The organism is uncultured Pelagimonas sp. (genome assembly GCF_947498515.1).
Lineage (GTDB): Bacteria > Pseudomonadota > Alphaproteobacteria > Rhodobacterales > Rhodobacteraceae > Pelagimonas.
The window spans coordinates 108,892-164,663 of record NZ_CANMKO010000006.1; the positions used below are offsets into that span (position 1 = coordinate 108,892).

General features: G+C 56.0%; 58 protein-coding genes and 1 tRNA gene (2 of these 59 only partly in view). 25 read left to right on the plus strand and 34 right to left on the minus strand.

Features of this window, described 5'->3' with window-relative positions:
• Both Q1A43_RS12730 and Q1A43_RS12735 read right to left on the minus strand, forming a co-directional pair.
• A protein-coding gene (locus Q1A43_RS12730) for an ATP-binding protein (RefSeq protein WP_299935700.1) crosses the window boundary here: on the minus strand, positions 1-1,306 show its 5' portion. Its footprint begins 263 nt before the window's first position; only the first 1,306 of its 1,569 coding nucleotides appear in the window; the start codon lies at positions 1,304-1,306; the stop codon falls past the left edge of the window.
• A gap of 221 nt (positions 1,307-1,527) precedes the next feature.
• The gene (locus Q1A43_RS12735) at positions 1,528-2,598 is read right to left on the minus strand and encodes an alpha/beta fold hydrolase (protein WP_299935703.1); all 1,071 of its coding nucleotides are present in this window, start codon (positions 2,596-2,598) and stop codon (positions 1,528-1,530) included.
• Between the two features lie 147 nt (positions 2,599-2,745).
• Between Q1A43_RS12735 and Q1A43_RS12740 the strand changes: the two genes are divergently transcribed.
• From Q1A43_RS12740 to rpmE, 3 genes are all read left to right on the plus strand, one after another.
• Positions 2,746-3,780, plus strand: coding sequence for an AraC family transcriptional regulator (locus Q1A43_RS12740; protein WP_299935705.1), 1,035 nt, complete (start codon positions 2,746-2,748; stop codon positions 3,778-3,780).
• A gap of 445 nt (positions 3,781-4,225) precedes the next feature.
• Positions 4,226-4,606, plus strand: coding sequence for a 50S ribosomal protein L19 (rplS, locus tag Q1A43_RS12745; protein WP_299926557.1), 381 nt, complete (start codon positions 4,226-4,228; stop codon positions 4,604-4,606).
• A gap of 11 nt (positions 4,607-4,617) precedes the next feature.
• Positions 4,618-4,839: a 50S ribosomal protein L31 gene (rpmE, locus tag Q1A43_RS12750; RefSeq protein WP_299926560.1), complete on the plus strand. Its 222-nt coding sequence runs from the start codon at positions 4,618-4,620 to the stop codon at positions 4,837-4,839.
• Between the two features lie 12 nt (positions 4,840-4,851).
• Here the strand turns inward: rpmE and Q1A43_RS12755 are convergent, their stop codons facing one another.
• On the minus strand, positions 4,852-6,216 hold the full coding sequence (locus Q1A43_RS12755) for an ATP-binding protein (RefSeq protein ID WP_299935707.1): 1,365 nt from the start codon (positions 6,214-6,216) through the stop codon (positions 4,852-4,854).
• 221 nt (positions 6,217-6,437) lie between these two features.
• Between Q1A43_RS12755 and Q1A43_RS12760 the strand changes: the two genes are divergently transcribed.
• Positions 6,438-7,787, plus strand: a complete 1,350-nt coding sequence (locus tag Q1A43_RS12760) for an aminotransferase class III-fold pyridoxal phosphate-dependent enzyme (RefSeq protein ID WP_299935710.1) — start codon at positions 6,438-6,440, stop codon at positions 7,785-7,787.
• Between the two features lie 124 nt (positions 7,788-7,911).
• Positions 7,912-9,675 carry a SulP family inorganic anion transporter gene (gene sulP / locus Q1A43_RS12765; protein WP_299935713.1) on the plus strand — a complete coding sequence of 588 codons (1,764 nt, stop codon included), beginning with the start codon at positions 7,912-7,914 and terminating at the stop codon, positions 9,673-9,675.
• Here sulP and Q1A43_RS12770 read toward each other — a convergent pair.
• The 7 genes from Q1A43_RS12770 to paaI form a co-directional block, all read right to left on the minus strand.
• Positions 9,583-10,341 carry a metallophosphoesterase family protein gene (locus Q1A43_RS12770; RefSeq protein WP_299935716.1) on the minus strand — a complete coding sequence of 253 codons (759 nt, stop codon included), beginning with the start codon at positions 10,339-10,341 and terminating at the stop codon, positions 9,583-9,585. The two genes, sulP and Q1A43_RS12770, sit on opposite strands and share 93 nt — an antisense overlap.
• A gap of 106 nt (positions 10,342-10,447) precedes the next feature.
• Positions 10,448-12,046 carry a phosphoglycerate dehydrogenase gene (gene serA, locus Q1A43_RS12775; protein WP_299926578.1) on the minus strand — a complete coding sequence of 533 codons (1,599 nt, stop codon included), beginning with the start codon at positions 12,044-12,046 and terminating at the stop codon, positions 10,448-10,450.
• A 69-nt stretch (positions 12,047-12,115) separates the two neighbouring features.
• Positions 12,116-13,261, minus strand: coding sequence for a phosphoserine transaminase (locus Q1A43_RS12780; protein WP_299935719.1), 1,146 nt, complete (start codon positions 13,259-13,261; stop codon positions 12,116-12,118).
• Between the two features lie 173 nt (positions 13,262-13,434).
• Positions 13,435-14,004, minus strand: coding sequence for a TetR/AcrR family transcriptional regulator (locus Q1A43_RS12785; RefSeq protein WP_299926582.1), 570 nt, complete (start codon positions 14,002-14,004; stop codon positions 13,435-13,437).
• 115 nt (positions 14,005-14,119) lie between these two features.
• Complete coding sequence (paaK, locus tag Q1A43_RS12790; protein WP_299935722.1) at positions 14,120-15,424, minus strand: phenylacetate--CoA ligase PaaK; 1,305 nt, start codon at positions 15,422-15,424, stop codon at positions 14,120-14,122.
• Between the two features lie 43 nt (positions 15,425-15,467).
• Complete coding sequence (gene pcaF / locus Q1A43_RS12795; RefSeq protein ID WP_299935725.1) at positions 15,468-16,658, minus strand: 3-oxoadipyl-CoA thiolase; 1,191 nt, start codon at positions 16,656-16,658, stop codon at positions 15,468-15,470.
• On the minus strand, positions 16,651-17,088 hold the full coding sequence (paaI, locus tag Q1A43_RS12800) for a hydroxyphenylacetyl-CoA thioesterase PaaI (protein ID WP_299935728.1): 438 nt from the start codon (positions 17,086-17,088) through the stop codon (positions 16,651-16,653). The genes pcaF and paaI overlap by 8 nt, the downstream gene beginning before the upstream one ends.
• 126 nt (positions 17,089-17,214) lie before the next feature.
• Here paaI and paaZ point away from each other — a divergent pair, with 126 nt between their 5' ends.
• Genes paaZ through Q1A43_RS12815 form a run of 3 tightly spaced genes read left to right on the plus strand, consistent with a single transcriptional unit; the run spans position 17,215 to position 20,437 of the window.
• Positions 17,215-19,227: a phenylacetic acid degradation bifunctional protein PaaZ gene (gene paaZ, locus Q1A43_RS12805; protein WP_299935730.1), complete on the plus strand. Its 2,013-nt coding sequence runs from the start codon at positions 17,215-17,217 to the stop codon at positions 19,225-19,227.
• Between the two features lie 40 nt (positions 19,228-19,267).
• On the plus strand, positions 19,268-20,056 hold the full coding sequence (locus tag Q1A43_RS12810) for a PaaX family transcriptional regulator C-terminal domain-containing protein (RefSeq protein ID WP_299935732.1): 789 nt from the start codon (positions 19,268-19,270) through the stop codon (positions 20,054-20,056).
• A 39-nt stretch (positions 20,057-20,095) separates the two neighbouring features.
• Positions 20,096-20,437, plus strand: a complete 342-nt coding sequence (locus Q1A43_RS12815) for a DUF2794 domain-containing protein (RefSeq protein ID WP_299926600.1) — start codon at positions 20,096-20,098, stop codon at positions 20,435-20,437.
• On the opposite strand, the gene speB is transcribed toward Q1A43_RS12815, so the two are convergent.
• The 4 genes from speB to Q1A43_RS12835 form a co-directional block, all read right to left on the minus strand.
• Complete coding sequence (gene speB / locus Q1A43_RS12820; protein ID WP_299935735.1) at positions 20,438-21,394, minus strand: agmatinase; 957 nt, start codon at positions 21,392-21,394, stop codon at positions 20,438-20,440.
• A 124-nt stretch (positions 21,395-21,518) separates the two neighbouring features.
• Positions 21,519-22,376 (minus strand): C40 family peptidase, encoded by an 858-nt coding sequence (locus Q1A43_RS12825; protein WP_366944265.1) that lies wholly within the window; start codon positions 22,374-22,376, stop codon positions 21,519-21,521.
• A complete protein-coding gene (locus Q1A43_RS12830) occupies positions 22,376-23,761 on the minus strand; it encodes a M17 family metallopeptidase (RefSeq protein WP_299935739.1) in 1,386 nt (461 codons plus the stop codon). Before Q1A43_RS12830 ends, Q1A43_RS12825 begins: the two co-directional genes overlap by 1 nt.
• 98 nt (positions 23,762-23,859) lie before the next feature.
• Positions 23,860-24,240 (minus strand): hypothetical protein, encoded by a 381-nt coding sequence (locus Q1A43_RS12835; protein WP_299926612.1) that lies wholly within the window; start codon positions 24,238-24,240, stop codon positions 23,860-23,862.
• Between the two features lie 157 nt (positions 24,241-24,397).
• Here Q1A43_RS12835 and Q1A43_RS12840 point away from each other — a divergent pair, with 157 nt between their 5' ends.
• Positions 24,398-25,042 (plus strand): carbonic anhydrase, encoded by a 645-nt coding sequence (locus tag Q1A43_RS12840; RefSeq protein WP_299926615.1) that lies wholly within the window; start codon positions 24,398-24,400, stop codon positions 25,040-25,042.
• 110 nt (positions 25,043-25,152) lie between these two features.
• Here the strand turns inward: Q1A43_RS12840 and Q1A43_RS12845 are convergent, their stop codons facing one another.
• Positions 25,153-25,482, minus strand: coding sequence for a hypothetical protein (locus Q1A43_RS12845; RefSeq protein ID WP_299926618.1), 330 nt, complete (start codon positions 25,480-25,482; stop codon positions 25,153-25,155).
• A gap of 122 nt (positions 25,483-25,604) precedes the next feature.
• On the opposite strand from Q1A43_RS12845, the gene Q1A43_RS12850 reads away from it, so the two are divergent.
• Entirely contained in the window at positions 25,605-26,075 is a 471-nt protein-coding gene (locus tag Q1A43_RS12850; protein ID WP_299935741.1) for a hypothetical protein, read from the plus strand.
• 549 nt (positions 26,076-26,624) lie between these two features.
• Here Q1A43_RS12850 and Q1A43_RS12855 read toward each other — a convergent pair.
• Complete coding sequence (locus Q1A43_RS12855) at positions 26,625-27,647, minus strand: aspartate-semialdehyde dehydrogenase (protein ID WP_299926624.1); 1,023 nt, start codon at positions 27,645-27,647, stop codon at positions 26,625-26,627.
• Between the two features lie 335 nt (positions 27,648-27,982).
• On the opposite strand from Q1A43_RS12855, the gene Q1A43_RS12860 reads away from it, so the two are divergent.
• Positions 27,983-29,857 carry a nucleoside-diphosphate sugar epimerase/dehydratase gene (locus Q1A43_RS12860; protein WP_299935744.1) on the plus strand — a complete coding sequence of 625 codons (1,875 nt, stop codon included), beginning with the start codon at positions 27,983-27,985 and terminating at the stop codon, positions 29,855-29,857.
• Between the two features lie 16 nt (positions 29,858-29,873).
• Here Q1A43_RS12860 and Q1A43_RS12865 read toward each other — a convergent pair whose 3' ends face one another.
• Entirely contained in the window at positions 29,874-30,716 is an 843-nt protein-coding gene (locus Q1A43_RS12865) for a TIGR00730 family Rossman fold protein (protein ID WP_299926629.1), read from the minus strand.
• A gap of 229 nt (positions 30,717-30,945) precedes the next feature.
• Between Q1A43_RS12865 and dapD the strand changes: the two genes are divergently transcribed.
• From dapD to Q1A43_RS12880, 3 genes are read left to right on the plus strand one after another with little or no spacing between them, the layout of a single operon-like run.
• A complete protein-coding gene (gene dapD / locus Q1A43_RS12870; RefSeq protein WP_299926632.1) occupies positions 30,946-31,773 on the plus strand; it encodes a 2,3,4,5-tetrahydropyridine-2,6-dicarboxylate N-succinyltransferase in 828 nt (275 codons plus the stop codon).
• Positions 31,773-32,141, plus strand: coding sequence for a hypothetical protein (locus Q1A43_RS12875; protein ID WP_299935746.1), 369 nt, complete (start codon positions 31,773-31,775; stop codon positions 32,139-32,141). The genes dapD and Q1A43_RS12875 overlap by 1 nt, the downstream gene beginning before the upstream one ends.
• A complete protein-coding gene (locus Q1A43_RS12880; protein ID WP_299935748.1) occupies positions 32,138-32,482 on the plus strand; it encodes a hypothetical protein in 345 nt (114 codons plus the stop codon). The genes Q1A43_RS12875 and Q1A43_RS12880 overlap by 4 nt, the downstream gene beginning before the upstream one ends.
• Positions 32,483-32,486: 4 nt before the next feature.
• On the opposite strand, the gene Q1A43_RS12885 is transcribed toward Q1A43_RS12880, so the two are convergent.
• Together Q1A43_RS12885 and Q1A43_RS12890 are read right to left on the minus strand one after the other, a co-directional pair.
• Positions 32,487-33,560 (minus strand): Hint domain-containing protein, encoded by a 1,074-nt coding sequence (locus Q1A43_RS12885; protein ID WP_299926640.1) that lies wholly within the window; start codon positions 33,558-33,560, stop codon positions 32,487-32,489.
• Positions 33,557-35,131 carry a Hint domain-containing protein gene (locus Q1A43_RS12890; RefSeq protein WP_299935750.1) on the minus strand — a complete coding sequence of 525 codons (1,575 nt, stop codon included), beginning with the start codon at positions 35,129-35,131 and terminating at the stop codon, positions 33,557-33,559. The genes Q1A43_RS12885 and Q1A43_RS12890 overlap by 4 nt, the downstream gene beginning before the upstream one ends.
• Before the next feature lie 256 nt (positions 35,132-35,387).
• Between Q1A43_RS12890 and dapE the strand changes: the two genes are divergently transcribed.
• The 5 genes from dapE (at position 35,388) to Q1A43_RS12915 (ending at position 40,684) form a co-directional block, all read left to right on the plus strand.
• The gene (gene dapE / locus Q1A43_RS12895; RefSeq protein ID WP_299935753.1) at positions 35,388-36,533 is read left to right on the plus strand and encodes a succinyl-diaminopimelate desuccinylase; all 1,146 of its coding nucleotides are present in this window, start codon (positions 35,388-35,390) and stop codon (positions 36,531-36,533) included.
• Positions 36,530-36,955, plus strand: a complete 426-nt coding sequence (locus Q1A43_RS12900; RefSeq protein WP_299935756.1) for a GNAT family N-acetyltransferase — start codon at positions 36,530-36,532, stop codon at positions 36,953-36,955. Before dapE ends, Q1A43_RS12900 begins: the two co-directional genes overlap by 4 nt.
• Positions 36,952-37,530: a TIGR04282 family arsenosugar biosynthesis glycosyltransferase gene (locus Q1A43_RS12905; RefSeq protein ID WP_299935758.1), complete on the plus strand. Its 579-nt coding sequence runs from the start codon at positions 36,952-36,954 to the stop codon at positions 37,528-37,530. The genes Q1A43_RS12900 and Q1A43_RS12905 overlap by 4 nt, the downstream gene beginning before the upstream one ends.
• 85 nt (positions 37,531-37,615) lie before the next feature.
• Positions 37,616-39,904, plus strand: a complete 2,289-nt coding sequence (rnr, locus tag Q1A43_RS12910) for a ribonuclease R (protein WP_299935775.1) — start codon at positions 37,616-37,618, stop codon at positions 39,902-39,904.
• Between the two features lie 81 nt (positions 39,905-39,985).
• On the plus strand, positions 39,986-40,684 hold the full coding sequence (locus Q1A43_RS12915; protein ID WP_299926657.1) for a YafY family protein: 699 nt from the start codon (positions 39,986-39,988) through the stop codon (positions 40,682-40,684).
• A gap of 6 nt (positions 40,685-40,690) precedes the next feature.
• On the opposite strand, the gene Q1A43_RS12920 is transcribed toward Q1A43_RS12915, so the two are convergent.
• The 6 genes from Q1A43_RS12920 to Q1A43_RS12945 all read right to left on the minus strand — a co-directional run bounded on the left by Q1A43_RS12920 (position 40,691) and on the right by Q1A43_RS12945 (position 46,813).
• Positions 40,691-41,146, minus strand: coding sequence for a hypothetical protein (locus Q1A43_RS12920; RefSeq protein ID WP_299935777.1), 456 nt, complete (start codon positions 41,144-41,146; stop codon positions 40,691-40,693).
• 29 nt (positions 41,147-41,175) lie between these two features.
• Positions 41,176-41,658, minus strand: coding sequence for an RNA pyrophosphohydrolase (locus Q1A43_RS12925; RefSeq protein WP_299935779.1), 483 nt, complete (start codon positions 41,656-41,658; stop codon positions 41,176-41,178).
• A gap of 150 nt (positions 41,659-41,808) precedes the next feature.
• A complete protein-coding gene (locus Q1A43_RS12930) occupies positions 41,809-43,146 on the minus strand; it encodes a S41 family peptidase (protein WP_299926666.1) in 1,338 nt (445 codons plus the stop codon).
• 6 nt (positions 43,147-43,152) lie between these two features.
• Entirely contained in the window at positions 43,153-44,268 is a 1,116-nt protein-coding gene (locus Q1A43_RS12935; protein ID WP_299935782.1) for a peptidase M23, read from the minus strand.
• Positions 44,265-45,773: a 2,3-bisphosphoglycerate-independent phosphoglycerate mutase gene (gpmI, locus tag Q1A43_RS12940; protein WP_299935785.1), complete on the minus strand. Its 1,509-nt coding sequence runs from the start codon at positions 45,771-45,773 to the stop codon at positions 44,265-44,267. The genes Q1A43_RS12935 and gpmI overlap by 4 nt, the downstream gene beginning before the upstream one ends.
• Positions 45,774-45,883: 110 nt before the next feature.
• Positions 45,884-46,813, minus strand: coding sequence for a carbohydrate kinase (locus Q1A43_RS12945; protein WP_299935787.1), 930 nt, complete (start codon positions 46,811-46,813; stop codon positions 45,884-45,886).
• Between the two features lie 184 nt (positions 46,814-46,997).
• On the opposite strand from Q1A43_RS12945, the gene Q1A43_RS12950 reads away from it, so the two are divergent.
• Positions 46,998-48,926, plus strand: a complete 1,929-nt coding sequence (locus Q1A43_RS12950) for a PAS domain-containing protein (RefSeq protein WP_299935789.1) — start codon at positions 46,998-47,000, stop codon at positions 48,924-48,926.
• Positions 48,927-49,005: 79 nt separating this feature from the next.
• Here the strand turns inward: Q1A43_RS12950 and Q1A43_RS12955 are convergent.
• Positions 49,006-49,092: transfer RNA gene (locus Q1A43_RS12955), tRNA-Leu, on the minus strand.
• Between the two features lie 149 nt (positions 49,093-49,241).
• Between Q1A43_RS12955 and Q1A43_RS12960 the strand changes: the two genes are divergently transcribed.
• On the plus strand, positions 49,242-50,225 hold the full coding sequence (locus tag Q1A43_RS12960; protein WP_299935791.1) for a complex I NDUFA9 subunit family protein: 984 nt from the start codon (positions 49,242-49,244) through the stop codon (positions 50,223-50,225).
• 196 nt (positions 50,226-50,421) lie between these two features.
• Here Q1A43_RS12960 and Q1A43_RS12965 read toward each other — a convergent pair whose 3' ends face one another.
• From Q1A43_RS12965 to Q1A43_RS12980, 4 genes are all read right to left on the minus strand, one after another.
• Entirely contained in the window at positions 50,422-50,685 is a 264-nt protein-coding gene (locus Q1A43_RS12965) for a DUF6455 family protein (RefSeq protein WP_299926684.1), read from the minus strand.
• Entirely contained in the window at positions 50,682-50,987 is a 306-nt protein-coding gene (locus tag Q1A43_RS12970) for a DUF6455 family protein (RefSeq protein ID WP_299926687.1), read from the minus strand. The genes Q1A43_RS12965 and Q1A43_RS12970 overlap by 4 nt, the downstream gene beginning before the upstream one ends.
• Before the next feature lie 3 nt (positions 50,988-50,990).
• Positions 50,991-51,251, minus strand: a complete 261-nt coding sequence (locus Q1A43_RS12975) for a DUF6455 family protein (protein ID WP_299926691.1) — start codon at positions 51,249-51,251, stop codon at positions 50,991-50,993.
• A 113-nt stretch (positions 51,252-51,364) separates the two neighbouring features.
• Positions 51,365-52,099 carry a M48 family metallopeptidase gene (locus Q1A43_RS12980; RefSeq protein WP_299936034.1) on the minus strand — a complete coding sequence of 245 codons (735 nt, stop codon included), beginning with the start codon at positions 52,097-52,099 and terminating at the stop codon, positions 51,365-51,367.
• Positions 52,100-52,227: 128 nt separating this feature from the next.
• Between Q1A43_RS12980 and Q1A43_RS12985 the strand changes: the two genes are divergently transcribed.
• Entirely contained in the window at positions 52,228-52,473 is a 246-nt protein-coding gene (locus Q1A43_RS12985; protein WP_299926694.1) for a hypothetical protein, read from the plus strand.
• Here Q1A43_RS12985 and Q1A43_RS12990 read toward each other — a convergent pair.
• Positions 52,470-52,724: a DUF167 domain-containing protein gene (locus tag Q1A43_RS12990; RefSeq protein WP_299935793.1), complete on the minus strand. Its 255-nt coding sequence runs from the start codon at positions 52,722-52,724 to the stop codon at positions 52,470-52,472. The two genes, Q1A43_RS12985 and Q1A43_RS12990, sit on opposite strands and share 4 nt — an antisense overlap.
• Positions 52,725-52,821: 97 nt before the next feature.
• Here Q1A43_RS12990 and Q1A43_RS12995 point away from each other — a divergent pair, with 97 nt between their 5' ends.
• Positions 52,822-53,400 carry a nitroreductase gene (locus tag Q1A43_RS12995; protein WP_299926700.1) on the plus strand — a complete coding sequence of 193 codons (579 nt, stop codon included), beginning with the start codon at positions 52,822-52,824 and terminating at the stop codon, positions 53,398-53,400.
• Positions 53,397-54,083 carry an EI24 domain-containing protein gene (locus tag Q1A43_RS13000; RefSeq protein ID WP_299935796.1) on the plus strand — a complete coding sequence of 229 codons (687 nt, stop codon included), beginning with the start codon at positions 53,397-53,399 and terminating at the stop codon, positions 54,081-54,083. The genes Q1A43_RS12995 and Q1A43_RS13000 overlap by 4 nt, the downstream gene beginning before the upstream one ends.
• Positions 54,084-54,110: 27 nt before the next feature.
• Here Q1A43_RS13000 and Q1A43_RS13005 read toward each other — a convergent pair whose 3' ends face one another.
• Both Q1A43_RS13005 and mce read right to left on the minus strand, forming a co-directional pair.
• Complete coding sequence (locus Q1A43_RS13005) at positions 54,111-54,389, minus strand: DUF1467 family protein (RefSeq protein ID WP_299935799.1); 279 nt, start codon at positions 54,387-54,389, stop codon at positions 54,111-54,113.
• A complete protein-coding gene (gene mce / locus Q1A43_RS13010) occupies positions 54,389-54,793 on the minus strand; it encodes a methylmalonyl-CoA epimerase (RefSeq protein WP_299935801.1) in 405 nt (134 codons plus the stop codon). The genes Q1A43_RS13005 and mce overlap by 1 nt, the downstream gene beginning before the upstream one ends.
• Positions 54,794-54,940: 147 nt before the next feature.
• On the opposite strand from mce, the gene Q1A43_RS13015 reads away from it, so the two are divergent.
• On the plus strand, positions 54,941-55,657 hold the full coding sequence (locus Q1A43_RS13015; protein WP_299926713.1) for a response regulator: 717 nt from the start codon (positions 54,941-54,943) through the stop codon (positions 55,655-55,657).
• A 6-nt stretch (positions 55,658-55,663) separates the two neighbouring features.
• Here the strand turns inward: Q1A43_RS13015 and Q1A43_RS13020 are convergent, their stop codons facing one another.
• Positions 55,664-55,772: the 3' end of a DUF1501 domain-containing protein gene (locus Q1A43_RS13020; protein WP_299935803.1), read on the minus strand. Its footprint extends 1,112 nt past the window's final position; 109 of the gene's 1,221 nt are visible here — the last part of the coding sequence; the start codon falls outside the window, past its right edge; its stop codon occupies positions 55,664-55,666.

Here is a 55,772-nt window from a genome sequence, read left to right on the forward strand (position 1 = left end):
CAAAGACCCGCAAGGTGACATCTTGCGTGTCTTCGGACCGGTCGAGAACCGCTTGCACGCTCACGCCACCGCTTTCGGTGAATTTTACGGCGTTTCCGACGAGGTTCACCAACACCTGACGTAGTCTTTTGTGGTCGCCAAAAATATCAGGAAGATCCTGCGGAACGGAGACGTCGAGATCCAGCCCTTTGTTCTGCGCCATAACTGTTGCGAAGCTTGTTGCGTCCTTCACCAGTTGCGCAACGTTCACAGGTTCTTTGATCATACGAAGAGCCCCTGCCTCCACTTCGCCAAATGTCAAAATCTCATCGATCAAGGTCATCTGCCCGTCGGCGCAGGACACCAATATATCGACCATTTCCTGATCGTCTTCATCCAGATCGCTATGGGCCAATAGCTGCGCGGCACCGATGATCCCATTCATCGGCGTCCGCAATTCATGACTGATGGTCGCCAAAAACTGTGTTTTGGCCATGTCGGCGGCGCGCGCGGCTTCGGCCTCTTTTGCAAGGTCGCGTTGAACACGCACAGTTTGCCGGATGAGCGGTTTTACAATTCCGAACCATGCAAGCAACGCTGCCACAAGGACAATCCCAAGAACCGCGAGCGTCAACATCTCTGGCACCTGGCCAGTATGGGTAACCGTTTCCTGCAGAACTTTGCGCACGCTGGATAAATGCGCTTCTGGCAAGGCCTCTGCCGCAATCCAAAACTGCTCCATGCTTGCAACATCACGCTTGATATCAACAAAAATCGGAGATGCCGCCAACAAGAGCTCTGCAATAGACGCTTCGAGAGAGAGAACCTCACCATCTAGCGAAGACCACTCTTCTTCTTCCCATAGCTGGACAAGCTCAGCCGGCATTTCATGGCCATACAGCCCAAGGTTTGTGCTCAGTTCGATGGGGTTCACACCCAACTCGTCCGTCAGAGCCGACAAAGATTCGCGCCGAGGCGAGTCACTTTCCTCAAGGATTTCATCGCCATCTGGGTCCGCCGCACGCAAGGCGCTATAAAGCCCCAATGCCTCAACAAACGTTGCCTTTAGGATCGCAGGATCACCCCCCCGACCTGCTTCCATTCTCGCGACATCACCTTCGATTTGGGCGACGCGTTCAACAAGGTTGCCAAGCTGCATTGTATATCGCGCACTATCCGCCGCCTCATGATGCAAAAAGACCGACGCCCCGCTTGCCGCAAACAAAGGAACCAATAGAACCGCAAGGGCTAGAAACACGCGGCGACGCACATGCAAGGCGCCGCTTGGGCGTTCGACCGGCTCTGCGCCTGAAAGGTCTTGTTTCATAGTGCCTCCGACAGGTTTAATCACGGGTTTACTTCGGGCAGATCCCGTACAGATCCTGCTCAGTCCGCTTAAAACTGATCAAAGAAGGTTTCGGTGCCGTTAAATAAATCGGATGCTTTGGCGTCAATCCTCCCTCCATGGCCCCATTCTGCCGTTTATATTCCACCAATTTGAATGAACCCGTCGCGCCGACGCCAAATCAAAACCAACCGGCCCTATGTTTAGGGCCTTGGTCCCCCCTCTCTGCTCAAATACCCCGAAATAAATGTCACAAGCCTGTCGTGGATCGCGCTGCGCGATTGCCCCCCTGCATCTTCGCACAATGGGTCAAGCTCGCCCTCGCGCTCCAGAATCTGGGCCCCCGCTGGCTTGCACTCTGCAAGGAAACTAAAATGGCTCGCATCGGGAACAATCTGATACGTCGCCTGTGGAATCCGCTCTGCGGCGGGGCGCGCATAGACCCCGGCGGGCACTTTGTCCTCGTCACCTAGGTTGATCACATGCACAGGAATATCAATTGCCGACAGGCTGTCTTGGGTTAGCGTGCTTACAATTCCGGGGTCTACAATCACGGCCCGCGACACCCGGCGATCTCGCAAATCCTGCGAGGCCGGGGATAGGTCCATCTCATGTAAATCCACGCCAAAATGCGCAAGGAAGGCACAATCAGACATGCCATGATCGGTGCTATCACAAAACCGTGCTAGCCGCGCGGGATCGACACGCGCTCCGGCAATTGCCATGGCCGTATAGCCCCCGGCCGAAAACCCAAGCATCGCGATGCGTGTCACGTCGATATAGGGATAGGCATCCGGTTTCCCGGTTATCTCATCCAACACAGCCGAAATATCCGCTGGTCTTTCCCAAACACGCACCGCCGCCTTGGCCGAGGCATTGCCGGTTGTTGTGCCGGGGTGGTTGGGCAACACAACCACAAATCCAAGCTCAGCAAGCCGTGAAGCAATCCAACCAAACTGACCCGCATTGCCCCCGGCCCCATGGGAGACAAGCACAAGCGGGAACTGGCCCTTTTGCGGCGGGGCCCGTCGTCCGGCTTCACGTCCGTAAAACACACCGTTGCCCCCAACGGTAATCGCCTTTCCGCCCGGTATGGCGGGGTACCAGATGTGAAACCCAAGGTTGTCGTCACGGATCGGAGCATAGGCAGACCCCTGCGTAAAACCCGCGCTTCCACCATAGGCGGGGCGCAGAATTTCGTACCCGCCCCAACCGGCCACCCCAACCATGGCCAACAAGGCGATCCCTTTTGCAAATGTTCTGACACTCGGCATAACAGCTCTCCTTTTTTGGATGCGCAAGTTCTGCCCTTGATGTGGCCCACTCCTCTAAAACTGGCGTCCTAAAACGCGATAAAGGTCGTCCTTAGACGCGTTTCAGGATATTGATCCGACACGAAAAACGGCATTGGTCACGGCTTTATGGTATTTGTTCCTCTTCCTTTGTTTGCCACTTTGGTTCTGGCATTTGTTTGCGCGCATTTTGTGATGAACCGCGATATGTCAGCCCGCCCGCATCAGCTTTTCGCCGGACTCATGGCCCTATATGCGGTGCAATCTTTGCTGGTCTCGCTGCGCTGGGGCTATGGGGTTGAACCGGCGGCGGGTCTCATGGCGATCCTTGCCCCAATCCTGCCTGCGATGGCCTATATCGCTTACAAAACACTCTTCGGCCAAAACGGCGCACGGCGGCTCTGGCCTTTGGCCATCATAGCGCTCAATTGGATCGTTTTTGCCGCTGTGCCGGATTTGGCCGATGCCGTGATCATTGCGACCTATCTTGGGTTTGGTGGCATCCTCTTTTGGCTGTTTTGGCGCGGAGAGGATCAGCTCACCTTGTCCCCCATTGGCGGTGGGCGCGACATCCTCGCCGCGATGGGTCTGACCGGGGCGGCTTTGGTCGCATCTGGGTTAACGGACCTTTATGTCGTCTATGATTTCGTCTCCAACGACGGGCGCAATGCGGCTTTGGTTTTGACCTTTGCGCAAACGGCTTTGGTTTTGGTCATTGGTGTTTCGGCTGTGTTTGGCCAAGCCGCCGATGCCGACAAACCTGCCGCCGAACGCGCGCCTGTTCCGGTGGATCAATCGCCCCCAAATGCCACCGACGCCGACGAAGACATCCTAAACCGTCTCGCCTTGCTGTTTAACCGCGACAGGCTGCACCTGACCGATGATCTAAGTGTGCGGCGGTTGTCGCGGCGCTTGGGGGTTTCGGACCGGCAGGTGTCACAGGCGGTGAACCGCATCAAAGGCATGAGCGTATCGCAATTTGTAAACGAGCATCGCGTCAAGGAAGCCTGCCGTTTGCTCCGCGAAACGGACGACACCATTTTGCATGTGTCGCTTGCCTCTGGCTTTGCGACCAAATCCAATTTCAACCGAGAGTTCTCGCGCGTGACCGGGCAAACCCCATCGCAGTGGCGCGCCGCCACCCCGCCGCCGGTTGAAGGCTGACCTCACGGTTTTGTGAGCCGGATTTTTCGGGGCGCGCGCGGTGCGATCTCGCCTTTGGGGCAAACTGTACCAAACTCGGGTGGAATCGGGCGGATTGGTCAATTGGATGTCGCAGATGGCCAAAAACACGCTGGGGCAATCTCCCTCAAATCCCGCTGGAATCGGACGGATTGGTCGGGGAAAACCGGCGCGCGCAACGGAGTTAACGATGCGAACGCTTTGGTCGTCAAACGGGCATTTCGCCCTTGCTTTAAAGGGGTCTGCGGCCTATACGGGCGCATCTTAACGGCATCGGGGCGACTCGGGTCCGTAGGACATCCGGGGTCCTCATCTGGGGCCCCAGACAAACAAAGAACAGCTGGTGTATCTTTTTTCCTTTTGGGATCAAAGCTCTGGCCGGACATTATCCGCGGGCAAACCGCGACGTACATGAAGGAGAGATCAGATGGATCTGATCGCACAGCTCGAAGCGGAGCAAGTTGCTGCGCTGGGGAAAGACATCCCCGATTTTAAAGCCGGCGACACCATTCGCGTAGGCTTCAAAGTAACAGAAGGCACCCGCACCCGTGTCCAGAACTACGAGGGTGTTTGCATTTCTCGTAAGAATGGCAAGGGGATAGCCGGTTCTTTCACCGTTCGTAAAATCTCGTTCGGTGAAGGCGTGGAACGTGTGTTCCCCCTCTACTCGACCAACATCGAATCGATCGAAGTTGTTCGCCGTGGCCGCGTCCGTCGCGCCAAGCTCTACTACCTGCGTTCGCGTCGCGGTAAATCCGCCCGTATCGCAGAAGACACCACTTACAAGCCCCTCAAGGCCAAAGCGTAAGGATCGACGAGATGAAAAAAGATTTGCATCCCGAGTATCACATCATCACCGTCAAAATGACCGATGGTTCGACTTTCGAAACACGCACCACCTGGGGCAAAGAAGGCGATCAGCTGTCGCTGGACATCGACCCAACCGTGCACCCAGCTTGGACCGGCGGCAACTCGCGCCTGCTCGACCAAGGCGGCCGCGTTTCCAAGTTCAAAAAGAAATACGAAGGTCTTGGCTTCTAAGCCTTTTTACCTTCAAGCCGTTTCAAATGCCGCCCCTTGGGGCGGCATTTTTGCATCCGGGGTTTGGATATCGACTCCAAGACTGGGAAGCCAGATTTCGACCCGGGTACCACGGCCGTCACTGGTCGCAGGGCTAAGCACTCGCAGGCCGCCCGCATGAATGCGTGTAAACCCCAGAACCATAGGCAGCCCAAGCCCGGTCCCTTTGCCGCGCGTCTTGGCCGAATAGAAGGGCTGTACGACCTTGCTTATCTCTCGACCGGCAATCCCCTCGCCGGTATCACAAACATCCACCACGCCGTACGACCCGACCGCCACACCCGCACCGTCGACCATGGCAAGGTCAGATCCAGCCCTTCTCTGATCAGTCCGAACAGTTACGACCCCTCCGTCTGGCATCGCCTCAACAGCATTCACAACAAGATTGATAAGCGCCGTCATCAACTGTGTCTCATCGACCCGCACACCAAGAGGCGTTTCACTCATCTCCATTTTCACAACTATGTTGTCAGGGATCAAACGCTGAGCAAGCTCCATCATTCTTGGGACGGTTTGGATCAGGTCCAAATCCGTTCGAAAGGATGGAGCCTTGCGAGAATAAATAAGCAACTGTTTCACAACGGCTTCTGCACGTTTGGCGGCATCAAATGCAGCATCCAATGCCGCATCTCGTTCTACCTGATCCGGGAGTTCCCGACAAAGTTCAAGATTGCCCAAAATCGCCGTGAGGGTGTTGTTGAAATCATGCGCAACGCCGCCCGCCAACTCACCAATTGCAGCCATTTTTTGCTCTTGTACGGCGCGTTCAACGGCTTCCAACTCCGCAAGTTTCGCCTTTCGGGACATGACCAAAGCCTGTGCAAGATAGCCAACCAGGATTAAATTCGTCGCAAACCCGCTCCATTTCGCCAACATGTTTTCCGCGGGTGGCCGGTACCAATACACGGCGACATACATGGCGCAAATGACTGCGACTTCGCCCCAAACCAAAAAGCGGATCGTGTCGCCGCGCCGGACCAGAAAAACCAATGCTGTTGCCAACAATGTCGATCCGGCAAAGACCAGATTGATGTCACTTTGAGCGGCCATGAAAGCCGGCATCCACAGAAAGGACGACATCACCACCAAGAACAAACCGGATGCGACTTGCACGTCGCCAAGGCTACAGTCTTCACCCCGTGTTTTGAGAAAACCGTAATACAGTCCATGGGCCAAAAAGAAGCTAAGCGGCCAAAACCAAGCGAAGGTCCATCCGGTATAAAGAAACAATATTAATGTACCAAAGGGTACACCGAAGAGCCGCAAGGCCAGCTCAGGCGCTTCGCCATACTCGACCTGAATCAACCTGTCGATTTCCTGCCGATGTTCCGTCGTCATTCCGTAATTCGGACCAATCCTGTGCAAAGGGCAACAAGGTCGCCATAAAACTAGATCCGGCAACGAAAGATTTGGCACCTTGTGCAGCGTGTTATGCGTATTAATACTTCAATCGTATCCATCCATCACAAAACTGGCAAACAGTTTAAAGTTAATCGACACTCTGGACAGACGCGCCAGGGAGTGCCAAATTTGATCAAATTCTCGCAGGGAGCCGCGAAATGAAGGATCAGAACTTTCTGAAGGAAAACAACGCCCGCCAGCTTTGGCACCCCATGGGTCACCCAGCTGAAGCACAGGCTAACCCTCCTAAAATTATAACAAATTCCTCTGGATCAAAGATAACAGATATTGACGGCCACGAGGTTGTCGATGCGGTCGGCGGCCTATGGTGCGTGAATTTGGGCTACTCCAATGATGTGATCAAAGATGCCATCAGCAGTCAGCTTCAGGACCTACCATATTACTCGGCTTTTGCAGGCACATCTAACCCACCAGCCATTGAAGCCGCCTTCAAAGTACAAGAGTTCTTTGCTGAAGACGGAATCGAACGGGTGTTCTTTACCTCTGGTGGTTCTGATTCTGTGGAAACCTGTTTGCGCCTTGCACGGCAGTATCATCGGCTACGCGGAGAACCAAACCGGACCAAGTTTTTCAGCCTGAAAAAAGGCTATCACGGCACCCACTTTGGCGGCGCTTCTGTTAACGGCAACAACCGGTTCCGGATCAACTATGAACCTTTGCTGCCGGGCTGTTTTCACCTTCCAGCCCCCTACCCCTATCGCAATCCGTTCAACGAAACCGATCCGGCGCGTCTTGCTCAACTCATCGCACAAGTGTTCGAGGACGAAATCGCATTCCAAGGGGCCGGGAGCATTGCAGCCTTGATCATGGAACCTATCCTTGGCGCGGGCGGCGTCATTGTTCCTCATGAAAGCTTTATGCCTTTGATGCGCGACATTTGTGATCGTCATGGCATTTTGCTGATCTCGGATGAGGTTATCACAGGCTTTGGTCGTACCGGTGCTTGGTCTGGCGCGCGCCACTGGGGGGTTAAACCCGATATGATGAGCACCGCCAAAGGCATCACATCCGGTTACTTCCCGGTGGGGGCTGCGTTGATTTCTGGCAAGGTTGCCGAGGTGTTTGAAACCTCCGGGGCCGATGGTGCCATCTATCACGGCTACACCTATTCCGCCCATCCCGTGGGTGCCGCAGCGGTCACAGCCTGCCTAGATGAAACCATTCGTTTGGATACCAAGACAAACGCCGCCGCGAGGGGAACCCAGCTTTTTGAAGGTGTAACAGAACTGGCCAAAAAGCACGGCATCATTGGCGATGTGCGCGGGGGGCACGGCCTTATGACCGGCATCGAGCTGGTGTCCGATCAAGACAATAAAGAGCCGATGGATTTGGCCACAATGGCGCGCATTCACCAAACCGCTTACGAGGCGGGGGCCATGGTTCGGCTTGGCGCGCATAACATCTTGATGTCGCCGCCCCTGACCATTTCCGAGGACGAGATTGGCGTGATCCTAGCCGCTTTGGATGCTGGTTTTTCAGCGGCTTAAGCAAATCGCCCGGCCTTCTGGGTCGGGCGTTTTACAACTACCAAATATCCCCCCTTCACAAATTCATTATTTAGAATATATATAGAGCAACCCGCAAGGCCGCCCGGCCACAAAGGATTGCTTCATGCAAAGATTTGCCCGCTATTTCCCCATTCTGACATGGGCCAAAACCTATGACCGCGATACCGCGACCTCCGACATGGTCGCCGCGGTCATTGTAACCATCATGCTGATCCCGCAATCGCTGGCCTATGCCTTGCTGGCGGGATTACCGGCTGAAATGGGGCTATATGCGTCGATCCTGCCTTTGATCGCCTATGCGATTTTCGGCACAAGCCGGGCGTTGTCCGTGGGGCCGGTGGCTGTTGTATCGCTCATGACTGTCGCCGCGATTGGCAATCTCGGTCTATCCGACCCCGCTCAGATCGCCATGGCGGCTATCACATTGGCGTTTATCTCGGGTGGGATCCTACTTGCCATGGGCGTGTTGCGATTGGGTTTCCTCGCAAACTTCCTAAGCCATCCCGTCATCGCCGGATTCATAACGGCGTCTGGCTTGTTGATCGCCGCATCCCAGCTAAAACACATCTTTGGGGTCGAGGTGCATGGCCACACCTTGCCACAGGTCTTGGCTGATCTGTGGGCCCATTTGGGACAAACAAACGTGTTTACGGTGTTGATCGGTGTCGCAGCCGTTAGCTTCCTGTTCTGGGTACGCAAAGGGCTCAAACCTTTGCTGCTATCCAAAGGGCTCACACCGCGCATGGCCGATGTCTTGACCAAGGCCGGTCCGGTTGCTGCGGTTGTCGTGACAATCTTAGTCACTTGGCTGTTTGGGTTAAACGCCCATGGCGTCAAAATCGTTGGTGAGGTCCCCATGGGCCTCCCCCCCCTTAGCGCACCAAGTTTTTCCCCCGACCTATGGAGCCAACTGTTCCTGTCGGCCCTCCTCATATCGGTCATTGGGTTTGTCGAAAGCGTGTCCGTGGCGCAAACTTTGGCGGCTAAGAAACGCCAACGGATCGACCCGGATCAAGAATTGATCGGCCTTGGGGCGTCAAACGTCGCGGCCTCGATAAGCGGTGGGTATCCCGTCACCGGTGGCTTTGCCCGCTCTGTCGTCAACTTTGACGCTGGGGCGGAAACGCCAGCTGCCGGGGCCTATACCGCCATTGGCATCGCGCTTGCCGCGCTTTTGTTGACGCCCCTCTTGTACTTTCTCCCCAACGCAACACTGGCGGCGACAATCATCGTCGCGGTGCTAAGCTTGGTCGACTTTTCGATCCTGAAAAAAGCCTGGGGCTATTCCAAGGTCGATTTCGCCGCTGTCGCCGCAACGATCATTTTGACCCTAGGGTTTGGTGTTGAAACGGGCGTCTCCGCCGGTGTGATCCTTTCGATTGCGCTCCACCTATACAAAACATCGCGCCCGCATGTGGCCGAGGTCGGCCTTGTTCCCGGAACCCAACATTTCCGCAATATTCTGCGTCATGAGGTCGAAACCTACCCACAGATCGTAACCCTTCGGGTCGATGAAAGCCTCTATTTCGCCAATGCCCGTTTCCTTGAGGACTACGTTCTTAACCGCATCGCCGGAGACAAGGAGGTGTCGCATGTGGTGTTGATGTTCCCGGCGGTGAACGAGGTCGATATGAGCGCACTTGAAACGCTTGAGGAACTGAACCGTCGGTTGGAGGAAATGTCGATCAAGCTGCATCTGACCGAGGTCAAAGGCCCGGTGATGGATCGTCTAAAGCGGTCTCACTTTTTGGATGAGCTCACCGGCGAGGTGTTCTTATGTCAGTATGACGCCTGGATCGCTCTGGGGCAGCGGATCAAGGCGGGTGCGCCCAAAGGGGCCAAGCAAGAAGGCCTCGTTGCCGAGTAAAAGCACCGGGTAGAGCGGGCGACCAAAGCCCGCGCCGCCATCCACATTGACACGGTTGCCACGATGCTCGGGCATTTCGATGGCTGTGTGACCATGCACCACGAGACGGCCGTGGTCGCGCGGATCATCCAGAAAATCACCCCGAATCCAGATCAGATCCTCGGGGTCTTGTTGATCAAGTGGAACACCGGGACGAATACCGGCATGAGCAAAAATATGGTCAGCGGTTTCGTAAAGGCGCGGCAAACTGGCAAGCCAATCAACATGCTCTTGAGGAATGGCGCGCATCGCTTTTTCGCGAATGTCTACGTTGCTATCGCTCGGGTTCACCCGCGCCCCGTAGGACGCCAGCGTTTCAACCCCGCCGATTTTGGGAAGGAACCAACGCGTGCGGCTGTTATCCTTTGGGAGATCAGGAGTCGGCCCAAGAAAACGCACCATATAGTCATCGTGATTGCCAAGCAGACAGGTCCAATCCTTGCCACTGGCCTGCCCCTGCATCAGTGTTTTCAAAACCGCCTGGCTATCCGGTCCGCGATCAATGTAATCGCCAACAAAAACAATGGGCGCACCGGCACAGGCATCCTGTGCAATGCTCTCTAGCGCCATGTCGAGTTGGTCAATTTGCCCGTGAATGTCACCGACAACAAAAACAGGATCAGACATAGGCCGCCCCTTAAAAAATGTGGCTATGGGCTGCGGTTAATTTAGCGGAAAAGAATATGCAAAGAAAAACGCCGCCCCGGTAAGGGCGGCGCTTTGAAAGCTTAGTTTAGGCAACGTCAAACTGAAGCGGTTTGACCTGTTTGAACATGCCCGTGTCGCCAAGCTTGGCGATCACATCCGCCGGAACCGGCGCATCGACATAAAGCAGGGCAATCGCACCACCGCCCACTTCGGAGCGGCCAAGGGTAAAGTTGGCGATATTCACGCCGTGTTCGCCCATTGTCTGGCCCAAGGTACCGATGATGCCCGGCACGTCTTTGTTGGTGGTGTAAAGCATATGCGCGCCAACTTCGGCGTCGATATTGATGCCTTTGATCTGGATAAAGCGCGGTTTGCCGTCGCTAAACACAGTCCCGGCCACGGAACGCTCCATATCGTCGGTCACAACAGTGATCTTGATATAGCCGTCAAAGGTGCCTGCCTTGTCTTGGTTGGTCGTGCTGATCTGAATGCCGCGCTCTTTGGCGACAACAGGGGCGGAGACCATGTTCACATCAGGGTTGGCCTTTTTCATGATCCCGGCAATGGCGCTACAGTTCAGCGCCTCAAGGTTCATTTCGGCGGCAACACCGTCATAGAGGATATTGATGGCTTTGATCGGCTCGTCGGTCATCTGACCGGCGAATGCGCCGAGATGCTCGGCCAGTTTGATCCATGGACCCATAACCTTGGCTTCTTCGGCGGTCACAGACGGCATGTTCAGCGCGTTTTCAACGGCACCGGTCAGCAGGTAGTTCGACATCTGGTCGGCAACCTGAAGGGCCACATTTTCCTGGGCTTCGGTTGTCGCCGCACCAAGGTGCGGCGTGCAGACAACGTTGGGGAGGTTGAACAAGGCGTTCTCTTTGGCGGGCTCTTCCTTGAACACGTCAAAGGCCGCACCAGCAACGTGACCGGATTTCAGCAGCTCGGCCAGCGCCTCTTCGTCAACCAGACCACCGCGGGCACAGTTGATGATGCGCACGCCTTTCTTGGTTTTGGCAAGGTTCTCAGCGCTCAGGATGTTTTCGGTCACACCGGCAATGAAAGGAACATGCAGGGTAATGAAATCAGAGCGGCTCAGCAGTTCGTCCAGCTCAACCTTTTCAACGTGCATTTTTTCGGCTTTTTCGTCCGAGAGGAAGGGATCATAAGCGATGACCTTCATCTTGAGGCCGCGCGCACGATCACAAACGATGCCACCAATGTTGCCTGCACCAATAACGCCAAGCGTTTTGTTGGTTAGCTCAACACCCATGAACTTAGACTTTTCCCATTTGCCAGCATGGGTGGATTCACTTGCCTCTGGGATTTGACGCGCCACGGCGAACATCATCGCGATGGCGTGCTCGGCTGTGGTGATCATGTTGCCAAACGGCGTGTTCATCACGATCACGCCCTTTTTGGACGAGGCTTCTTTGTCGACGTTGTCGGTGCCGATACCGGCGCGACCGATGACTTTCAGGTTGTCGGCTTTTTCAAGCAGAGCAGCCGTGGCTTTGGTCGCGGAACGAATAGCAAGACCGTCGTATTGACCGATGATTTCTGCCAGCTTTTCTTTGTCTTTGCCCAGTTCGGGCATGAAATCAACGTCGATACCGCGATCGCGGAAAATCTGAACGGCGGTTTCGGAGAGTTTGTCGGAGACGAGAACTTTGGGGGCCATGATAGTGGTCCTTGAATATAGGGAGGGAACGGGGCCGCGCATGGGGCCCCGCGTTTTCACCAGAATGTCTTAGGCTTGCGCGTCGATTTCGGCAGCAAAGGCGTATTCGAGCCAAGGCAACATCGCCTCGATGTCGGCGGTCTCGATTGTACCACCACACCAGATCCGCAGACCGGCAGGCGCATCGCGATAGGCACCCACGTCCAACGCAACACCTTCGGCCTCAAGCCGCTTGGCGATCGCTTTGGCAAAGGCGGCACCGTCTTTGATGCGGTCATCTGTGAACTTCAGGCAAACCGATGTGTTCGACCGTGTCGCCGGATCAACCGCAAGGTTGGCGATCCAGTCACGCGCTTCACAGAAATCCCAAACGGCTTTGGCATTGGCTTCGGCACGATTGATCAGCCCCTTAAGGCCGCCAACAGACCGCGCCCAATCCAGCGCAACCAGATAGTCTTCGACACAGAGCATCGACGGCGTGTTGATCGTCGCACCGGTAAAGATACCGTCGATCAGCTTGCCACCTTTGGTCAGGCGGAAGATTTTTGGCAGCGGCCAAGCCGGTGTGTAGCTTTCGAGACGCTCTACAGCGCGTGGGGACAGGATCAGCACGCCGTGTGCCGCTTCGCCACCCAGAACCTTCTGCCAAGAGAAGGTCGTCACATCCAGTTTGTCCCAAGGCAGGTCCATCGCGAAAGCGGCCGATGTGGCGTCGCAGATGGTTAGACCGTCACGGTCCGCCGGGATCGCGTCGCCATTTGGAACCCGCACACCCGAGGTGGTGCCGTTCCAAGTAAAGACAACGTCATTGTTAAAGTCGATGGTCGCGAAATCGACGATCTCACCGTAATCGGCGGTTTTGACCTCGGCGTCGATTTTCAGCTGTTTGACAACATCGGTGACCCAGCCAGAGCCAAAGCTTTCCCAAGCCACCATCTCGGCCTTGCGTGCGCCGAGCATCGACCACATCGCCATTTCCATCGCGCCAGTGTCGGACGCCGGAACGATGCCGATTTTGTAATCAGCGGGAATACCCAACAGCTCGCGCGTCTCTTCGATCGCGGCTTTCAGCTTGGATTTGCCAATAGCGGCACGGTGCGAGCGGCCCAAAGGCGCGTCAGCAAGTTTATCCAGCGAGAATGTGGGGATTTTGGCGCAAGGGCCGGAAGAAAAACGCGGGTTAGCCGGCCGCGTGGCAGGTTTAGTCATAGCCATTGATGCTATCCTTACAGATATTCGCCCTTCGTTGGGGAAGGGTGTCCCGCTGCCGGACCTATCCGTCGCCTTGCGGTCGCGCAAGTCGGAAAAATGCAAAAAATGGCCGTTTTCGACTTATGGAGGAGACAACTTGGAGCGGATCGGAAACATGACGGTTTGGTTAACACCCTTCAAAGCCGCGCTAGACCGCCTTCCACAAAGTCCCCCGCCAACTCTGCATACTCTTGACGAGAAAGGCCTTTTCCCGGCCGATGCCACATGTAAAACCAATTGAGGATACCATACACCGTCATGGTGGCGGCCCGTAGCCGTTCTGGGTCCATCCCCGGTTTGACCGCCTCGATTGCGACGCTCATCGCCTCGATCAAATAGCGCTGCGCCGCCAAAAGCGGGGTCTGCATCTCCGCAGGAAGGGCGGACAATGATTCGAGCTGAAGCTTGTGCTCGGCGTCCGCATCCTCATAGGAATCCAGAATTGCAGCGATCAAAGCGCGCAACCCTTTGGGCGCGCTTTCCTCAACCACATTCACCAATTCGGTGAGATGCGCGTCAAGAATATCAAACAGCAACGCTTCTTTGCTGTCGTGGTAGTGATAGATCAGCGCCTTAGAGACACCGATTTCCCGCGCGGCCCCATTCATCGACGCACGATCAAACCCGTGCCGGGCAAAATAGGCCGCGGCCCCTTTGCGCAGGGCCTCACGTTTCTCGTCATGGTTTCGGGCTATTCCGCGCGGCATTTTTTTTCCTCTGTTGGCGGGTCGGTCTCTACCCAGCGCACCCCAATTTGAAAAGCGCTTGATGGGACGGTGGGTGGGGCGGCGCTCGCACGCGAGCCAGCGTCACCCCGTCCCATCAATCCTTGGGCCGATTGTCGACAATCCGCACCGCTTTGCCTTGGCTACGTGCCACGCCACCGGGCGAATCCACGTCAACCTTGACCGATATACCAACCACCTGTTTGACCTTGGCCGCCAGCTCTTTACCGGCCATATCACCAAGTTCCACCGTATCAGGTAGCGTCTCAACTTTGACCCGCATCTCATCCTTGTGCCCCACTCGGTTCAGCTCAAGCTGGAAGTGCGGAGCAAGCGAGGCAACGGTCATCAATTGTTCTTCAATCTGGGTCGGGAAGACGTTGACGCCGCGCAAAATGATCATGTCATCACTGCGGCCGGTCACCTTTTCCATCCGCCGCATTGACCGCGCAGTTCCCGGCAAAAGCCGTGTCAAATCGCGGGTCCGGTAGCGGATGATTGGAAACGCTTGTTTCGTCAAAGACGTAAAGACCAACTCGCCCATTTCGCCATCTTCTACCACCTCACCGGTCTCCGGGTTGATGATCTCAGGATAGAAATGATCCTCCCAAATATGCAGACCATCTTTGGTTTCCACACATTCATTGGCGACACCGGGGCCGATGACTTCAGACAGCCCATAAATATCCACCGCGTGCATATCAAAGGCCTCTTCGATCTCAAGACGCATTGCGTTGGTCCAAGGTTCCGCCCCAAAAATCCCAACCTTGAGCGGGCTTTTGCGTGGGTCCAACCCCTGCGCGGCATATTCATCAATGATCGAAAGCGCATAGGATGGCGTGACCGTCATACCGGTTGCACCGAAATCCTCGATCAATCGAACTTGGCGTTGGGTCATTCCACCCGAAATTGGCACCGTTGTTAGGCCAAGTTTCTCGGCCCCGCCATGGACACCAAGACCTCCGGTAAACAAACCATATCCATAGGCATTGTGCAAAACATCACCGGGGCGCAGGCCCGAGGCCCGCAAACAACGCGCCACAACCGACCCCCACATATCAAGGTCATCGCGGGTATAGCCCACAACCGTCGGCTGCCCCGTCGTGCCCGAAGACGCATGCACGCGGATCACCTGTTCGCGCGGCACGGCAAACATCCCAAATGGGTAATTCGCCCGCAGATCGCCTTTTACGGTGAACGGAAACTTGGCCAAATCCGAAAGCGTTTTGAGATCATCCGGATGCACACCGGCATCGTCAAACGCCTTCTTATAATGCGGTACATTCTCATAGGCGTGCCGCACCGACCATTTCATCCGCTCCAACTGCAGCGCAGAAATTTCATCGCGCGAAGCGATTTCAATCGGGTCCAGATCCTCTTTGCGAGGGGTGAGATCCTCCATGGCGCGTCCTCCTCCGACTTGCCGATATGTCTTTAGCTCAGGTTTAACTCAGGCGTTCCATCACCAAAGCAATCCCCTGCCCCACACCAATACACATGGTGCAGAGCGCATATTTCCCGCCGGTTTCTTGCAACGTATGGCCCGCCGTCAGCGCCAAGCGCGCACCCGACATCCCCAAGGGATGGCCCAGCGCAATCGCGCCGCCGTTCGGATTCACATGCGCCGCGTCATCCGCCAGCCCAAGGTCTCGCATGACGGCCAGGCCCTGCGATGCAAAGGCTTCGTTGAGCTCAATTGTGTCCATCTGGCCGATATTCAAACCCAAGCGATCCAACAGCTTTTTCGAGGCTGGTGCCGGGCCAAAGCCCATGATCCGTGGCGCCAACCCCGCCGTCGCACCGCCCAGAATCCGGGCAACCGGCGTTAGCCCATGTTTCTCTGCCGCTTCTGGCGAGGCGATAATCAAGGCGGCCGCGCCATCATTCACACCCGAGGCATTGCCCGCCGTCACACTACCGCCGTCGCGAAACGGGGCGCGCAAGCTGGCCAGTTTTTCCAAAGATGTCAGGCGCGGATGCTCATCCGTATCCACAACAATAGGGTCACCTTTGCGCTGGGGAATGCTCACCGGAGTGATTTCCCGCGCCAAACGCCCCGAGTCTATTGCCGCCGCTGCTTTTTCTTGCGAGCGATAGGCAAATGCGTCCTGATCAGCCCGTGAAATGTTGAAGTCTTCGGCGACATTCTCGGCGGTTTCCGGCATGGAATCGACGCCGTATTGCGCCTTCATCTGCCTGTTGACGAACCGCCATCCGATAGTTGTGTCATAGATTTCAGCCTGACGGGAGAAGGCGCTGGTGGCTTTGCCTTGGACAAAAGGCGCGCGCGACATGCTTTCGACGCCCCCCGCCAAAACCACCTCGGCCTCGCCGCATTTGACCGCCCGTGCCGCCATCATCACCGCATCAAGGCCCGATCCACAGAGCCGATTGACGGTGACACCCGGAACATCTTCGCCCAATCCGGCCAGCAATGCCGACATACGCGCCACGTTGCGGTTGTCTTCGCCCGCTTGGTTGGCGCAGCCCATGATGACCTCATCAATCGGCAGACCTTCGGGCACCACGGCGCGCATCACACCAGCCAATAAATCATCCGGACGCACCGAAGACAAAGCCCCACCATAGCGGCCAATTGGTGTTCTGCTGCCCTGACAAAGCCATGCTTCACGCATCTAAATTCTCCTGAAAGTGATTTCCTTTGACGGTGCGGGACAAACCCCGCATCAATGCCACCTTGCGACCATCCTCGCCCGTGACCGCGACATCGTAAACGCCCGAACGACCCGGTTTGGCCTGTTCGATCGCCGTCGCGGTCAGCCTCTCACCGGCCTTGCCCGGCAAGAGATAGGTCACCTGACATTCCTGCCCGACCGTGACTTCATTGTAGCTATTGCAGGCAAAAGCAAAGGCGCTATCGGCCAGCGTAAAGATGAACCCGCCATGGCACGAACCATGACCGTTCAAAAATTCGGGTCGAACAATCATCGACAACACCGCCCGTCCCGGGCCGACCTCGTCGATCCGCATCCCAAGGTTTTGACTGGCCGTATCCGTGGCCCACATGGCCTCGGCGGACCGCTCGGCGCGCTCTTGTGGTGTCATGATGTCCTCCTGTCGCCACGATGCACAAAGCCGACCGCGCGGTCAAGTATGTTGATTTCTGTTTTTGTTTGGACCATGGTGCACCGCAACACGGCCCCGGATAAGGCCAATTGCGGAGGACACAGAATGCTGGAACCAAATAGCTATGCCTATGGGCGCTGGATCACCCCCGGCGCATCGGCCAAAAACATCATCAGCCCAGTCAACGGTGCGGCAATAGCCCGCGCCGGCGGCAGCGACTTGGATTTTGGAGCGATGATCACCCACGCCACGCAGGTTGGCGGCCCAGCATTGCGTGCAATGACCTTCCATCAGCGCGCCAAAATGCTCAAAGCTCTGGCGGTCTACCTCGATGGTCGCAAAGAAGAGCTCTATGCGATCAACCCGCTGACTGGAGCGACGCGCAAGGATGGCGGCATCGACATTGATGGCGGTATCATCACCATGATGGTTATCGCCTCAAAAGGTCGACGCGAAATGCCAGATGGGCATGTCTATGTTGATGGCGATATCGAACAGATTTCGCGTAAAGGCACCTTTTTGGCCCAGCATATTGCAACGCCATTACAAGGGGTTGCGGTACATATCAACGCCTTCAATTTTCCGGTATGGGGGATGTTGGAAAAGCTGGCACCGACTCTGTTGGCTGGCGTGCCCGCTATCGTGAAACCCGCGACCCAGACCTGTTTTCTAACCGAGGCCTGTGTGCGGATGATCGTCGATTCGGGCATTTTGCCAGACGGCGCGTTGCAGCTCATCGTTGGTGGCACCGGCGATCTTCTGGATCGTCTTGGCCCACAGGACGTGGTGGCCTTTACCGGTTCGGCTGATACAGCGCTCAAACTGCGCAGCAATCCCAACATCATGCGCAATTCTACCCGCTTTACGGCGGAACAAGACAGCCTTAACGCCTCGATTCTTGGCCCTGATGCCGTTGCCGGAACACCCGAGTTTGACTTGTTCATCAAGCAAGCCGCATCGGAGATGACCACCAAGGCCGGGCAAAAATGTACCGCTATTCGTCGGATGATTGTTCCCGAAGGTCAGATGGATGCCGTCACCGAAGCCCTGTCTGAACGGCTCAAGAAAATCACCATTGGTGACCCGGCGGGTGATGCGCGTATGGGTGCATTGGTTTCCGGCGGGCAACGGGCAGATGTGCTTGAAAAAGCGGCGATGATTGGCACCGAGGCCGAGCAAGTACTTGACCAAAACGCCTTTGACGTACCCGATGGCCCCGGCTTCCTTGCCCCGATGTTATTCCGTTGCGCCGATCCGGACGGTGCGCAAAATATCCATGCGATCGAGGCCTTTGGCCCGGTGTCGACGCTGCTGCCTTATCGTGACACAGCCCATGCAGCGGAACTCGCCAATCGTGGCCAAGGCTCTCTTGTTGCGTCGCTCATCACGCATGACCCACAGGTTGCACGCGACGTGACCCTATGCAGCGCCGCATGGCATGGCCGCTTGTACATCAGTGACCGCGACAGCATGGGCGAAGGCACCGGCCACGGCTCTCCGCTTCCCCATCTTGTCCATGGTGGCCCCGGCCGTGCCGGAGGCGGCGAAGAGCTTGGCGGGGTACGCGGCGTTTTGCATTATATGCAGCGCACCGCGATCCAAGGTGGCCCGGATGTTTTGACCGCGATCACCGGCCAATGGGTGCCGGGGTCCAAGCAGAAAACTGGCCCCGATCATCCGTTCCAACGCACCTTTCGCGAGATTGAGATTGGTGAAACCATTGTCACCGATCCACGCGAAGTCACCTTGTCCGATATCGAAAAATTCGCCCATTTCACCGGTGATACGTTCTACGCGCATATGGATGACGATGCGGCCAAGGCCAACCCGTTCTTTCCCGGTCGCGTTGCGCATGGATACCTGCTGCTTAGCTTTGCCGCCGGTCTATTTGTACAACCCGACCCCGGCCCAGTTTTGGCTAATACTGGGCTCAACAGCCTGAGTTTCCAAAAACCGGTAAGCCCCGGAGACACGGTTCATGTGCGCCTAACTGCCAAGCGCAAGACCCAACGCACCGACGACTATGGCGAAGTGGCGTGGAATGTCACCCTGTTCAATCAGGACACGGAGCAGGTGGCGCAGTATGAATTGCTCACCATGGTCTCATACGAGCGCTAACGCGGTTGCACATGGGCAACAAGCCTTTAGACTCAGGGGTATGGATCCGCTTCAACCCCTGATCGACAACCTACATTCCGACGGGCGACCCCGTGTTTGGTCGCTTGTCATTACCGTTTTTGGCGATAGCGTTCAGCTGCGCGGCGGGCGGGTTCCTGCGGTGCGTTTGAACCGGTTGCTAGGCCGGGTTGGCATTGAATCCGGGGCGCTACGCACGTCGCTATCGCGATTGTCGCGTGACGGCTGGGTCGAGGGCCGCAAATCCGGACGCACAAGCAGTTACGCTCTAACCCCATCAGGCACCACGCAGTTCGGCCCCGCAACGGCCCGCATCTATGCGGCACCGCGCAATGGCCCCGTTGCGGACTGGACCTTTTCGACGCAAGAAGTTGCCGGCGCGCTCCGGGTTGCGGGCGGTTGGCTTTCACCGTCCAAAGTCACAACATCCGGTTTCCAAATCACCGGCAGCCTGTCCAAAAACAGCGCCGATGACATCTGGAACGCCTTGGCATCCGATCATGTGGCCGCGCTTGGTAAGCTTGCCGATGACCTCGCGACCCTTGCAGGACTTGACCCAGATCCGATAGACGCCGCCGCCGCGCGCACCTTGCTTATCCATCGCTGGCGACGTTTGGTTTTGCGTCATCCCGAAGTCCCCGCCGAGCTAACCCCAGCGGATTTTGCCCCCCATGACATTCACCGCGCCGTGGCCGACGCCTATGCGCGTTTGACCCCTATGGCTGAACAATGGCTCGACCTTGCCCAAGGGGATATGCCCGCCATGCCCAATGCCACGCCCGCCCTCGCAAAACGATTTGGTCAGGCGTAATTCACTTGATCCTAACGCAAAACAACGCAACCTTGAGGTATGAACAGTCTGACACCTTTTCCTGGCGGCCCCAAAAGCAACGAGGTCGTCGCCTTTCAACGCCCCGAATTGGGGGTGATCATGTCCCTTTATGGTCGCATGGTCGCCGCTGGCGAATGGCGGGACTATGGCATATCGACATTGCGCGACGTCGCCGTTTTCTCTGTGTTCCAACGCACCGCCGAACATCCGCTTTATCGCATCGAAAAGCGGCCAAAGCTGCGCAACAAACAAGGTGAATATGCGATTTTCAGTGCCGACGGACAGGTGTTGAAACGTGGCCATGACCTAAAAACTGTGCTGCGCGTTCTTGAGCGCAAACTCATCCGCGCGGTGAAGTAATCAGCGCGACAGCATCGCGCAAAGTAGTTCAAACATGACAGAAACGCCCAAGAACGCGGTTCCGCCGCCTTCATCAAAGGGCGGCGACACCTCGACCATATCGGCCCCGACAATGTTCAAACCATAAAGCTCGCGGCACACTTGCAGCGCCTGAAAACTATTCGGGCCACCGACTTCGGGTGTTCCCGTTCCGGGCGCAAAAGTTGGATCAACGAAATCAATATCGTAGCTAACGTAGGTCGGGTTTTGCCCAACGATGTCACGCGCTTCGGCCATCACATCGGGAATGCCACGGGCAAAAAACTCTTCGATCGTAATGATACGAATACCATTGGCGGCGGCGAAATCGCGATCTTCACTATCATACATCGTGCCACGAATGCCGATTTGTACGATACGTTTCGGGTCCAAAAGACCCTCTTCAACGGCCCGGCGAAACGGCGTGCCGTGTGTATACATCGTTCCGCCAAAATAGGAATGGAACAGGTCGGTGTGGCTGTCAAAATGCACCATGCCCAAGGGACCATCTTTGGCCAAAGCGCGCAAAACGGGAAGCGAGGTCAGATGATCCCCACCGGCCGTCAGAGGCCGGATGCCATTGCCGACCAGTTGATCATAAAACGCTGTGATCCGCGCCATGCTATCCTGAATATCCGCCGGATTTGGCCCGACATCCCCAAGATCGGCGCAATTCACCATCTCGAACGGGCGCATCCCTGACACCGAGTGCTGGGCACGGATCATGGTTGAGGCATCGCGAAGTTGACGCGGGCCGTGCCGTGGACCGGGTCGATTGGTTGTGCCACTGTCCCAAGGTACGCCGACCAAGCCAACATCGACGTCACCAAAGCGTGGGTGATCGGGGGCGACATGAGGTAGGCGCATAAATGTCGGCACCCCCGCAAAGCGCGGCAAATCAAACCCCGAGATCGGGTGGAAAAACGGATCGGATGTCATGGGGCACCTTTTGTCTGAACACACCTATGATTGCAGGCTTTGACGGTGAGGCAAGCCTAAATCTTTTCTCAAAAGATTTGCAAATTCCTTGCAAGGAATTTGGTCGCGCGTGCCGCTCTGTTGCTTACTGATTAATCCGGGCATGACGTGTGACCGGGCCATCACCTTGCTCAGCTATGCGTGAAATTGCATCTTGGATCGGCTCATAGGCCACGGCCATATGGTGGGCATTGGCATGGATAAGCGTCTCACTGTCTACAGCTATCGCCACATGCCCCTTCCAAAAGAACAAATCCCCGCGCTTTGCGGCGGTTCCCGGTGCAACCGTTTTACCCAAAGCACTCTCCTGCAGGTCACTGTCGCCAGGACACGGGAGACCACATGCCAGTAAAGCCGCCTGAACAAGGCCCGAGCAATCTATGCCAAAGGATGAGTTCCCGCCCCAAAGGTAGGGTGTTCCGAGAAATAGCTGAGCAACTTGGACAGGGTCGGCAAACTGGTGATCCACAACGCACAGGTGGTTGGCCGGGACAAACGCATCTCGAGGAATGAGCCCCTGAGAAACCGCAACCTTCGCCCATCCATCCGATTGATCGGTAACGGTAAATGCCACCCCAAAAGGCAGAGGCGCAACCGCACCCATTGATTTCAAACCCGGCGTCGATTTCCCATAGCTTCGCGCAACACAGACCTTGTGTGTCGGGCAAGAATTCGGCGCAGCACTCAAATCAGCGGCTTGTAGCCAGCCGACATAGCTGTCCCGCTCTGCAAACCCAAAAACCTTGGAGCCTTCGGAATCCAGAACTGTAAACGTTTCACCACGCAATAATTGGCGGTCACGGTTGCCTTTCGCTGACAACAAATCCGCGACATCGCTTTGGACACGATGTCGCTCCCCGTCAACGAACTTGTCGGCCTCAACCTTGCCGCGCAAAGACACATGCGCGACGCGGCCGTTGCTCGGGGTTAGGCGGCGATCCATCACAGCCCCAAAGCCTTGGGCAAAGCGGCGAAAATGGCGCGGCTGCCTTGACCAAGGCCACCTTTGCTCCGACCCGGTTCGGGTTTTGGCTGCCATCCGTAAATGTCAAAATGCACATAGTTCTGCGCCTGATCCACGAACCGACGCAGGAAAAGAGCGGCGGTGATGCTTCCTGCGAAACCGCCCGCCGGCGCATTGTCGAGGTCGGCAATGCCGGGTTCGATCATCGCCTCATAGGGGTCCCAAAACGGCATGCGCCACAAGGGGTCCGCCGCGCCAGTTCCCTGTCCGGCCAGCTCCAAGGCAAGCGTATCATCGTCACAATAAAACGGGGCCAAATCCGGGCCAACGGCAACACGCGCCGCGCCGGTCAGGGTTGCTATGGATATCATTAGATCGGGTTTCTCTTCGTCACCCAAAGACAAAGCGTCGGCCAACACCAAACGCCCTTCGGCATCGGTGTTGTTGATCTCAACCGTCAACCCTTTGCGCGATGTCAGAACATCACCGGGGCGAAAACTATTGCCAGCGACGGCGTTTTCAACCGCCGGGATAAGAACACGCAATTGGACGGCCAGCCCCGATTGCATGATCATATGCGCCAGCCCAAGAACATTCGCCGCGCCGCCCATGTCTTTTTTCATTAGGCCCATCGAGGCACCGGGCTTGAGATTCAACCCACCGGTGTCAAAGCAAACCCCTTTGCCGACCAGTGTCAGAAGAGGCCCAGCATCGCCCCAACGCATATCAATCAGGCGCGGTGCCTGTTCTGCAGCGCGCCCGACCGCATGGATCATCGGTAGGTTTTGAGCCAATAATGTGTCACCCGATGTGACTTTGATGGCTGCTCCGTGCTGCTTTGCCAAGTCTTGTGCTGCGGCCTCTAACGCGTCGGGGCCCATATCAGCGGCAGGCGTGTTTATCAGATCACGTGTCAGGGATTCGGCCTCGGCCTGTACCTCGATAGCTCTGGCATTAATCCCTTTCGGAGCCTGCAAATCTCGCGCCTTGCCGGATTGTGATTTGTATCGCTCAAACCGATAGGATTGAAGCAACCAACCAAGTGTTTCTGTTTGCAAATCATCTACTGGTAAACCGCCTTCAACGCGGTAAACCCCAGGGGCCAAGTTTGGCACAGCTGCGGCAAGTACAAACCGACGACGCTTGCGTTGCGCCGCAGAGCCATATCCAGCCAAGGCCGCAACAGGCGCGCCATTCTCGCCGGGAATCATCAAGCCCGATCCAATAGCCCCAGAAAACCCACTGGATTTCACCCAAGTTTGAACGGTGTCAGGTTGGTCAGACAGCCAATTTTCAAGGTCGTCGCTAGACAAAACATGAAGTGGCAGGGCCGCATCAGTTGCGGCTGAAAACTTGAGTGGCATGGGGCGTCCCTAAATCAAAGCACGCCCCAGCCTAACTTTCCTATGGCCAACCGCAAGGGGCCAACCACATTGATCGTCACCAATCCGTCAAGCGCGGATCAGCCTAGCAGGTCATTGTGATCCCACATGGCGGTCAAAGACCGCTCTCCAATACGGGCCAAACGCGCTAGCGTCGCGGCTTCGGCAACCAAATCACCCAGCTCTAGGCAATTGATCACGTCACGAGCAACATCAGACAGGCCCACCATGCCAATCTGATCTGCAATGGCGCTTAGCGCGCGCAGCCCTTTGTGCAAATCCTCACGCGGACCATGCACGGCCATTTCCTGTAGAGCGCATAACCTATGCGCCAGCTCTTCCATCGCGCGACAAATGACGTCTTCGGCGGCATGTGGCCCCAAATCTGCGCAAAGCGTTTCGATTTGATCTGCATTCATGCTCGGCCGTTCCATCGGCGCGAGGTACGTTACCTCTTTCACATCTCACCCCATTATTACTGCCCCCACGGCAGGAACAATCTTGCAGATGTGAGTTCCCAAAAGGTTATTCCTAAAACCCTATTTCTGCGTCTTTTCTCTCGAATTTCCGGCGAATCCTCTTTAGTTACGTCGAAACACTTTCGAGATGGAGGTTCGGATGGAACATGTGCACCCTTTGCCCGAGTATTTGGTCAGACGCTACAAAGGTTGGAAAGCGACGGAATACGCTGACAACAGCGCTTGGTTTCGCAAACTTGCCGAGGGGCAACATCCGCGCGCCATGGTGATCAGCTGCTGCGATTCTCGTGTCCATGCGACATCACTCTTTGGCGCGGATCAGGGTGAATTTTTTCTACATCGAAATATTGCCAACCTTGTCCCCCCTTACCAACCCGACGGAAAGCAACACGGGACATCGGCGGCGCTGGAGTATGCGGTCACCGCACTTAAGGTTGCCCATGTGATTGTCTTGGGCCATTCGCAATGTGGCGGTGTTCAGGGATGTCTCGACATGTGCAGCGGCAAGGCCCCGCAGCTCGAGGAAAAGACATCTTTTGTTGGGCGTTGGATGGATATTTTGCGGCCCGGTTACGAGCAGGTCAAAGATATCGCCCCTGAAGATCAGGCTCGGGCTTTGGAAAAGGAATCCATCTTGGTGTCTTTGAACAACCTCATGACCTTCCCCTTTGTGCAAAAGGCCGTGGCGGCCAATGACTTGTCCCTGCATGGTCTTTGGACCGACATCGGCGAAGGCGGTTTGGAAGGGTACGACCCCAAGACAGGGGAATTCAACCCGCTGTAACCTAAAGACGTTTCCGGGGGATGGGGTCTCCCCGTTTCCCCGGTGTATGTCAGGTTTCTCCTATCGCGTCGTGCAGGCCACAGAGGCTGCTCATGATGGAGTTCTGGAAATTAGCCCAACTCACCAGAATGCCCGTCAGGGTGCATTTTAATGCTTGGTCGGCCAATGCGGTTTGCGATCTCTGCCAAAGGAATGCCAAGCCCACGGCCTGTACATATGGCTTCTCCGTTTTCGTTGAGAATAACTAGCCGCCCTTCTCGAAAACACAGGCCGTAGCCCTTTTCGGACAACCGCGTGTCGATCTCGCTCCAATTGGGCGCTGTTTCGAGGATCGGCCCCAAAAACAAACGCAAAAGCGCCTGAGTCTCGCAGTCAATTGGTCCCGGCAAACCGTTGGTCGCCTGAGCCCAGCTTTTGGTCTTTTCACTATGATGTGTCATGGATCATGCTCCTTGCCTACAGGATCAGCCTGACAAAGGAGTTTGGCGAAATTAGGGCTGGGATGACAGATTGCCGCATCATCGATAATGGCTTCTTAACCTTCGTGAAGCATCCTTGAAGAATGGAAAAGCGTTCTGTTACCCTCAAGCTGCCAAAACAGGTATGGGATGCGCTGCTCAAACGGGATCCCTCGTTGGAGCAAGCGATAGCCACGGTTTTGCAGTCCCATGTCACCCGCTCTTTGCGGGTTGTTGATACGGGGTTAGACGATGCTTTTCGACAAAGCCTAGTTAGCCATTTTGAAAAGGCCCGCAGTTGGCCCGAACTTCAGGGCCGACTGAAACTGATCGGCTTGTCCTGTCGCGTGTCCCACGACGGGTTAGCCCTATTTGATTCCGCCACACGCCAGCGGGTTTGCGGTTTAAAAAGGTTGGGCTGGTCCGAATCAAAGCTGGTTGAACAATTCGGTCGCCCTTTCCCACAGGCGATCCGCCGCTGGCATTGTGAGTCGATGATCGACGGGACCGAGGATCAGTCCAAGACCGTGTCAGGCGGCAAACAAACTCTTGCAGCCACCGCGCACCGGCGTTGAGAATGGTGACGGTCGTAGCGGACGACCACTACGCGGACCTGCCAATGCACATAGGGCACGAAGTCGTCTTGCGCGGGCTGTTTGTGTTAAAATGCTCATCTTTTTTGCTCCTTTACTGCCTCTGCCGGTATGATTCCGGCTGGTGATCTATTGTCACCTGTTCCCAAGTATTCTCGGAAAACCGGGCGAAAACGCGACAAAGTTTAGGATTTTGTGAGAGCAATAAGTCGAGCATGGCGAACCAGAGCGACTGCGGTCCATGTCTGAGAGAGTGGAGAGAGTGGACCGCAGTCGTTATACCAGCACCGGGTTCGGTGCGAAAACGTAAGTGTGTCGCGCTAGGCGACGTAGGCGTTACCGGGTGAGAGACCAAAGTCACGGTCGCGCCATATTGTCCGTAAAACTGTTATAACCCGCGCCTTGATTTTGTCACAGTGCTTCTGAGCATAGGGTAAGGTCCCTTTGGAACAGGCCACCCTATCCATTTGAGTAGGCAGCAAAAAGGCCGGCGGAAACGATCCACCGGCCCCAGTATTGATTGTCTACGATTTAGCCCTTTTTCAAGGCTTTCTGTCCAAGAACTTCGGCAATCTGTACCGCGTTCAATGCCGCGCCTTTGCGCAGGTTATCGGACACGCACCACAGGTTCAGACCATTGTCGATGGTGCTGTCCTGACGGATTCGGCTGATGAATGTGGCAAAGTCACCAACGCATTCCTTGGGCGTCACATAGCCGCCATCTTCGCGCTTATCGATCACCATGATTCCAGGTGCTTCACGCAGGATGTCGCGCGCCTCATCTTCATCCAGAAACTCTTCGAACTCGATATTGATCGATTCCGAGTGCCCTACAAAAACCGGAACACGCACACAAGTTGCCGTGACCTTGATCGCCGGATCGACAATCTTTTTGGTTTCGGCAACCATTTTCCATTCTTCCTTGGTCGATCCATCTTCCATGAAGACGTCGATATGAGGAATGACGTTGAACGCGATCTCTTTTGGATAAACCTTGGCCGGAACCTCGTTCACCGGATTGTAAACAGCCTTGGTTTGTTCCCAAAGCTCTTCCATCGCCTCTTTGCCCGATCCGGACACCGACTGATACGTCGACACAACAACGCGTTTGATCTTGGCACGATCATGCAGCGGCTTGAGCGCCACAACCATCTGCGCAGTCGAACAGTTGGGATTCGCGATGATGTTCTTTTTGGTATAGCCCATCACAGCGTCTGCATTGCACTCTGGTACGATCAACGGAACGTCCGGATCATAACGATAGAGCGAGCTGTTATCGATTACGACACAGCCTTGCTTGGCCGCAATTGGTGCAAATTCTTTGGTCGCCGCAGAGCCAACCGCGAAAAGCGCCATGTCCCAACCGGTAAAGTCAAAGGTGGCCAGGTCCTTGGTCTTTAACGTCGTTTCGCCAAACGTCACCTCTGTCCCCAGTGATTTGCGCGATGCAAGCACTGCGATTTCGTCGACGGGGAATTCCCGTTCGGCGAGGATGTTCAGCATTTCGCGGCCCACATTCCCTGTGGCACCCACGACAACGACCCTATAGCCCATTTGGCCCTCCTTAAGGATACATACGCACGCCAAGATCACCTTGGCGCGGCTCGCGCTCAATATCCGAGTGTGGGCTTTTGGAAAAGGCCTTAATCTGCTGCAAACGGTCACCTTTGCGGCTATGCAACAGGCATACTGCCCAAAATGGCACGTTTTGAACAAAAATCGGCGCTTTTCAGCTCTGTTAAAAGTGTCTCCTTGCCCTGTAACTGTTCCTTAACTTATTCAGGGCTTAGGAATAAGCAGAAACACCCACTGGTTGCATTTTTTCCCCATTCGGGCTAACTAGCGGGCAAAAATAACAATACTTGGGCAAAGCCCTAAGGACTGGGACGATGTTTTTTGAGCTCGTGACTAGCATGTCGCGTCAGCAGAAATCGCTGGTATTTGCCTTTGTTGACGCTTTGGTTATCCCAGCTGCTCTACTGTTCGCCTATGTTCTAACCGATCCATCCGCCTTTGGATCAGCAAACGCCTCGCAAATTCTTCCGATACTGATCTGCTTGATTGCGCTTGGTGCCGCAGCTGAATGGCGGTTGGGTCTTCCTCAGACCAAGCTTAATGCCTACGAGATGCGCGGGATCATTCGAACGGTTCCGTTGGCGATCTTCCTCGGTGTGGCGTGTTTCGCGCTTGGCGTCGTTTTCTCCGCCCCGGTTCCACCTGCCGTTTGCTTTATTTTCAGCTTGCTCGTTCTGGTCTTCACTGCGACTTGGCGAATTGTTTTGCGCCAAATCACACTGGAAATTTACCGGCGTGGCTCTGATCGAATGCGGGTTTTGGTTTACGGTGCCGGGCAAACCGGCCAGCAATTGGTCGCCGCCCTACGCCAAGACAATTCAATCAACCCTGTTGCGTTCGTTGATGACAATCCGACTTTGCAAAGCAGTATGATCGCAGGTCTCCGTGTCATCGCCCCGTCGCATATTTCCGAGTTGACCAAAAAGAAGCCCATCGATCGCATCGTTCTGGCCATGCCGTCTTTGAACCAACCCGCATTGGCCCGGATCGCCCAAAGCCTCCGCCATATGGGGTGTGAGATTCACGCCTTGCCTTCGTTTGCGACGCTTGTCGGTGATAGTGCCCTAAAAAAGAGTGTGACCGCAGTTTCCATTGACGACCTGCTTGGCCGCAATCAGCTCGAAAACGAACTACCAAGCGTCAGCGAAGCGTATAGCAATCGCCGTATTCTTGTCACCGGAGCTGGGGGGTCGATTGGCTCCGAACTGTGCCGCCAGTTGATTGCTTGCAAGCCCGCCTGTGTTGTTCTTCTCGATCATTCCGAACTCGCTTTGTACAATATCGACAAAGAAATTCGTGATTTGAGCTCTGGGTTTGAAGTTGTTCCGGTTTTGGGATCTGTCCAAAACGCGGCTTTGCTTCAGGACGTTCTTGACGACCACAAAATCGAAGTGGTTTTGCATGCCGCCGCTTACAAACATTTGCCACTGGTCGAAAGCAATCCAATTGCCGGGCTTACCAACAATGTGCTGGGGACCAAAACCATTGCAGACGCCGCGCGCGAAGCCGGGGTTGAGCGGTTTATTCTCGTTTCGTCCGACAAAGCGGTCCGCCCAACAAATGTAATGGGCGCATCAAAACGTTTGGCAGAGCTGGTCATCCAAGACCTTGCGACACGCCGATCAACCACCCAGTTTTCCATGGTGAGGTTTGGCAATGTGTTGGGATCGAGCGGATCAGTTATCCCGTTGTTCGAGGAACAGATTGCGCGTGGCGGTCCCGTCACCCTGACAGATCCCGCTGTGACCCGTTACTTCATGACAATTTCCGAGGCTGCGCGCTTGGTTTTGTTGGCCGGGTCGTTTGCCCGCGGCGGCGACGTGTTCGTTTTGGATATGGGCAAGCCTGTGCCAATCCGCAAACTTGCCCGCCAAATGATCGAAGCGGCAGGGTACTCGGTGAGATCGCCCGAATTCCCCAATGGCGACATCGAGATCGCCATCACAGGTCTTCGCAAAGGTGAAAAGCTCCATGAAGAGCTGTTGATTTCACCAGATATGTTGACGACGCCGCATCCGAAAATTCTGCGGGCTCAGGAAACCCATCTTTCGGAATTTGAAATCGCAACCGCGTTGCGTGAACTGCGAAATGCTATTGAAAGCCGCGACGAAGTGGCGGCTCGCGAGGTCATTGCGCGTTGGGTTGAGCGCCGGCTTGAGACAGACCAGGTTCAGGACGGATCGGCCTGAACCTGGTCTGGTTGCTTTAGCGCCCGGGAATATCGCTCCTAGCTGGGGCTGGATCCCAGTTTTCGATGATCTCCGCCGCTTCTTCCCCCGTCTCTACAAAACGGAATAGGTCGAGGTCCTCAGGGCTAATCGTCCCTGCATCTTGCAAAGCATCCCAATTGACGATCTTTTCCCAAAACGCCCGACCAAAGAGCAGGAACGGCACACGCTGCATCCGCCCTGTTTGAATGAGCGTCAACGCCTCAAACATCTCATCCAACGTGCCAAAACCACCCGGAAAAACGCAGATCGCCCGCGCCCGCATCAGGAAATGCATTTTGCGTATGGCAAAGTAGTGAAAGTTGAAGGCCAGTTCCGGAGTGACATAGGGGTTCGGGGCCTGTTCATGCGGCAGGACGATATTCAACCCGATCGACACGCCACCCTCTTCTTCGGCACCGCGATTTCCGGCTTCCATCACACCGGGCCCGCCACCCGTGGTCACAACATAGTCTCGGTTCCCGGACGCAATGGACTTGCGCGTCATCAAGCGGGCAAACTTGCGCGCTTCGTCGTAAAAATGCGAAAGGTCGGCCAAGGTCTTGGTGCGGGCTGTATCCTTGTTCTCGGGAGCAGGAATACGCGCGCCACCAAAGAGGACAATGGTGGAATCAATCCCCTGTTCATCCAAAAGCAGCTCTGGTTTGAGTAGTTCTAGCTGCAACCTGACCGGCCGAAGCGCATCGCGACACAAAAAATCTTCGTCCGCAAAGGCCAACCGATAGGCCGGAGACCGCGTTTGAGGCGTATCTGGAATATGCTCAGCAGTATCCAAATCGGTATGGGCGTCGCGAAACCTACTGCGGCGGTCGTCTGTCATGTACCAGTCCTTCTTTGTTACAGTGTTAGTGCTAACGCGTTGATCGCAAAGTTTCCAGAGAGCGTCGCAACACCGCCCCGCTCTGTTCAATCTGGATGCGACGGATGCGATTGTCCCTGCGCGCGATCCCGCAGAGATTACGGAAAATCAGACAAGGGTGAATCTTTGGGATGACGGCAGGCCGCGCTTTGGCTATCACGCATGAAACACCAGACAACCGGAGTGCCCCATGTCCAATGCACAGCTTGAAACCGCCATCGAAGCCGCGTGGGAAGCACGCGACACCATCACGCCCGCAACGACCGGCGAAACCCGCGAGGCCATCGAAGATACGTTGAACGCTTTGGATAGCGGCGAGCTGCGCGTTGCGGAAAAACAAGCGGACGGCAGCTGGCACGTCAATCAGTGGGCCAAGAAGGCCGTTCTTCTTGGCTTCCGCATCAAAGATATGGAAGAGCAATCCGGTGGCCCACAAGGCTCTGGCTGGTGGGACAAGGTCGACAGCAAATTCAAAGGCTGGGGCGACAACCAATGGAAAGCCGCGGGGTTCCGCGCCGTGCCTAACGCGATTGTGCGCAAATCGGCCTACATCGCGCCCGGCGTTGTATTGATGCCCTCCTTTGTTAACCTCGGCGCGCATGTTGACGAAGGCACAATGGTCGACACATGGGCTACCGTCGGTAGCTGTGCCCAGATCGGTAAAAACGTTCACCTCTCGGGCGGCGTTGGTATTGGTGGCGTGTTGGAACCCATGCAGGCCGGCCCAACCATCATCGAGGATAACTGCTTTATCGGCGCGCGGTCCGAAGTGGTCGAAGGTTGTATCGTTCGCGAAGGCTCCGTTCTAGGCATGGGCGTGTTCATCGGCCAGTCGACCAAAATCGTTGACCGTGAAACCGGCGAAATCATGTACGGCGAAGTACCCCCCTATTCGGTGGTTGTCGCAGGTTCCATGCCATCGAAAAACGGCATTAACCTCTATTGCGCTGTGATCGTGAAACGCGTGGACGAGCGGACCCGCTCGAAAACCGGCATCAACGAATTGCTGCGTGACTGATGTCAAAACGCTTCGCCTCACTCTGCACCGCGTGGCTAGCCCTTGGGTTGGCCACCACTGCCTTGGCCGGACCATATGATGGGCTCTACTTCCCCGAAGGAGGAGCCGACCATTGGGATTGCCAGCGCGTCGGTGCAGATGGCGGAGCGATTTCCGTGCGAGACAACATGTTTGAGGGGGTGGAGAACCGCTGCACCCTGACCAATCCTGTTGCCGTGCGCGGTATGGAAGCCACGCTTTATGATGCGAAATGCAATGGCGAGGGCATGGAGTACGAGTATCGCATGATGCTGATGTCCAGCCCGCCGGGCCTTACCATTATCCGCGAAGGCTATGCCTCTTATTTCGAACGGTGTGATCAGCGATGAGCAAAGACAATAAGCCCGCAAAAAAGCGCAAGCATCAGGTGTTCACCCTGCTGGTTGAGATTGGCCGCAAGGATGGCGACGGTTTGCCCGATAAGAGCACCGGCGCGGCATTGATGTGCTATGCCTCAGGCGTCGATGAGGCCGAAGCGGTGCGCGAAACCGTTGCGATCCTCAAGCAGGCCGATACCGCCCCGCTTGATGTAACAGGGTACGGCACGCTCGATGAACGTCGCGAACAGGGTCATGACATCCCGGATGAAGAGATCGAATTGATGGATCGGGCCTTGGCAGAGAACGCTGTGATTGTTGCTCAGGTCACGCCGTTTTTCGACAAGCCATAAGGGGTTAGGCGGCGCGGGCTTCGGCCAGAGTGATCGCCTCAAATGGCCCCAAGACCTTGATCCCGGTTCGGGCGTGCTCTGGCATCAAATTGCGAGGCACATCACCGAGCAGGGTTTGATTTAGCTGTTCGGTCCGGCGGCGTAAACGCCCGACATAGAGGCTTTCAAGCTCGGCACCGGCGGCAACCACCGGCTCTTGCCCCGGCAGCAAAAGTTGATGGTATTCAACCATTTGCAGCCCCTCCTCATAGACGGCCGTGAACCCATTCACGAGGCTCAGCGCCGGGATCAAAACCGCCTCGCGGCCGAAAATATACTCAACCTCGGAGCCGCCAATAACCAGCCGTTGATGCGGCGCAACCACAAGGTCCCGCATCAAACCGAGGTAGGGCGCACGCAAACGAACCGGTTGAAACGAACCCAGCGCCGGAACAATCCGCGACACCCTGTGTAACACTGGAACAATGCCGTTCTTGCGGGTGTTAACCGTGTCGCCACAGCGCAAATCAGACACGGCGCGATATCCGGTTGGCGTCATCACCGGAACCTGTCCAACCAGTGACGGCATCGGACCAACGGCCTCGATCTCATCCGACACGGCGAAAAAAATCACGTCCGGGTCCATCTCGATCAACTGCGGACGGCGTGCCAGAGTGTAGATATCTTCGACCAAAAGCGGCGGCGGCGCGGGCGTGGTTTCAACAACAACCGTATCACTTTCGGGGCGCTCAACCGCAATCCGGCCAAAGCGCGCCTCACTGTCCCAACTAAATGTCACCCGAAGGACATCGGTGCGGGCCTCGTGTTTGTGTTGCAAGACGGTGTGGAATACCTCTTCGCCTTGGCTCATCACCAAAACGATCCCGCCCCCCGGTACGGCGCGAAATGAAATCGCCCCAAACCACGGATGCGCCCGTTCATAGGACAAAAGCGTTTGTGGTCGACCATCCGGGGACAAGCGGGTTTCGATCATGATCGACCCCTTGGACATCAACCGGTCGCGTTGTTCAGCCCCGCCTCCGAAAATCCGGGGACAGACCCAGGATTTTCCCTGGCCCGACAACGCGATCCAACTCATGCAACCTTGCTCCTGCTCAGCAGCGTCGCTTCGTGTCTTTGCAGAATGCGACGTGCTGCCGGACCGTACCCCGATCCGGTTTCCGGGTCCAGCTCTGGAAAGACATCTACGATTTCGGCAAGCGTTTCTTCTTCGAAGAGCGATGAGGTTTGCGGCCCCGGCAAAAAGCTTTCACTCAGCAGGCCATTGGCGCGAATGATTTCGTGCTGATCAAAGAGGATATGCACATATTCGACCGTTCCACCTTCTGCGACCCGAATGGAGTGATCGTTGATCAAATGCTTGGCTGCGGCAAGAACTTCGGGTTCTTCGAATAGCAGATGTGCCATAATATCCTGCACCAAAACCCGATGCTGGGGTGATACCATAACGGCCGCATGATCCCCCAAGGCACCAGCGGAAATGCGGATTGGCGCATAATTTCCGCGTGCCGGAACACTTCGACGACCAATCCAACGCAGCGGTTGCGGACCATGATCACGCGTGTTGACCAAATCCCCGGCCACAAGTTTGTGAACCGGTTTCTGCCCGTCTGGTGTTTCGATCATTGTCCCGGCAACAAAACACGGCACCGAGTCCACCGTGACGTAACCCACGTCGGTCTCGCCGGTCGAACTTGTGGCCGTATAGGTGTAGTTTATCGTTTCTTCGTCACCATCACCCAGAACCGACATGGTACCATCGGCGTTCAGGGTGATTTCCTGACCAGTGTTCAAAACGATTGTGTCACCGGCGCTCACGGCGGTGCCGTTGATATGGGTGATCGTCAACGTGCCTGCCGTTCCGTTTTCATCGTTTGCCAAGGCATCGACGACGCTGGAACCTGTGGTGTAGACTGTGACGCTGTCTTCTAACGCAACAAGGGTGGTCTGAACGGAATCTGCCGCGATCAACAAGTTGGAATCGTAACGATTGTCCACAACGTCGGCGACACCAATTCGGATCGAATTCACCTGACCCGCTGTCACCGGCATGGTCAGAGTCATCGTGACCGTGAACCCGTCCATCTCGGTGTTGTATTCATCGTTTGTGTTGGAAATGAACAGATTCTCATTGGTCCCCGAGTTCACGTTCCGAGGGTCAATATCTCCGTCACCGATCGCAACATCGACCTGAACGCCATTCACCCAAACGCCAACGAAATCCTGATATTGCGACGATTGGTATTCCGGGTATTCCTCAGACGAAAACACAAACTGCATCGTCATAAGATCTTCTGTCGGGATGAAATCAACATCCAGATAAGACGCATCATAGGTGCGGGTTCCAGCGGCGGCATTGAAGTCAGAGTTGTTGTTTTGACCGCTCGTATTTGTTGAGGTGTTGGTACGCCAATTCGATTGCCCCCACGAGTTGGTAAAGTCCGTCACCCGCCCGGTGGACAGGATCACGCCCTCGTCCGACGGTGCGACACCCGGAGATGTGCCCAATCCGTCCGAAAAAATCCCGGATGACCGGCTGTCACCGGTATAGCTGGCCGAAACAACGGTGACCCCGTCCCCAAAGATGGTTTGCGCCATCTGGGTTGCATTGGCCCCGGTGTTGATCGGCAGTTCTGATGCTGCGACCATGCTCGTCTGTCTCAATTGCGAGGCACACGACATCTTTTCCCGGCGAACCGAGTTAGACGAAAGATATCACTGAATACTGCGCGCCTGCCTCGGCGTTATCGTTGTTTTGATAATCTGTAACACATCCAACGGGTTGACGTTAACCTTTTCTCAACCTTTACCCTGCGGAACCCTTGGGCGGCCGATGTATTTTCGCCACATTTGCGATTGCTGCCTGACTGCGGTAGCCAAGTCCCAAAGCTTGAGGAGACACCAGATGACCCGCATTGATCCCGCCGAATTGACCGCTCAGCTTGTGAAATGCGCCTCTGTGACACCCGTCGAAGGTGGCGCTTTGGTGCTCCTTCAAGGATTGCTAGAAGAGGCCGGGTTTACCTGCACGCGGGTTGATCGCAATGGCACCCCAAACCTCTATGCGCGCTGGGGAGACAAGGCACACAGCCGGAGTTTTGGCTTTAATGGTCATACGGATGTTGTTCCCATCGGCGACGAAGCTGATTGGCAACACGCGCCCTTTGGCGCTGAAATCATTGACGGTTTCATGTACGGGCGCGGCACCACCGATATGAAATCGGGAGTCGCGGCCTTTGCTGCCGCTGCGATTGACTATGTTCGCGAAACGCCCCCCGATGGCGCTGTTATTCTTGCCATCACCGGCGACGAAGAAGGCGATGCCACCGACGGCACAATTGCCTTGCTGGATTGGATGGATGCCGAAGGCGAGGCCATGTCGGTCTGCTTGGTCGGAGAACCGACCTGCCCCGATCACATGGGTCAAATGATGAAAATCGGACGTCGCGGATCGTTATCAGCTTGGTTCGAGGTCGAGGGCAAACAGGGCCATTCCGCCTATCCGCACCGCGCCTGTAACCCCTTGCCGGCAATGGCGCGCCTGATGGACCGCCTTGCCAGTCACGAGTTGGACCAAGGAACCGCGCATTTCGATGCCTCAACCCTTGCGGTTGTGACCATTGACACCGGAAACCCGGCAACAAACGTCATTCCGGCCAAGTCTTCGGCCTGTGTCAACATCCGGTTCAACGACGATCATACCGGTGCCGAACTTAGCGATTGGTTGCGAAACGAGGCCGCCAAGGTCGATGCCGAGTTTGGCACGACAACAGGCGTCACCATCAAGATTTCTGGCGAAAGCTTCCTCACCCCTCCCGGTCCCCTGTCTGATTTGATCGGCAAAGCCGTCGAGGCAGAGACGGGCCACGCGCCAGAGCTTTCGACCACCGGTGGCACATCAGACGCGCGTTTTGTCAAAAACCATTGCCCCGTGGTTGAATTCGGGTTGGTTGGCAAAACCATGCATGCGGTTGATGAACGTGTCGAAGTCGCGCAAATTCATCAGTTGAAAGCGATCTACACCCGGATTTTGCAGGATTATTTTGCATGATCGTTCGGGTTGCCAGCGATGCCGACATGGACGCCTGTTTCGCGCTCCGCCGCACAGTTTTCATCGATGAACAGAACGTTCCAGAAGAGCTGGAACTTGATGAGCACGATCAAATGGCAGTGCACTTGATCGCTGAGATCGACGGCACGCCAATGGGAACTGCGCGCATGATGTTCGGCGATGACTATGCCAAGGTGGGCCGTGTGTGTGTTTTGCAGTCTGCCCGCGGAACGGGCCTTGGCAAAGCCTTGATGCTTGAAACCATCAAACAAGCCAAACTTCGCCCCGGCATCACAAAAGTCATCCTTCAAGCGCAAATATCGGCGCTTGGGTTTTACGAAGCCCTCGGGTTTGTCGCCCATGGCGGGATCGTCATGGACGCCGGGATTGAGCATCGCGATATGGAAATGGTCCTTGCGTGATGCGCACTGTTATTGTCATGGTCAAGGAACCGCGCCCCGGTCGGGTCAAAACCCGTCTGGGGCACGACATCGGTTATACCCGGTCTGCTTGGTGGTTTCGCCATCAATCCGCCGCCCTTTTGCGCCGCATTCAAGACCCGCGCTGGCAAGTGGTTTTGGCCGTATCGCCCGACCGCGAGGGGTTGCAAAGCCGGGTCTGGCCCCATCATCTACCACGATGGCCGCAAGGTCGCGGCAACCTTGGCGATCGGATGGCGCGCATGATGTCGCTGGCCCCCAATGGCCCGGTTTGCGTTATCGGGGCCGACATTCCCGGTATCAATCGCAACACGCTGTGGACTGCTTTTCAGGGGTTGGCCGGTCATGACGCCGTTTTTGGCCCCGCTATGGACGGTGGATATTGGCTTGTTGGTTTGCGCAACGGCGGGCATGTGCCAAATGGGCTATTTGACGGGGTACGTTGGTCTTCCGAAACGACTCTAACCGACAGTATCGCAAGCCTCGGACAACGACGTGTGGCATTGGTTGATCGTCTGCGCGATGTGGATACCGTCGACGATCTCGCTAAAATCTGAACAACGAATTGCGGATTGCGGCCCAAAGCGCCCCGCATAATCGAATAGGCCATGACGCTGTTGGCAACCCGTGTTACGGGAAAGCATGAGCAAGCTGCCAACAAAACCCGAGATCCTAGATTGGATCAGCGAAAACCCGACCCTCACCTCGAAACGCGACATTTCCAAAGCGTTTGGGATAAAAGGGGCCGCCCGGATTGACCTCAAACGCCTATTAAAGGAGTTGGAGGCCGAAGGTCATTTGCAAAAGCGCAAAAAGACCTATCAAGACCCTGATCGCTTGCCCCCGGTGAGCGTCCTTCAGATGTTGGCGCCAAACAAAGATGGCGATCTCTTTGCACGACCGTTGGAATGGCACGGCGAAGGTGTGGAACCGATCGTACTCTATGTGCCGCGCCCCTCTGATCCGGCCTTGGGCGAAGGCGATCGTATTTTGGCACGGCTTCAGGTCGTGCATGAAGAAGACCACAATTACGAAGCCAGGCTGATCCGCAGCATTGGAACCAGCCCGCGCAAAGTTGTTGGTATCTTTCGCAAAGGGGCCGAAGGCGGGCGGATCATGCCCATCGATAAAGGCAATGACAAAGAGTGGCTTGTTCCAAGTGATGCAACCGGCGGTGCCAAGGATGGCGAGCTGGTTGAGGCAGAGCAGGCCGGGCCCAAAGGGCGGATGGGCCTTCCCAAGGCTCGGATTGTCATGCGTTTGGGGGACCCGACCGAACCGCGCGCCGTTTCGTTGATTGCGATCCACCAACATGGCATCCCCGACGACTTTCCCCAAAATGTGCTTGAGGAAGCCGATAGCATGAAGCCTGCCGGGCTTGCCGGACGCACCGATTTGCGCGACATGCCCTTGGTTACCATCGATCCATCCGACGCCCGTGATCACGACGATGCGGTTTACGCCCAAGCCGACGAAGACCCGAACAATAAAGGCGGACATATCGTTTGGGTCGCTATCGCCGATGTGTCCCACTATGTGCGCCCTGGATCGCGGCTCGACAATGAGGCCCGCAAACGCGGCAACTCAAGCTACTTCCCGGACCGTGTCGTTCCGATGTTGCCTGACCGCCTGTCCGGCGACCTGTGTAGCCTTCACGAAGGGGTGCCACGCGCCTGTCTGGCCGTTCGCATGGTCTTGGACGCCGACGGCAACAAGCTGTCACACGAATTTCTACGCGGTTTGATGCGGTCGCCCGCTTCCTTGAACTATCAAGAAGTCCAAGCCGCCATGGATGGCGCGCCCAACGAGCGGACTGAAGAGCTCATTCATCCGGTCATTCGCCCGCTCTATGCGGCCTACGCGGCGCTCAAATCTGCACGCGAACGCCGCCAGCCGCTCGACCTTGATTTGCCCGAACGCAAGATCGTTTTGGGCGAGGATGGCAAAGTCACCTCGGTCGATTTCACTGAACGTCTCGACGCACACAAGATGATCGAAGAGTTCATGGTTTTGGCCAATGTCGCCGCCGCCGAGACGTTGATTGCCAAGGACACACCGCTTTTGTTCCGCGTGCACGAAGAGCCGCCAGTGGACAAGCTCGACTCGCTTCGAGAAACTGCTCAGAGCGCCGGGTTGATTCTGGCCAAAGGGCAGGTTTTGAAAACCCGGCACCTCAACAAATTGTTGCATGATGCCGCCGGTACAGAAGAAGCCGAGCTCATCAATCTCTCGACCCTGCGGTCGATGACACAAGCCTATTACAGTCCGAAAAACTTTGGGCATTTCGGTTTGGCGTTAATGAACTACGCACATTTCACCTCGCCGATCCGGCGCTATTCCGATCTGATCGTGCATCGCGCTTTGATTACGGCACATGGCTGGGGCGATGACGGGTTGTCACCGGTTGATATCGAAACGCTTGAGACCACGTCGCAACATATTTCCGACACGGAACGCCGCTCGATGATGGCCGAACGGGACACAACCGATCGCTACCTTGCCGCCTTTCTAAGCGATCGTATGGGGGCCGAATTTACCGGGCGTATTTCCGGCATCGCCAAATTTGGCGTCTTTGTAAAACTGGACGAAACCGGTGCCGATGGGCTTGTCCCGATCTCGACCCTTGGCAACGAGTATTTCGATTTTGACCGCGAGGCGGGCACCTTGATGGGCACGAAAACCGGTCGGATTATTGGTTTGGGTATGCGTGCCAAAGTTAAGTTGATTGAAGCCGCCCCCGTCACCGGTGGCATCGCCTTTGAAATGCTTGAGCTTGAAGGCGATGAGATGGAGCGCGGCTCTGGTGGGCGCATGCGGCGCGGCTATGGACGCGGGCGGAGTAAATCCGGACCTTCGCCACGACGCAAAGCCACCAAGTCCAAGATCAAAACCGCCAAGACCAAGCGCAAGGTGTCCCGCAAACGCAAGTGATCTTCACAAATTTCGGGGGACGGTACTCAAACGCTCCGCCCCCTGTCAGTTTTTGACAGCACGTGGCAGTATGTATCTCTCATGTCTCGTACCGAACGCCTTTTTCAGTTGATGGATACGCTGCGCCGCCTGCCGCCCCCTGTGACGGCCGGGCAATTGGCGCAAGAAACCGGCGTGTCTGAGCGCACCCTGTACCGCGACATTGACTCGTTGCGTGGCCTTGGTGCGGTGATCGACGGGGCCGCCGGTTTTGGGTATACCTTGATAGAAGATGCCCATCTCCCGCCACTTAGTTTCGATGACGAGGAGCTTGAGGCGCTTGTTGTTGGATTGCGAGAGGTCAGAGCCGTCGGCGACCCGGCCTTGGCTCAGGCCGCCTCACGCGCCATGGCGCGCCTCAAAGCGCGGCTGCCCGACAAACAAGCGCACCGGTTGAAACATGCGGTTCTAACGGCACACAGGTTTTTCCCAACTCCGGCCCCCGGTATTGATGCCAGCGCGTTGCGCAAGGCCTGTTGGGAAGAAAAACAAGTGGTTTTTGACTATACGGACCGCAACGGTGCCCCGACCCAGCGTGAGGTCAAACCGCTCTCGATCATCTTTTTTGAGCAGAGCCATTGTTTGGTTGCGGAATGCCAGCTGCGACAAGCATTTCGCACTTTTCGGCTTGATCGTATGTCAAACTTGGATGTCACCTCCCGGTCTTTTCGGCCACATCGGGTGGGGCTTCTGCGCGAGGCGCTAAAGCGGTTTACCGGCGAGATCGACAATCAGGGGTAAGTCGCTCTAATCGTCGTCTTCGGGCTGGCAATACCCACCTCGAAAACACCGCTGCAAAGCATCTAGGGTTTTGCGGCGCGGTTCGGGGAATAGCCAGCTTTCGCAAGGATCGGAAATGGCAATATGGCGACCGTTTTCGCGTTTGATAAACACCAAATACTGCCGCCCCGAATCTGGGTGTCCGCACCAAGAGCCAAAGCACTGGATGCGTAATGTCACATGACCTTGAAACGGGTCTTCGAACCCGTCGACCCCAAGGGAGTTCCCGACAAGTTGCGCCCGCAACTCGACATCGTCATGACCACCATCTGACACCGCAGGAGGCAAACGGCTTTCGTCGAAATCCAATCGCCCGACGACCGCGCCCCAACGATCCTCTGACGCATTGGCTTCAATGTAACTTCGTACGGCATCTGGTTTCAGACAGCTAAGCGCCAACGCTGGGTGTGCAAACCCGAGCATAACCAAAATCGCCGTACAAAGCCTTTGCATTACAAATATCCCTTAAAGGCGGTCATAACCTGCTCATAGACACCACGTTTGAAAGGAACAATTTGCTCCAACACCTCATCCGCAGCCAACCAACACCATTTTGAAAACTCGGGATGCTCAACATCAATGTTGATGTGATCGTCGCGACCGTGAAAGCGCAAAAGGAACCATTTCTGCTCTTGCCCTTTGAACCGGCCCTTCCAGATTTTCGGGACAATATCATGGGGTAGATCATAGGCGATCCAACCATCGGTCTGTGCCTCAATCGTCACAAGATCGGCGGACACACCGGTTTCTTCCTCAAGCTCACGCAGGGCGGCGGTTTGTGGGTCTTCGCCTTTATCGATCCCGCCTTGGGGCATTTGCCAGGCGGGCACCTCGCTATCCAAACGCTGCCCTACCCACGCATGCCCATCGGCATTCACAAGCATAACCCCAACATTTTGACGATAGGGGAGTTTGGCAATTTCTTCGGGCGTCATGGGCGTCTCTTTTCTACTGCGTTTGTGCGAAATACCGGCATGGCAGATGTGTCATACCGCAAAGGGCTTTCCAACAGGTTGCCATGACGCCGCCAAACAAAAAAGGCGAGGTTTCCCCCGCCTTTTGAACCGTGTCCAAAGAATGGATGATTATTTCGCGTCGCCCAACGCCGACAAACCACGCAGAATGTCGATGGCATAGGCCAACTGGTAGTCATCTTCGCGTAGCTTGGCCGCGGCTTCGGCCTTTTCGCGGTCTTCTTCGATTTGGCGAATTTCATCTTCGCTCAGCGAGTCATTGTCCAAACGCCCGCGCAAATCCGCTTCGGAGCGGGAGAAGCGGTTGCTAGTTTCTTCTTCTTCCTCGGTCTCGGGCTTGCGGCGGGGCTGTTCTACCACCACGTCTGGCGACACGCCCAGCGCTTGGATCGAACGACCCGATGGGGTGTAATAGCGCGCTGTGGTCAGGCGCATCGCGCCTTCGCCGCGCAAGGGCATAACGGTTTGAACGGAGCCCTTACCAAAGCTTTTGGTGCCCACAACAATGCCGCGACGGTGATCTTGCAAAGCACCCGCGACGATTTCCGACGCCGAGGCCGAGCCGCCATTGATCAAAACAACCAAAGGCTTGCCATCGGCGAGATCGCCGGGGGTTGCGTTGAACCGCTCTCCATCCGCCGGATTACGGCCACGCGTCGATACGATTTCACCGGCCTCAAGGAAGGCATCAGAAACGCGGATCGCTTGGGTCAAAAGACCACCGGGGTTGTTGCGTAGATCAAGAACAAAGCCGTTCACATTGTCCATGCCACCGGCTTCTTCGACCTGCTTGGCAAGGCCGTCGGACAGGTTCGGAAATGTCTGGTCGTTAAACGTTGTCACCCGCAATACGACTGTCTTGCCCTCAAGACGCGAGCGCACAGCGGTCAGTTTGATGGTGTCGCGAATGATCGACACGTCAAAGGGCTCTTCCTCGCCTTCGCGGACAACGGTGATGATGATTTCCGAGCCAACGGGGCCACGCATCAAATCAACCGCTTCGTCCAATTTCAGACCAAGAACAGATTCACCATCAACATGGGTGATGAAATCGCCCGCTTCCATACCGGCGGCATCCGCAGGGGTGCCATCAATCGGGGAAACAACTTTGACGAAACCGTCTTCTTGGGTAACCTCGATACCAAGCCCACCAAATTCACCACGCGTCTGAACGCGCATGTCTTCGGCATCTTGAGGCGGCAAATAGCTTGAATGCGGGTCAAGCGAGGTCAACATGCCATTGATCGCCGCTTCGATCAGGTCCGCTTCGTCCACTTCGGACACATATTGCGCCCGGATGCGTTCAAAGATGTCACCGAAAAGATCGAGCTGTTCATAGACGCTTGCAGGGCGGTCGGCCTCTTGGGCCAGAAGTGGGCCAACAAATTGTGTGGTCGCGACCACCGAGGCCAATGTGCCACCAAGCGCGGCCATGACGAATTTTTTCATTCTCAATTATCCCTTGTCGGTTGCGAACCACAAAAGTGGATCGACGGGCGCATCGCCCTCTCTTACCTCTATATAGAGCGTTTCAGAGCGCTCGGCGCCACCCCCTTCACTCGAAGGTGACGAATTATTCATCTGCATCGTGCCGCCCATGGTGCCAACCGGGCTGCCTTCTGGCAAAACTTGGCCGATTTCACCATAAACCGCATCCAACCCGGCCAAAACAAGCAAAAGGTCGGCTTGTGGTTCAAGAATGGTCACCAAACCGTAGTCAAGCAGCGGTCCGTTGTAGCGAATGGTGGCGGCAACCGGCGTAGTCACCAAGGCCTGCGGCTGGGTCGCGACGACGATACCGGGGCGCGTGACCCCCGCCGCATCGGATTCGCCCGCCTGACGCAAAATCACGCCACGCACGGGCAATTGCAAAAGCCCCATTCGGTCATCGATCCGTGTCGTCGTTATCGGGGCATCGTCTTCGGAGATTTGAGTAAGCCCCGATGCAAACCCCTGAAGCGTTTCCGTGGCTGAAATCAGAATCGCGGTTTTGATTGGGTCTTCGGTGAAACGACGCGGCAAATCGGTTCTATCGGCAATGGCTTTGGAAAGGGCGGTCCGGGCATCTTGCACCCCACCCAACCCCTTTTCGAGGGTCTGAGCCGCGTTTTGCTGAAGCTCTCGCAGGGCGCTGACCTCTTCAAGGTCTGCGCGCAATTCTGACGCCTGCTGCGCCAGTCCGGGTGTGACCGACGCCACCAACATACCTGAGCGCGCCATGCCCAGAGGTCCTTGGGGGTGCAAAAGAGTTTTCGGTTCCGCCACACCACCCATTGCCGTCAAAACACCTAGCAATTGCTGAATCTCTGCCTCTTGTGACTCGAGCTTGAGGCTCAGCTCGGTTTCACGAATAGCAGCGGCGCGAAGCCCTTCGCGCATGGCAGCAAGGCCATCTTCATAGGCGCGCACGGTTTCCGTCAACGCCTTGACACGATCCCGTGCACTTTCCGCCTGATCCAAGCCAATGGACGCTGCATCTAACGCATCGGCGGCGGCGCGGGCCCCGGCCCCGCCATCCTGAGCAAACAGCGGCGTGGCACAGAGGCAAAAGATCAGCGCGAGGCGTTTCACTTGATCAGGCTCTCCCCTGTCATTTCGTCCGGTTTCGCAAGGCCCATAACCTGCAACAGGGTCGGCGCAACATCGGCCAAACGGCCCGCTTTCAACTCCGCCCCTTCAGGACCACCAAACAACACGACGGGCACCAAATTAGTGGTGTGCGCCGTGTGCGGCCCGCCGGTTTCAGGATCGACCATGGTTTCGCAATTGCCGTGATCGGCAATAACCAGCATCGCGCCACCTTTTTCTTCAAGCTTAGCAACGACCTGCCCCAAACCGGCATCCACCGCTTCGCAAGCCTTGATCGCCGCATCAAGATCACCAGTATGGCCCACCATATCCGGGTTGGCGTAGTTCACAACAATCAGGTCATAGCCATGATCAATGGCACCAAGGAACTGCTCGGTCACTTCGCCGGCGCTCATTTCGGGCTGCATATCATAGGTCGCCACCTTGGGCGATTTGGGCATGAAGCGGTCTTCGTTGACCTCTGGCACCTCAACACCTCCGTTCAAAAAGAACGTCACATGCGGATATTTTTCAGTCTCGGCCAAACGGAATTGCGTCTTGCCTTGCTCGGCCACCCAATGGCCTAGGGTATTGGTGATTTCACGCTTTGGATAGGCGGTGGTCATATAGCCGTTGTGCGCATCGGAATATTCGACCATCCCCAAAAGTGCCGACAACTCTGGCGCTTTTCGTTCAAAGCCATCAAACTTCGACGCCCCAATGGCCGCCAAAATCTCGCGCGCGCGATCCGAGCGGAAATTTAAGCAAAAGAACCCGTCCCCAGCTTGAACACCGGCGTAATCGCCGATCACAGTTGCGGGTATGAACTCATCTGTCACGTCCTTGGCGTAGTTTTGTGTGACCGCGGTGACAGCATCATTCGCCGCCTCGCCCTGCCCCAAAACCATTGCATTATAGGCGGTTTCAACACGTTCCCAGCGGTTATCCCGATCCATCGCATAATATCGACCGGTAACCGTGCCAATCAACGCGCCCATAGGCAGACCATCCACCAAGTCACTCATGAACACCTTGGCCGAACTTGGCGCAACGTCGCGCCCATCGGTCACCGCATGGAAAACCACCTCAACACCTTGATCTAGGATCGCTTGGATCGCGGCTTTGATATGGTTGATATGGCCGTGGACGCCGCCATCGGAGACAAGCCCCATAAGATGCGCCCGCCCGCCTGCTGCTTTGACCTTGGTCGCGAAATCGACAACTGCGGCATTGGTGAAAAACGAACCATCTTCGATCGCCAGATCAATCTGGCCCAAATCCATCGCCACAACCCGACCCGCGCCGATGTTCGTATGCCCCACCTCAGAGTTCCCCATCTGCCCGGTCGGCAGGCCAACATCAGGCCCATGCGTGATGAGCGTGGCGTTGGGGCAGGTTGCCATCAACCGGTCCATTGTTGGCGTTTTGGCCAAATAGGGGGCGTTGGCAGCGGTGTCATCGGACAGGCCCCAACCGTCGAGGATGGTCAAGATTACGGGTTTGGTCATGAAATAGGCCCTTGCATACGGGGAGTTGAGCGCTGTTTAGCAGCCCCAGCGCAAGATGCGAAGGGGGCCGCGTGCAACAACGTGATAACGGCTTGTTTTTGCTTCTAAGCCTACGAAAGTTCGTGCGCCCACGGTGGATTGGCACCGGCGCGCGACACGGTCACCGCGGCAACCTTGGCCCCATGGGCAAGCGCCGCTTTGGCTTGATCGCCGGTCATGCCCTTGAGCGCCGCTTTTGAAAGCAAGCCCAGCTCGGACAGCTTGGCCAAAACACCGGCGTTGAAAGTGTCGCCCGCGCCGACCGTATCAACAACCTGTACCTTTTCGACCGGAACAGAAACTTGCGAGCCATCGGCAAGATAGCCAGACGCGCCATCCCCGCCGCGCGTTACGATGATCATAGCCGCCCCACGGTTCAAAAGCGTTGCGACCTTTGCGTCCAACCCGGCGTCGCCCGGCACAATCCAATCTAGGTCTTCATCCGACACTTTGATAATGTCACATTTGGCAAGCATCTTGTCCAAACGGGTGCGATAGCGGGCCTCGTCTTGGATGAAACCGGGGCGAATGTTTGGGTCAATCATCACGGCACGCGTGTCACCATTACGCTGCAAAAGGTCCGCATAGGCATCGGCACCCGGCTCACAAGCTAGGCTGATACCACCAAAATAAAGCGTGTCTATCTCGTCGGTCAGATCCGGCATGTCGTGCGGCTGAAGCATACGCCCTGCGGAGTTTTCGTCGTAAAAATCATAGGTTGCGTGACCATCACGCAGTTGCACAAAGGCCAAAGTGGTCGGGCGAGCGGCCTTGATCACCAGATGTGTGTCGACCTTGCTTGCCTCTAAATCCGCTTTGAGCTGTTGCCCAAACATATCCGTCGACAGCCCCGTCAGCATCGCCACCTCTGTCCCCAAGCGCCCCAGAGCCACCGCCGTATTGAAAATCGCGCCGCCAGTATGCGGGACGAAACCGTCGCGTTGTGTGTTTGTTGGCGTTGGGATCATGTCGATCAACGCTTCGCCACAGCACAAGATCATGGCAAAATCCTTTCGGGAATGTTTCCGCTAACAGTGCCAATACCGACCTGCTTATCCATGCGTCAAGAGGGCGACGGCACTCGGCAATTGGTATTTATATAAGTGATTGTTGACCACGACTTTTTTACCCGGCACACTTTTCAAGATAAATTCAGGTCTTGAGACTTGGATACGGGAGGTTCCGATGCCATCAAATCTCTCTGATTTAGAGTTCATCCAAGCGCTGTGCGAAGATGGCGGCTTACGACTGTCCGACACTTTTAGCGAGGCGGGCATTGGCCTCTTGCATCTTGACCTGGCAACTCGAGACATCAGTTTCAGCCGGAGCTTGGCGGAACGTTTGGGGTTGGATACCGGCGGGCATTCATCACAGTTGGATGTGCGCCAAATGTTTGTTCATCCCGACGACCACTGGATGCCGGAACCGGCGATGATCGCCCATATTGAACACGGCCAACCCTATGAAACTCTTATGCGTTTCAAACATGCGAATGGTCAGTATCTGTATTGCCGCACAATCGCCAAAGCTTTCTTTGATGCCGACGGCAAGCCGGACAAAATGATTGGGATTGTGCGCGAAGTTGATGCGCATGAACGTGGAAAAGAGGCGATGCGTCGGGCTGAACGCATGGTCAAATTGGGAAATTGGCATCAAAGTTTGACCACTGGAAAGACCACATGGTCCGAAGGCATGTTTATCATCCACGGGGTTGTGCCCGGCACAATGGACGTGTCCGAAGATTGGGTGTTTGACCAGTTTTTTGCCGAAGATCGTCCGCGTGTCCGCGATGAAATCTCAAATGCAATTGCGCGGGCCTCTCCGTTTGAATTTCGCGCCCGCATTTCGACTCCGAATGACGAAGTCCTGACCCTTCACATTGTTGGCGATGTCGAAATCGGCGCTAAGGGCGAGGTGGTGGCCTATTATGGCGTTGCCCGCGACATCACCCATGAGCTGCAGCGTGAAACCCTTTTGATTCAGTCGCAGAAAGCCGAATCAATCGGCAACATGGCGGGCGGCGTCGCCCATGACTTCAACAATCATTTGGCCGTGATCCTTGGCAATCTGGAATTGATGCAGGAAGAAACCGACGATCCGGTTTTGCAGCGTCACATCAAAACCTGCATCAATGCCGCCACCAACGGCGCGGAACTGACAAAAAATATGCTTAGCTTTGCGCGCAAAGCTCCGCTTGTCCCGCAGCTCCTCGACATCAATCAGGTGGTGAAAAACACCGATCAATGGGCCCGGCGCACTCTCCCTGCGACGATCTCAACAGAAGTTTCGTTGCAAGCAGGACTATGGAAAACCGAGGTCGACAGAAGCTCGGCCGAAAGCGCCCTGCTCAACCTTATTTTGAATGCACGCGACGCGATGCCGGACGGCGGCAAGCTGACTATCGAAACCTCGAACATGCGCATCGACGATGACTTCATTCACAACCGCAACGAAGATCTTCAACCCGGCCGTTATGTGATGCTGTCTGTCAGTGACACGGGTCACGGCATTCCGGAATCGATGCTCAACTCCATTTTCGACCCGTTTTTCACCACAAAAGAACCGGGCAAGGGCACCGGTCTTGGGCTTTCTATGGTGATGGGTTTCATGAAGCAATCCAACGGCACCCTACGTGTCTATTCCGAAGTCGGAACCGGCACCACATTCAATGCCTATTTCAAAGCTGCCTATACCGCCGAGGCGGACCAGCCGGCCCCAACCATCACCCTGGTCGGTGAGCAAACAAAAGACCGTCGCATCCTTGTTGCAGAGGATGAAACAGGTGTGGCCGACATCTTGCTGCGCACTCTGAGCAATGCCGGGTACAAGGTGACACTGGCGGAAAACGGCGACGTGGCCAAAGCGATCTTTGAAAAAGACCCGCATTTCGATCTGCTTCTGACTGACATCGTGATGCCCGGCACCCTACAGGGAAGCGCATTGGCGAAAGAGCTACGTGCGATTCGTGGCGATCTGCCCGTGGTCTTTATGTCAGGCTATGCAAATGAGGCTATGGTGCATGGTAACGGCCTGCGCCCAGAAGACATCCGGTTAATGAAACCCGTGCGACGGCGCGATTTGTTGGCGGCGCTTGAAAAGGCATTGAACAAGTGACTGCACTTAAAACGGACCACCCGTTGTGGCACCAAAACAAGCATCTGATTGAAAAAGGAAATTGACCATCGGAGGATGATGGTGCCCAGAAGAGGACTCGAACCTCCACGGCCTTGCGGCCACTGGCACCTGAAGCCAGCGCGTCTACCAATTCCGCCATCTGGGCACGGTTGGTGGAGCGCGGTTTAAGCGTGTCACCCTAGGGTGTCAACAATCTTTTTGAAAGAAACCTCCGCGCGGCAATCCTACACCTTGTAGGGGCGGCCCAAGGCCGGTATTCCTGCGGCCAAGCTCGCATGCATGAGGAGAGACCCAATGCCAAAACTCGTCACCATTTTCGGCGGAGCGGGATTCCTGGGGCGGTATATCGCCCGACGCATGGCAAAAGAAGGGTGGCGCGTTCGCGTTGCCGTTCGCCGTCCGAACGAGGCGCTTCATGTGCGCCCTTATGGCGTTGTTGGCCAAGTGGAACCTGTTTTTTGCAACATTCGCGATGATGCCAGCGTGCGCGCCGCCATGGATGGTGCAGATGCGGTTGTGAACTGCGTCGGCACCTTCGACAAATCCGGCAAAAACAATTTTGACGCGGTCCATGTTGATGGTGCGGGTCGCATTGCACGAATCGCCACCGAGTTGGGTGTCAGTCAGATGACCCATATTTCGGCCATCGGTGCCGATGCCGGATCAAGCAGCCTATATGCCAAGACCAAAGCCCGCGGCGAAGAAGCGGTATTGGCGCATAAACCAGACGCCATCATCCTTCGCCCATCGGTTTTGTTTGGTACCGAGGATCAATTCTTTAATCGGTTCAGCACCATCTGCCGGTACTCGATGATCTTGCCGCTTGTCGGTGGAAACACCAAATTCCAGCCGGTTTATGTCGATGACGTCGCCAAAGCCGCTGCTCAAGCTTGCCTTGGCCAAGTGGACGCAGGAATTTATGAGCTTGGCGGCCCAGATGTTCGGACCTTCCGTGGCCTCATGGAGGACATGCTCGAAATTATCCATCGTCGGCGTCTTATCGTGAACATGCCATTTTGGCTGGGTACGATCATTGCACCGATATCCGAAGTGGTTGGCAAGCTGTCACTTGGCTTGGTCCCCGCTCAGATCACCAGTGATCAGGTGCGCAGCCTAAAGACCGACAATGTCGTCTCTGAAGGAGCCCAAGGTTTTGAAGCCTTGGGAATCACTCCAACCGCCTATGAACTCATTCTGCCGGAATACCTTTGGCGCTTCCGCCCTACGGGTCAGTTTGACGCCATCAAGGATTCGGCCAAAAACCTACGCACGCAGTAAGAATTGATCGGGGCAATACCCCCGCAAACGCCAATGGGCTCCATCCGCTGGATGGGGCCTTTTTCTTGCCAAAGACGCTCCAAAGCCCGGCCCATGTTACGGTAGTGAAACCGCAAATGCGGCTTGGACATCAGAAACAATTCGGGCCCCGCAATGCGAAGCCCGGTGTTTGGTTTGGTTTTGAATGGGCCCGACGTCAATGCGGGCGGCGAAGCTGTGAAAACGCTTCACCGTTGCAGCAGCCGGGTGGCGGTGTCGTCACAACCTCAACCTGTTCCGCCAGCCATTTTTCACAAGCCTCAACCAAGGCACAACCCCGGCAATGCGTGACCATGCGCGCATAAGACTCGGGTGCTAGATTGCCGGTTTGCATCTCTTCACTCAGGCTAAGCCCCATCGTGCGCGCCACGCTTCGCGTCATAAAGAAGTGACGGGCAGGATCACCCAGGTGTTGGGTCATGGCATTAACTCCTCAAGGTCTGCCTTGATCTCAGCAAGGCGGGTACGGTTCACACAGGGCTGCGGCAAGTCGCGCAGAACCTCACGCGACTGGTCTAGCCAGCGACCACAGCCATCGGACCAGTCACAGCCACGACAATGCGTCACAATATCAGCCCAGTCTTTCTGGGACATGATGTCAGCATCAGCAGCCTTGACCAGATCTATGCCGGTTGCCTTGGCCATGCGTTGAACCAGCCAGAAATGCTCATTCTCGGGGCCAAGAACCAATTTGGTTGGTGGCGTGTCTTGTTGCTCAACCATAAGTTAAATCCGTTTCAATTTTGCAAACAGCGACGCGTTGCGGCAATACTTGGGGGGCGTTTCTGCCGCGGCGGCGGTGTCGCCTTTCAACCAATCTGCACAGGCTTCTGGACGTTTGCAGCCCGTACAACGAAGCACGGCATCGTCCAAATCTGGGATCGGCAACCGCCCGGTCAAAACCTCGTCTTCAAGGTCCAGCCCAACGGCACAAGCCATGTCATCGAACAAGCTGGCATGACGTTTTAATGTCTCTCGGCTTTGCATTTGCGATTCCCTCTTGATCCTGTTGGACAAGCGGGAGGTTAGCGTCGGACATGAAAAACGCCTTGATACAGGTCAACGCGGCAAGGAACCGCCAATTGACCAAGGACAAACCGCTACATCGCAGCCGCCGCATCGCGGACGGTTTGACGACGAGCCGCGTTCGGCGGATGGGTTCCCAGGAACTCATTGCCAGGGTCGGGAATGCGCGTAAAGAATTCGGAACCGCGGATTGGATCGTAGCCCGACTTTGCCGCAATCACTGTGCCCAACCGGTCCGCTTCTAGCTCAAACTCTTTTGAAAACGACCGCGCCCCAATTGCCGCGCCCAGTTGTTCCGCGTTGCGCACCGTTTCCGGATCAGCCCCGCCAAGCGCCGCAATCCCCGACAAAACAACCGCCCCGTAAGTTGCGGTTTCCCGGGTGCGTTCGAGATGCTTAAGGATATGGTGCGCCGCCTCGTGGCCCATAATAAAGGCCAGTTCATCAGCATTTCGCACGGATGTGATCAGCGCAAGATTGAAAGCAAGGATGGGACGGCCAAACCGGTCAACGGTTTGAAAGGCGTTTGGTGCCTGATCTGGGCGATCATCAACAACGATCTGAAAATCGCAATTTCCACGTCCAACGGCCTTGCGGCATTCACGCTCTGCAACCGGTTCTACCGTTTGTACAACCTGCACAAACTGACGTGCAGCACGGGCGGCTTGCCTCTGAATCTCTGGATCAATTGGCTTTGTTTGTGGAGTTTGCGTGGTTTGTGCGGGTCCGGCCACAGGACCGGATGACGGGACGGACACCGTCGCGCAAGCCGACAGCAATATAAAAATCAAAGGCAATAGTCGCGTCATCATGGGCCCCATTTGGTTGAGGTGACCATAGGCGGCGAATGTTGCAAGGGCCACCCCTGAGCCTTCAATTGACAGTGACCGGCGGTTTTCTAGTTCCGCCCTGCTCCGAACACGGTTACCATTCCATCATGTTTAGTATTGAACACGAATTCGACGCCACGGTCGTTACGCTTGTGGATGAAGGGGCAAAGCCCTTGCAAGAGGATGTGATTGTCTCTTCGTTTGAGGAATGCGTAACGGTTGAACAATATGATCCGCGCACCGAAGAAACGCAAAAGGTGACGTTATCGATTTCGCAAATGCGCGATCTGGTGGCGGCCGTGTCCTTGCCCGAAGGTGTTTACACACGTCCTAAGGACGAAGATAACCCTTAGTCGATCCGAATAACCTTGTCCCGCGAGGTCTCTCCACGGATCAGTGACAGGCGTGATTTTGGTACGCCCAGCGCCTTGGCCAAAAGCTTGATCACCGCTGCGTTGGCTTTGCCATTCTCGGGAACCGTGGTCACATAAATGCGCATTTCACCGCCCTTGCGTTCGATTGCGTTACGCGATGCTTTGGGCGTGACACGCACCGCAATGGTGGTTTCTGAAAGGGCGAGATCGGTCAAATCGGGCAAGCGCATGGGGACTGGCTACCAACCTCGGCCGATTTGCGCAACTTTGGCGGTTGAAACCTAGCCCGTTAGCCCTGACATATGCACAGCGACAACAGGAGAGACCATGCCGAGCCCAAACCCCCAAGCCCTTGATTTCCTGCTGACCCGCCGGTCTCGCCCTGCCAAAACGCTATTGGCCCCCGCTCCGGACGACGCGCGGTTGAAACGTTTGCTGACTGCTGCGGCACGAAGCCCGGACCACGGCAAGCTAGAACCTTGGCGGTTTGTCGTCTTGCGCGATGCGGCCTTGCAACGGCTGGCCGGTGCCGTGCCCGCCTGTGGCGCGCGTCTTGGCAAATCGCCCGAAGACATTGCCAAAGCGCAAGCCGCCTTTGCCGATAGCCCTTTGTGCGTCGCTGTGATCGAAAGTCAAAAAGAAAGCCCCAAAGTCCCGGCCATTGAACAAAGCTACTCAGCCGGTGCCGTTTGTCTTGCCTTGCTCAATGCCGCCTTGGCGGATGGCTGGGGGGCCAATTGGCTCTCTGGTTGGGCCTCTCATGACCGAACATTCATTGAAGGTGAACTGGGCCTTTCGACCAATGAACGTATTGCCGGTTTCTTGCATATCGGCACCGAAAAATTCGCCCCACCAGAGCGGCCTCGCCCTGACCTTGATGCCATTACCACTTGGGTAGACGAATGATTATCAGTGCTTTTCTCTCCGCCATCGCCCAGATGAGCGACAAACGCTTCCGCTCGGTTTTGCTGCGCGGCGTGGGTTTGGCGATTGCCATCTTGTTCGCGATCTCAAGCCTGTTCATCTGGGGTGTCGGTTTCTTTGTCGGCGACGCCGTCTCCCTGCCGTGGATCGGCGAAGTTCAGTGGCTCGACAATGTGCTCAGCTGGGCCATGGTACCCTTGATGATCATCTTGTCGGTCTTCCTGATGGTGCCTGTTGCCTCGGCCATCACATCGATCTTTTTGGATGATGTTGCCCAAGCGGTCGAGGATCGCCACTATCCCGGCTTGCCACCCGCCAGCGAAGTCAGCATGTCAGACGGATTGCGCGACACGGCGAGCTTTCTTGGTGTGATGATTGCCGCCAACCTTGTGGCACTGATCTTGTATATGGTCTTTGCCCCGCTTGCGCCGTTTATCTTTTGGGCGTTGAACGGGTTCTTGCTGGGCCGCGAATACTTTACACTGGCCGCCATTCGCCGGGTTGGCCGGGTCGAAGCCACGAAGCTTCGCAAACGTCACATGGTAACGATCTGGGCCGCCGGGGTGTTGATGGCAATGCCACTATCGATTCCGCTGGTGAACCTGTTCATTCCGGTTTTGGGTGCCGCAACCTTTACCCACATCTTTCACCGTCTGAACAAATAGGGGCGCAAATTAGCGCCCCCTTTCCTCTTATCCGCCGCGGTTTTCGAACTTGGTCCACTGGGCAATGTCATCGACCGTAATAGTCTCGGTAAGAATGACCGTGGCCACAATCGCCCATATGACAAAGGCGATACCTGTGGTGATCCACGCCTTGCGCTTAAGGTTGTGTTCCTGTGGGCTACCGGCATGCGTGCCGGGCACAATCTCACCGGATTCACCTTGAGTTTTTAGCCGGATCGGAATCACGACGAGAAACGTCATGAACCAGAAGACAGCGTATAGAACGAGACCTGAGGTGATCCCCATCAGACCTGCTCCAGCTCCACGAGGCAGCCGTTAAAGTCTTTGGGGTGCAGGAACAAAACAGGCTTGCCGTGCGCACCAATTTTGGGCTCACCGGTTCCAAGAACCCGTGCACCGGTTTCGGTTAGATGATCCCGCGCGGCAATGATATCATCAACCTCATAGCAAATATGATGGATGCCGCCTGCTGGATTCTTGTCAAGGAACCCCTGAATAGGGCTGCCTTCACCCAGCGGGTAAAGCAGCTCAATCTTGGTATTGGGCAATTCGATGAAAATCACGGTCACGCCGTGGTCGGGTTCATCTTGCGGGTCGCCAACTTTGGCCCCCAAAGCATTGCGATATTGATCTGCGGCGGCCTGTAGATCCGGCACCGCGATGGCAACGTGGTTCAAACGTCCAATCATGTTTCTCTCCCAGTCCTGTCGTCGCCTTGCGTTATGGCCCGGACGCCACAAAAGGGGCAAGCAGATGTCCAAACCCTGCGGCCTTTAACCGCTTGTTCACCAGCATTGATGAATCCTGTGTAACGACTCGCACCTCAGGAGGGGATCATGGACGACGATGACCTAATGCACACACACCTACGGCCAACTGCCACACGGCCGCTACTTGGATTAACGATTCTAGTTGTAGAAGACAGCCGCTTTGCCTGTGACGCGATGCGTCTTTTGTGCCTGCGATCCGGCGCACGCATTCGCCGCGCCGATTGCTTGAAATCGGCACGGCGCCATTTGCAGGTGTATCGCCCAAGCGTGGTGATTATCGATCTTGGCCTGCCTGATGGATCAGGGGCCGAGCTGATTTCCGAACTCTCCATTGCCTGCCCACGGGTCGAAGTTATCCTTGGAACAAGCGGCGATAGCTTTGCCGAAGAGGTCGCCTTGGCCGCGGGCGCGGATGGGTTTCTTGCCAAACCGATTTCATCTGTTGTCGCGTTTCAAAACGCCATCATCTCGGCCTTGCCGCTTGAACGCCAACCCAATGGCCCACGCCTTGTAAGCGACGATCCGGTTCTACCCGATCCTCTGGCGTACCGCGATGACATGGCCCATGCAGCCGACGTATTGGATGACCGCGAAGATGATCGATCGCTGGCCTATGTGACCCAGTTTTTGACCGGTGTCGCGCGTAGCGCCGGCGATGGCATTCTACAAAAAGCCGCAGAAGATTTGGCACAAGCGCGCCAATCTGGACGCCCTTTGCAATCGGATTTGGCCAAAGTCGCCGCTCTGGTTCAGGATCGTATGACCGATAGGATCGCTATGTAGCACCAGCTAGAGAAGCAAGTTCGGGTCATCCCCCAAATCGAGCTGGGGGAAAATATCCCGCTCAACGGCCCCTGATGGCAATCCGAACAAATCGCGGATCAACCATCCGGTATAG

Bases quoted from the DNA above. Each gene is read 5' to 3' on its own strand.
- Q1A43_RS12755 (WP_299935707.1), bottom strand. From the start codon at position 6,216: ATGACGACGGAACATCGGCAGGAAATCGACAGGTTGATTCAGGTCGAG.
- dapD (WP_299926632.1), top strand. From the start codon at position 30,946: ATGTCCAATGCACAGCTTGAAACCGCCATCGAAGCCGCGTGGGAAGCA.
- Q1A43_RS12855 (WP_299926624.1), bottom strand. From the start codon at position 27,647: ATGGGCTATAGGGTCGTTGTCGTGGGTGCCACAGGGAATGTGGGCCGC.
- speB (WP_299935735.1), bottom strand. From the start codon at position 21,394: ATGACATCCGATCCGTTTTTCCACCCGATCTCGGGGTTTGATTTGCCG.
- Q1A43_RS12810 (WP_299935732.1), top strand. From the start codon at position 19,268: ATGGATCCGCTTCAACCCCTGATCGACAACCTACATTCCGACGGGCGA.
- Q1A43_RS12990 (WP_299935793.1), bottom strand. From the start codon at position 52,724: ATGCGCTTGCCCGATTTGACCGATCTCGCCCTTTCAGAAACCACCATT.
- Q1A43_RS12845 (WP_299926618.1), bottom strand. From the start codon at position 25,482: ATGACACATCATAGTGAAAAGACCAAAAGCTGGGCTCAGGCGACCAAC.
- Q1A43_RS12985 (WP_299926694.1), top strand. From the start codon at position 52,228: ATGTTTAGTATTGAACACGAATTCGACGCCACGGTCGTTACGCTTGTG.
- Q1A43_RS12960 (WP_299935791.1), top strand. From the start codon at position 49,242: ATGCCAAAACTCGTCACCATTTTCGGCGGAGCGGGATTCCTGGGGCGG.
- Q1A43_RS12915 (WP_299926657.1), top strand. From the start codon at position 39,986: ATGTCTCGTACCGAACGCCTTTTTCAGTTGATGGATACGCTGCGCCGC.
- Q1A43_RS12890 (WP_299935750.1), bottom strand. From the start codon at position 35,131: ATGGTCGCAGCATCAGAACTGCCGATCAACACCGGGGCCAATGCAACC.
- Q1A43_RS12770 (WP_299935716.1), bottom strand. From the start codon at position 10,341: ATGTCTGATCCTGTTTTTGTTGTCGGTGACATTCACGGGCAAATTGAC.
- Q1A43_RS12850 (WP_299935741.1), top strand. From the start codon at position 25,605: ATGGAAAAGCGTTCTGTTACCCTCAAGCTGCCAAAACAGGTATGGGAT.
- Q1A43_RS13005 (WP_299935799.1), bottom strand. From the start codon at position 54,389: ATGGGGATCACCTCAGGTCTCGTTCTATACGCTGTCTTCTGGTTCATG.
- paaK (WP_299935722.1), bottom strand. From the start codon at position 15,424: ATGGAGGATCTCACCCCTCGCAAAGAGGATCTGGACCCGATTGAAATC.
- dapE (WP_299935753.1), top strand. From the start codon at position 35,388: ATGACCCGCATTGATCCCGCCGAATTGACCGCTCAGCTTGTGAAATGC.
- Q1A43_RS12830 (WP_299935739.1), bottom strand. From the start codon at position 23,761: ATGCCACTCAAGTTTTCAGCCGCAACTGATGCGGCCCTGCCACTTCAT.
- pcaF (WP_299935725.1), bottom strand. From the start codon at position 16,658: ATGCGTGAAGCATGGCTTTGTCAGGGCAGCAGAACACCAATTGGCCGC.
- Q1A43_RS12780 (WP_299935719.1), bottom strand. From the start codon at position 13,261: ATGGCTATGACTAAACCTGCCACGCGGCCGGCTAACCCGCGTTTTTCT.
- paaZ (WP_299935730.1), top strand. From the start codon at position 17,215: ATGCTGGAACCAAATAGCTATGCCTATGGGCGCTGGATCACCCCCGGC.
- Q1A43_RS12980 (WP_299936034.1), bottom strand. From the start codon at position 52,099: ATGACGCGACTATTGCCTTTGATTTTTATATTGCTGTCGGCTTGCGCG.
- Q1A43_RS12930 (WP_299926666.1), bottom strand. From the start codon at position 43,146: ATGAAAAAATTCGTCATGGCCGCGCTTGGTGGCACATTGGCCTCGGTG.
- Q1A43_RS12825 (WP_366944265.1), bottom strand. From the start codon at position 22,376: ATGGATCGCCGCCTAACCCCGAGCAACGGCCGCGTCGCGCATGTGTCT.
- mce (WP_299935801.1), bottom strand. From the start codon at position 54,793: ATGATTGGACGTTTGAACCACGTTGCCATCGCGGTGCCGGATCTACAG.
- Q1A43_RS12950 (WP_299935789.1), top strand. From the start codon at position 46,998: ATGCCATCAAATCTCTCTGATTTAGAGTTCATCCAAGCGCTGTGCGAA.
- Q1A43_RS12965 (WP_299926684.1), bottom strand. From the start codon at position 50,685: ATGACCCAACACCTGGGTGATCCTGCCCGTCACTTCTTTATGACGCGA.
- serA (WP_299926578.1), bottom strand. From the start codon at position 12,046: ATGGCCCCCAAAGTTCTCGTCTCCGACAAACTCTCCGAAACCGCCGTT.
- Q1A43_RS12885 (WP_299926640.1), bottom strand. From the start codon at position 33,560: ATGAGTTGGATCGCGTTGTCGGGCCAGGGAAAATCCTGGGTCTGTCCC.
- rplS (WP_299926557.1), top strand. From the start codon at position 4,226: ATGGATCTGATCGCACAGCTCGAAGCGGAGCAAGTTGCTGCGCTGGGG.
- Q1A43_RS12925 (WP_299935779.1), bottom strand. From the start codon at position 41,658: ATGACGCCCGAAGAAATTGCCAAACTCCCCTATCGTCAAAATGTTGGG.
- rpmE (WP_299926560.1), top strand. From the start codon at position 4,618: ATGAAAAAAGATTTGCATCCCGAGTATCACATCATCACCGTCAAAATG.
- Q1A43_RS12785 (WP_299926582.1), bottom strand. From the start codon at position 14,004: ATGCCGCGCGGAATAGCCCGAAACCATGACGAGAAACGTGAGGCCCTG.
- Q1A43_RS12975 (WP_299926691.1), bottom strand. From the start codon at position 51,251: ATGCAAAGCCGAGAGACATTAAAACGTCATGCCAGCTTGTTCGATGAC.
- Q1A43_RS12995 (WP_299926700.1), top strand. From the start codon at position 52,822: ATGCCGAGCCCAAACCCCCAAGCCCTTGATTTCCTGCTGACCCGCCGG.
- Q1A43_RS12900 (WP_299935756.1), top strand. From the start codon at position 36,530: ATGATCGTTCGGGTTGCCAGCGATGCCGACATGGACGCCTGTTTCGCG.
- gpmI (WP_299935785.1), bottom strand. From the start codon at position 45,773: ATGACCAAACCCGTAATCTTGACCATCCTCGACGGTTGGGGCCTGTCC.
- Q1A43_RS12840 (WP_299926615.1), top strand. From the start codon at position 24,398: ATGGAACATGTGCACCCTTTGCCCGAGTATTTGGTCAGACGCTACAAA.
- Q1A43_RS13000 (WP_299935796.1), top strand. From the start codon at position 53,397: ATGATTATCAGTGCTTTTCTCTCCGCCATCGCCCAGATGAGCGACAAA.
- Q1A43_RS12740 (WP_299935705.1), top strand. From the start codon at position 2,746: ATGGTATTTGTTCCTCTTCCTTTGTTTGCCACTTTGGTTCTGGCATTT.
- Q1A43_RS12880 (WP_299935748.1), top strand. From the start codon at position 32,138: ATGAGCAAAGACAATAAGCCCGCAAAAAAGCGCAAGCATCAGGTGTTC.
- Q1A43_RS12970 (WP_299926687.1), bottom strand. From the start codon at position 50,987: ATGGTTGAGCAACAAGACACGCCACCAACCAAATTGGTTCTTGGCCCC.
- Q1A43_RS12815 (WP_299926600.1), top strand. From the start codon at position 20,096: ATGAACAGTCTGACACCTTTTCCTGGCGGCCCCAAAAGCAACGAGGTC.
- Q1A43_RS12760 (WP_299935710.1), top strand. From the start codon at position 6,438: ATGAAGGATCAGAACTTTCTGAAGGAAAACAACGCCCGCCAGCTTTGG.
- Q1A43_RS12875 (WP_299935746.1), top strand. From the start codon at position 31,773: ATGTCAAAACGCTTCGCCTCACTCTGCACCGCGTGGCTAGCCCTTGGG.
- Q1A43_RS12865 (WP_299926629.1), bottom strand. From the start codon at position 30,716: ATGACAGACGACCGCCGCAGTAGGTTTCGCGACGCCCATACCGATTTG.
- Q1A43_RS13015 (WP_299926713.1), top strand. From the start codon at position 54,941: ATGGACGACGATGACCTAATGCACACACACCTACGGCCAACTGCCACA.
- sulP (WP_299935713.1), top strand. From the start codon at position 7,912: ATGCAAAGATTTGCCCGCTATTTCCCCATTCTGACATGGGCCAAAACC.
- Q1A43_RS12945 (WP_299935787.1), bottom strand. From the start codon at position 46,813: ATGATCTTGTGCTGTGGCGAAGCGTTGATCGACATGATCCCAACGCCA.
- Q1A43_RS12735 (WP_299935703.1), bottom strand. From the start codon at position 2,598: ATGCCGAGTGTCAGAACATTTGCAAAAGGGATCGCCTTGTTGGCCATG.
- rnr (WP_299935775.1), top strand. From the start codon at position 37,616: ATGAGCAAGCTGCCAACAAAACCCGAGATCCTAGATTGGATCAGCGAA.
- Q1A43_RS12860 (WP_299935744.1), top strand. From the start codon at position 27,983: ATGTTTTTTGAGCTCGTGACTAGCATGTCGCGTCAGCAGAAATCGCTG.
- Q1A43_RS12920 (WP_299935777.1), bottom strand. From the start codon at position 41,146: ATGCTCGGGTTTGCACACCCAGCGTTGGCGCTTAGCTGTCTGAAACCA.
- paaI (WP_299935728.1), bottom strand. From the start codon at position 17,088: ATGACACCACAAGAGCGCGCCGAGCGGTCCGCCGAGGCCATGTGGGCC.